Below are 55824 nucleotides of genomic sequence, written 5' to 3'. Positions count from 1 at the left end.
CTTCGTCAACCCGGACTCCATGAGCTGGCAAGCCAGCGGGGAGGGCTTGTTGATCGTCATCATGGGTGGGGCGGGAACGCTTTTGGGCCCGGCTGTCGGTGCCGCATTGAGTGTGCTGGTCAAAGATGGCCTGAGCAGGATCACCGGAGAGTACAACCTGTTCTTCGGCCTATTCTTCATGCTGGTCGTCGTCGTCTTTCGTGGCGGTGTTGCCGGGGCTCTCAACAATCTGGAGGGAAGATTCCGGTGACCGCTGTTTGCGCACTCGAGCTGCGGCGCCTGAACAAGTCCTTCGGGGGCATGACAGTCGTCAAGGACTTGAACCTGTCCGTCAGCGCTGGCGAGCGGCGTGCCGTGATCGGTCCAAACGGCGCCGGAAAGACGACCCTGTTCAACATGATCAGCGGTTGGCTGCAGCCTTCGTCTGGGGCGATATCTGTGGGTGGAAAGCAGGTGGTTACGGGGCGACCGGACCTTCTCGCGCGGGAAGGCCTTGCACGCTCGTTCCAGCAGAACATGCTGCTGAACGGCTTGACAGTGCTGGAGAACCTTCGAATTGCCAGCCAGGCGCTTGATGCGTCACGCCGATCCCTCTTGCGAAAGTGCGGATCGTTCGACTCGGTGATTGCGCTAGCGCGCGCCGCCGGCGAGCAGATGCACCTTGGCTCCGTATTTGACCAGCGCGTCCAAGAGCTTTCGTACGGGCATAAGCGGCAGTTGGAGGTGGCGATCGCGCTATGCGGTGCGCCGCGAATTCTGCTGCTGGACGAACCGGCCGCTGGTGCCTCACCGTCGGAGCGCGAACGACTGATCGGACTGCTGCGGGGCCTGCCGCGCTCACTGACGATTCTCCTTGTGGAGCATGACATGGATGTCGTGTCAGCTGTCTGCGACAAGGTGACCGTTATGAGCTACGGGGAGGTTCTGGCCACGGGAACGATTGCCGAAATCCGCAGCAATGACCGCGTCCGACAGGCGTACCTGGGCGGAGTGTCTCATGCTTGAAGTGGAGGACATCTACACATCTTACGGAGAGAACTCCGTGCTGCGTGGTGTCAGCTTTGAAGTGATGGAGGCGGAGTGCGTGGCCATCCTTGGACGGAACGGTGCCGGCAAGACGACTACGTTGCGCACCATCTTCGGATTGGCGCGATGCAACCGCGGGCGCGTCCGTCTCAAAGGCGCGGACATCACGCGAACGCCCACGTGGCGCGTCGTTCGCGCCGGCATGTCTCTGGTGCCGGATGATCGCGGCATATTCGCATCAGTCACTGTCGACGAGCATCTGATGATCGCCATGCATGCGTCGCGGGGCCGCCCCAAGCGCCTATCGCCCGCTCTCATCTACGAAATGTTCCCTCGGCTCGCAGCCAGGCGTCACAGCCTGGGTGGCGCACTTTCCGGAGGAGAGCAGCAGATGTTATCAATCGGTCGAGCGATGCTCGCCGGCCCCGATTTGCTCGTCCTGGACGAACCCAGCGAGGGATTGGCACCTGTCATCGTCGAAATGCTCGAGAACGTTCTCCGCCAAGCCAAGGACAGCGGGATGTCGATCCTGCTTGTCGAACAGAACTATCGCTTGGCGACAGCTCTGGCCGATCGCGTCTACGTTCTTGGCACCGGACGGGTGCAATTTGGAGGAACGGTCGCGCAGCTGGATCGCGCAGACCAAATTAGGAACACCTACTTGAGCATCTAGCCATGCAAATTCATCAATTATCAACGCGAGGTATGTAATGCCCGGGCCACTAGCAGGCGTTCGAGTCGTAGATTTTACGGGTGTGGTCTCTGGGCCGTTGGCCACAATGTTCTTGGCCGACCAGGGCGCGGACGTCGTCAAGATCGAGCCGCTCGACGGCGACATCACGCGCCGTTCAAGACAGCCGATCGACAAGGCGGGGGAGTTTTCTGCCCTCTTTATCTCTTCGAACAGAGGGAAGCGGTCGCTTGCCATTGATGCGAAAGCGCCGGCCGGCCGAGAAGTCATCATGAAACTGGTCGCGGGAGCAGATGTCCTGGTTCAGAATTTCCGTCCAGGCGCGATGGAGCGGCTCGGCTTAGGGGCGGAGCAACTTGCGAAGATCTTTCCGCGGTTGATCTATGCATCCATCAGCGGAGTCGGCGAGAGCGGCCCCTACGCCAAAAAGCGGGTCTACGATCCCATTATTCAGGGCTTGTCGGGGCTCTCTGACATACAAGCCGATCCCGCCACAAAGCGGCCGCGCATGGTTCGAACGATCATCGCTGATAAGACGACAGCGGTCTTTTGCGCCCAGGCGATCACTTCGGCACTGTATGCACGTGAACGCACCGGCCAAGGCCAGCACATCAAGGTGGCGATGCTCGATGTCATGCTCGCCCACCTTTGGCCGGAAGGCATGATGCAGTACACGGTGGTAGGTGCGGAGGCGACCACCGCTGATCCAAACTCTCGTCCGGACCAGGTTTTCGAGTCCAGCGACGGGTACATCACTGTCGGCACGATTTCCGACTCAGAGTGGGCCGGCTTCTGTGCCGCTGCCGGGCGACCCGGCTTGAAGGACGACGAACGATTCAAGACTGCAAGCGGCCGCTTCATGAATGCGGGTGAGCGCCTCGAGCTCATGGCCGATTTGATCAAATTGAAATCCACGGCTGACTGGCTTGAGCGGCTGGATGCGGCGGACGTGCCCAGTGCGCCAATACTGCGGCGCAACGAGCTCGTGAACAACGAGCAGGTCGTGGCTAGGCAATTGATCGCCGAATTCGAACAGCCGAATGTTGGACGAGTGAGGCAACCGGTACCGGCGGCGCGTTTCGAAGGTACGCCCTCCGCCATCCACGGTCCCGCACCCCGCGTGGGTGAGCACTCCGAAGAAGTGTTGCGCGAGCTCGGGTACGACGACAGTCAAATAGCGGCCTTGCTTCGCGCGGGCGTCATTCGGGGCAACGGACTCTCGGAGGAGACCGAATGACGAAACCCGAAAAGGTTGCCCTGCTTGCGGGCGCCGGTGACGCGATCGGCGCAGCTGTGGCCCGGCGGTTCGCTGTCGGCGGCTACAAGGTCTGTATTGCGCGGCGAGAGGTCGAAAAATCCAGCGCGTTGGTCGAAGAACTCACAAAGTTGGGTGCTGATGTGCGGGTGTACAGCGTCGATATCCGAAATGAGGAAGCAGTACAGAAGTTCTTTGCTCAAGTCGAAGAGACAGTCGGCCCGATCGAGGTGTGCCTGTTCAACGCAGGCTCGAACGTCAACAAGCCATTGCTTGAAACATCGCAAAAGCTCTTCTTTCGTGCGTGGGAGTTGGCCTGCTGTGCGGGATTCCTGGTCGGACGGGAAGCCGCGGGGTACATGCTGAAGCGCGGCCGCGGGACGATTCTTTTCACGGGCGCGACAGCAAGTCTGCGAGGCGGTAGCGGTTACGCTGCGTTCGCGGCGGCGAAGTTCGGACTTCGGGCCGTGGCCCAGGCCATGGCCCGGGAACTCGGGCCGAAAAATGTGCACGTCGTACACCTCATCATCGATGCGGGAGTCGATAGTCCAGAGATTCATCGTCGCCTCGGGATGGATCCGTCCGCGATCCCCGAAAACAAGCTCGTCAAAACATCATCTATCGCCCAGACGTACTGGGATCTACACCAACAGACACCTGACGCATGGACTCACGAACTGGACCTTCGCCCGGCAGCGGAGAGGTGGGGATGACTACGCCAGAGGGATTGCTGCTGTGGGGCGTGGGGACGTCACGTACGCTACGCCCCCACTGGGCAATGCACGAACTCGGCCTAGCCTACACCTGCAGACCCATCCTTCCCCGGACCGGGGAAACGCAGACTGCCGAATATACCCATCTGAACCCGCGGCAAAAGGTTCCACTGTTGCAGGATGGCGCGTTCACTATCGGCGAGAGTGCCGCGATCGCTGCTTACCTTTCGAGGAGGTACGGAACGAGGGACAAGACACTGATTCCGGAGAAGGCCGAAGACTATGCGCGGTGGCTTGAGTGGTGTTTCTTCATTTGCACCGAGCTCGACTCGACCAGCCTTTATGTCATGCGCCGGCACCGTGACCTCAAAGCCCTTTATGGAGACGCGCCGAACGTTGTCAAAAGTGCCGGCGAATATTTCACTAAACAAGTCCGACATGTGGAGCAGGCGCTTTCAGACGACCGCCAATTTCTGGTGGGCGACCGCTTTACCACGGCGGACCTTCTTCTGGCAACTTGCCTTGTCTGGGCCATCGACTACGGAGTCGGCATTCCGGCCGCCCTGGAGCCTTATCTTGCTCGTATTGTTGAGCGGCCGGCCTATCAAGCAGGCCTGCGCGCCAACGCCCCTCCGGCTACCGTGACCGTCTGAGAGGTGGAGGCGATAGCGCTCGGAGTGGAAGATGCGAGGCGGGGCGGATCTCCCGAACTTCCGACCGGGCTCGACACGTTGAAGTCCGACCACATCACGAGACTGCGCGTCGATCTAATTCTGAATGGCTTTGAAAGTCTACCTCGTCCTGGATGGCTTTGTGCGCGTAGTCCGCGGCAGCCTGCGTGGCCTCGTCGCGGGTCTTGAAGTCGGCCTTCGGGCGGTGGCGCATCATCCGGATAGGTCCTCTTTCCGTCGAAGTCTGACTTCCGCTCGGAGGGCTCGTGCGCATCCAAAGCCCTATCAGCACTTTGGTCTGCGTAGCACCAGCCGAAGTAAGGGCCGACCGCCAGCAAGAGCGTTTGTTCGGGAAATTGGTTTGCCCGCCTGCAGATCGATCATGCGTTCCGCATAAGGCATCAGTTCGATCCCGCGCTGCGTCAAGGCGTTGCGGTTCTCCCGGTCGAACAAGGCGACACCGAACATTTTTTCGAGCTCCGCCACTCTGCCAGAAACGGCGCCTTGCGTGGTGTGCAGCTTCTCCGCCGCGGCCCTGAAGCTGCCGAGCTTGGCCACCCACAGGAATGTCTCCAGAAATCTGGTGTTCATAACGCCTTCGCGTTGACGGGGGATTGCCGACTGTGCATTCAGGCAGCCGTTTTCGTCTGCGCGACTGCTGCACTCCGCGCGGTCAGTCCGTACGCGCTGTAAGCATCACGTGCCACCTCCGACACCAGGAAGGCAAGCGCCGCGCAAACATGCGGCAGGCCCGCAGACATCGCAAATGCAGCGACCGTGAAGTCGGTACGGCATGCCACTGCCTCGGGGAACGCGCCGATCACGTCTACTCCTGGCACCGTGAGCAATTCGCTGCGCTGCTGGACGGCGAGATCGGCACGGTCGTCGAGCAAGGCTTCTGCAACCAGACCACCATCGAGAATGGTGGCCTTAGCGTTGACTTCGTCTGCGATGCCCAGTTGGCCCATCAGCCGGATGAAGTGAATGCCGCTTGCGCCGGTCGTCGTGTAGGCCACCGAGCGGGCTTGCCGCAGTGCGGCGACCAAGCGCTCCACAGTACGGATGTCAGGCCGCGGATGGCCGGCTTTCACGGCGACCGCGACTTCGGTCGCGACGAGGGGCTTGCGGGCTGTACGACTCACGATACCTGCCTCACCAAGCTGATCGATGGCGCTGTCGGTGGCCACGATGATGTCGCCCGCTCACCCGCCTCGATCCTGCGCATCAACACCGTGGTGGGGTCGAAACTCGTAACGAGCCGGATGTTCTGTTGCGCCTCCAATGCCTGGCCTATGATGCCTTCGATCGCGCCCTGGATGACCATTCCGCTGAAAAGATGGACGCTCTGAGGCTCTGGATTTAAGCGCTTATCTGACCTGCGATCGGTATGCATATCCAGCGTATGTTAGTCCATGCCTTTCGGTCAGTGCGCGAGGCCGGTGCTCCAAAGGCGGGCGAGCGGTGCCGTATCGCCGGCCAGCGAACTGCTGGCTGCATGGTCCTCGAAGACATTGAGGCGCTCGACACCGGCGGATTCGCATCAACGAAGATTCGCGTAAGAACGTCGACATCAAGCTCGTCGCAGCAAGCCTTCAGGCGCGTCGATTCCTGCGAAGTCTCAAGTCGTCGGAGAAGGACCTGACGGCGGCTTAGCCAAGGTGATCACGTTGCGATCCGGATCGTTCAGCTGGGCAATCTTGCTGAACTTGCCCTGCTGGAACCCGTTGGGAGCGAGCCCCTAGCTCTTGAGCAGTTGCTCGAACCCGACAAGGTCAGGAGTCACGATCGTCATCCGGCCGTTTCTGGCCCTGCTGGCGTCCTCGAATCCCGGCGTTTCCGAAAAACCGCGCCACAGCACGAGCGTCGGCATGGCTCTGCCGTTGGGCGCCCGTCCCAGCACCTTGGCGTAGAAGGCTTGGAAGCGTTGATGGCACGCGACGGACATCGCCGCGTGCAGAGGCCCTGCTCCTTCAGCTGCTGCGGTCGATCGGCTCGCATTCCAGCGTGACGAAGAAGCTCTCAGCCATCGCGTTATCGTAGGCATCGCCCACGGTTCCCATCGAGGGGCGCGCGCCCATTTCCTTGCAGCGGCGGCCGAACGCAATGCCGGTGTACTGGGTAGATTCAATCGTTCATCGCGACACCCCAATCATTGGGGATTTCAATGGGAAACTTGAACAGTAGCGATCTCTCGAAGCATCTGCGTGAAAACCCTTACTACTGAGCGCCGCTTTTCGTGCGCCACCGGCGCCTGGTGTCGTCGGGCAGCGCGTCGCATCCAGCCCGAGGGTCAGCGCCGAGCGGCCGACGAAGTGAACCGCGCATAGGCTGGCGGTGATCGCGGCGGCCACGACGTCGACGCCTCCAGCCGGTCGCGCATATGTCGCCCAGCGTAAATGCTGCGTGGCTAATCAGGGATCTTGAAGAACGGCGCGGGCACCAACAGCTTGTTTTCCACATGGTGCACCAGGGGTTGCATCTTTTGAGCGTACGCCTTCCACTCGTCTGAAGCCAACAACTCCTTGCGCCGCCTCTGACGGTCCTCGAAGGACACATACGCCCACATGTGGACGATCTGGTTCAGCGGACCGAACTCGGTGAAGTAGTAACCCACCATCCTGCCGAGGATGCGCGTCTGAACCGCCATGCCCTCCTCCTCGTACAATTTCAAAAACACGGGGACCTTGCCTGCATGCAAGGTGTAGATGCGCTCATCGACGAACATGGCTCTCCTTCGTTTTCCATCACTGATGTATCTGCAGCCGCTTGCAAGTTTCCTCGAGCCAGTCCAGGAACAGCCGGACCGAAGCACGCGAGATGGCACCGGGGCGGAAGTACGCGTAGTACCCCTGCGGCGAGGGCACCCGCATTTGGAACAAGCGCACCAGCCTGCCTTCACGAAGGCTCTTTTCCGCCAACACGTCCCTTGCCAGTGCCACGCCTTGCCCATCGCAAGCGGCTTCCAGCATAAGGCGGGCATCGGTGAATAGCGGGCCCGCCGGAATGATCCCGTCGCCACCATCTGCCAAATCCGCACCGACGGCCTTAAGCCATCCCTCCCAAGGTTCCATGGTGTGGCGGAGAAGGACGACTCGCGATAGATCTCTGATATGAGTGAAGGGTCCGTGGTTTATATGAAACTCAGGGCTGCAAACGGGAAACAGTTCCACATCCAGCAGTTTCACGCTGTCGAAATTTGGCCACTCGCCCTTGCCGTAGCGTATAAAAACATCGACGTCGGCCTGCTCGTCGTTCTCGATCCCGGCTCGGGCATCGATCTCAATATGGACGGTCGGATTCTGCTGCAGAAAGGACAGAAGCTCCGGAACCACCATGCTGCTCGCAAACGACGCGAGCACGCTGATTCTGAGGGGGCGCGTCGCAGCGTGTTCCTTTAGGAGCATTTCTGCGGATTCGAGCCGCTTCAGGGCGACCTTAACCTCCGCCAGATACACGGCACCCTCGGGCGTCAACACAACACCGGTCGGGAGGCGCTGCAGTAGGCGAACGCCTAAATGCTCTTCCAGTTGCCGAATCTGGTGGCTGACCGCGCTGTGCGTGAATGCAAGCGCTTCGCCGGCTTTCGAAAAGCTGCCCAAGTCCGCTACTGCTTCGAAAGCAAGAAGCGTAGACAAGGGAGGAAGCCTTTTTCTCATGGCACGCCGACGCGGCGCTTAAGGCGCATCATTGAAGTTCGCCCCATGAGTATGACAGTCAATTCTGAGGTCCAGCGATTGCGCCTAGTCCTGCCGTATCTTTCGCTCGAGAACGATCTGCGCCCACCGCTTGCGCTCGGAAGCCATGGCTTCCGCCATGGCTTCCGGGGAATTGGCAACGATGCGGAAACCCATCGCATCGAGTTGGGCGCGCAAGTCTGCATCCGACAACGATGCGAGCGCATCCTGGTAGATTTTCTTGACGATTGTCGGCGGCACGTTGGCCGGGGCCACGAGACCGAACCAGCCGGTGTTTTCAAATCCGGTAAGGACCGCACCAATCGGACGCACCCCGGGCAGCTGGGCAATCTCTTCCCGACTGGTTACGCCAAGCGCCCGCAACTTGCCGCCCTTGACGTTGGCTAATGACGCGCCCAGACTGATCACTGAAAAGTCGATGTTTCCACCGATGATGTCAGTCACGGCCGGCGGATCACCCTTATACGGAACGCCTACCGCCTGAATCTTGGCCTGTTGAAGGAAGTACTCGTTAGCGAGATGGGACTGCGAACCGACTCCGGCATGCGCGAAGGTCAACTTGGATGGGTTGGATCGCGCGTGAGCGATCAGTGCTTCCATCGTCTCGAAGCGTGACTGTTTGGGAACTACCAGGACTTGCGGACTCGATGCCACGTTAGTGATCGGCGAAAAATCGCGGACGGGGTCATACGGCAACTTGGCGTAGACAAACTGATTCACCGTCATCACAGAGCCTGAGGGGAACAGCAGCGTATAGCCGTCGGCGGCCGCGCGAGCAACCTCCGCTGCGCCCAGTGCACCGCCCGCACCCGGCCTATTCTCCACGATCACCGGCTGACGCCAGATCTTGCTGAGCCGGTCGGCCAGCAACCGCGCAGGCACATCTGTGGCCCCGCCCGCTGGAAAGGGAACAACTATTTTCACGGCCTTGGTGGGCCAATCGTCGGCATTGGCGACGCCTGCGGATACGGCTGCGAACGCTACCAGGACCGCGAACAATTTTCGGATCATGAACATGTCTCCTAGTTTTTTGACCACAATGGAGTGACGGCGGGAGTTATCCGAATTTGTCGAACCGGATGCGATTCACCGGCACCCGGTGCTTCGTGAGCAGCACGGAAGTCGCCGCTTCTACAGCCGGCGGCGGGCCGGCCGCGTAGGCAATGACGTTTGCAAAATTCCCGAGTTCCTGCCAGGCGAGTGCTTCGTGAACGAAGCCGTTTTTGAATTCGATCTCCGGGTGCATTTCTCGGATCGCGGAGCCCACTCCCTGCTCCGAGGTAGCAACCACTACCTTGAGCGTTTCAGGGTGCTTGCGCTTCAACCCCGAAAACCTATCGAGGAAAAACAAATCAGCGAGTCCGCGCACTCCGAAGCACACCACTGCATTGTGATGATCCAGGTAGCCCGACTCGGATGCGCGCGCAAGAATCGCCATGATCCCAGCGATGCCCGTGCCGCCCGCGACGCAAACAAGGTCTCCTGCACCGCCTTCATCCGGTTCGAGCGTCGCAGTCCCCAAGGGCCCGAAAACCTTGAAAGTCAACGAGGACAGCCTCGGACCGAATAACACGTTGGATAGAACGCCGCCTGGCTTGCGTTTGACGATCAGCTCCAGCCGCTCAGTCGAATGGGAAAAATTGACCATTGAGTAAGCCCGGAACCCTGCCACCTCCGGAACCTCGACCAGGACGAACTGCCCAGCCAAAAACTGCATCGGACGGTCCAGTGACAACTCCAGGATCAGGACATCATGGGTCAGCATTCCCGAGCGTTGCACATTGCCGGTGAAATAAGAAGGGATGGGCTGACTCTCGCCCGCTGCAGGGCGCGGCATACGGATGCCGACGCTGCAATCGCCTCTTGGCAACGACTGGCACAGGAGAATCTCGCCCTTCCCTGTTCGCAGGGCCTTTCGGCCCGGAGCTTCAGCCCACAAGTCCTCGACTTCGCCGGAAAGAAGTTTTGCCCTGCATGTTCCGCAAGTCCCCGTGGCGCATTCATGGGGAAGCGGAAGCCCTGTGCGCAGTCCCGCATAGAGGATGCGTTCCGTCGGACCGCATTCAAACTTCCCGAGTTCTTCCTGCTTGCTGGAGACGAGGTTCACACGCACATCAGACTCCGGTTGGGTTGGATGGCGCTAGAAGTCTTCATCTTCATGCTCGTACCGCAATTCTTCCGTGACACGGCAATACAGGTCGCCGTTTTCTTCCCTCGTCTCGTAGCAGAGAAGCGGCGCCTCGCCTATTCCCATCTCAGTTCCGCCGCCATCGATGGACCACTGCCAAAGATGCTTCGTGCATGTGAGGACGTGCCCGTCGAACACTCCGTCCACAAGCGAGGCGGACATGTGCGGGCAAGACCGGGGAATAACTAAGCGTCGCTCGTCGCCATTGATGACAAGCACCGGGATGCCGTTAATTTCCTTCGGCTCGAGTGCATTTTTCCCAAGAGATGCAAGGCTGCACACCTTCAGCCAATCATTACAGGCGTTCATGGTGGACTACAAGATGTGATGGGAACCAATGCCGACCTGCCGAGTGTCCAGTTCGACGATGCGCTTGCACAGCCGTGCGCCGCTATCTGACAAGATGACATGATCGATGTATTTCCCCACTACGTACAGGCTTGTGGCGCCGGATTGGAGATGCGAGTTCTCGGCGTCCCACTCCGTCCGGTAGACAGTCATCTGCGACACGACCTCGAAGCTGCCTTCTTCATCGCCCGGTGTAACCCTGGACGGCATGATGTGACGCGTCAATTGCGCACGGTCCGAGTTGTGCTTGGGCAGGAGGTTGAGCACCTTGGCCAGCCCCGCCCTGTCCTGCTTCATCCAGCACTGTGTCTTACGGATCTCCGGTGAGTAGTTAATGATCGAATACTCGAAGCTGCCGTCATCGCAGAGTTCGAGAAACTTCGCCCAGTCTCCGGCATTCAGGTGCAAGCTCGTTTCGCACACGAGGTCCCGTGCTATCTGCTGCCTCAGCATTGCGTTGGCGTCCATTCGTTTGCTCCAATGTTCTTTCAGGGACGACTCGCCACGCGACCCATGCGGCGCGCCCACTCGTCGTAATAAGACCGCAGGCCGATCTCGTCGTGAATCGTGTCGCCCTCCTCGCGGGCCATCAACAGGAAGCGGCTTCCGGAGCCTGGTTGCATCGCAACCTTCTGTTGCTGCACCACCAGCAGGTCCTCATGCAAGTTGCGGCCGAATGGCCCCCAGATGGTGTCGTGATCCGCGATTCTTTGCTCTCGTTCCTTGGGCGTATCGGCCTTGAGTCCCAGCCCGCGAAGCTCAATCAGCACCTCGTTCTCGCTAATCGGTGTCATGACGCTGACGCGCAGGCAGGACGCGCGGAGACTGTAGGTGCACCCTGGAAAGATATTTAGCTGCTTCCAGCCGTTCTTCGGCATGCCAGGGAAAGTCAGCACGCGCTCCTTCGAACCGTCGTACGCCTCGTAATTGATGGTCGTCAAGCCCGTTGCGGCATGCCCGTTCTCGAACACGGTGTACTTGCGGTCGAAATAGCCGGGTTGCAACATACCCGTCGCACGATTATGGTAGTGCAGATAGTCGTGATAGAACTCGCGGCTTGTTTCGTGCCAGAGCTTGTAGTTGGTCTTGACCAGCGATTTTTGGTAGTGGAAGATTTCCAGCGGCTCGGTGTCGAGTTCCGTGGCCATGAAACCAAAGGCCCCGCCGATGAACTCCCGCAGCGGCGGCGCGTCGTCGTCGAGTGCAATCCAGACAAATCCTCCATGCGCGATTTCGGTTCGAATTTCGCGAAGCCCCACATCCGCTTTGCAGACGCGGTCCTGGTAGCCGGCCTTTTCCCGGGTGATTTCCACGCAGCGGCCTTCCGCGTCAAACTGCCAGCCGTGGAACATGCAGGTCATGTTCTTTGGATTGCCGGACGGTTCGGCAACCCCAAGGTTTCCCGACGGGGAGCGGACAATCCGATTGCCGCGGTGCGGGCAGATGTTGAGGAAGGTGCGAATCTTCTTGTCGCTACCGCGCACCACGACCAACGGCGTGTTGTCGAACGTGCCAAGCGATCGAAAGTCGAGAGCCTCAGGCAACTCACTTTCATGGCAGACCGGCAACCAGACGCGGCGCCAGATGCGATCCATCTCCTCTGCGAAGATCTTCGGATCCGTATAGATTCTGCTGTCGACGTAATGGGAATCGGGAAGGTCGGGACGCTTCAGCCAGGCTTCTTCGCTGCGACTCTTGCGGATTCGGGGAGCGGGAGGGGCGATCGTGGTGGTTTGCATGGAGGTGTTTGCAGGTAGGTCTGAAGTGCTCAGAGTCAGGTGTCGGAGCCGGTGCGTTCCGCCACTGCCTGGAGGATGGCGGCGGAAAATGCGGGGATATCAGCGGGTTTGCGGCTGCTGATCAGGTTACCGTCGCGCACAACCTCGCAGTCCTCGTACAGTCCGCCGGCATTCCGGAGGTCATCGACGATGGATGGCGCGCCTGTCACCCGCTTGCCGCGGATGATGTCGGCGGATGCGAGAAGCCACGAGCCATGACAGATTGCGGCAACGATCCGTCCTTGCTCGTGCATTTCGCGCACGAGTGACACCATGGGTTTGCAAAGGCGCATCAAGTCGGGCGCAAAACCGCCCGGAATCACGATCACGTCGAAGTGCGAGGCCTTGGCGTCTGCCGCTGCGAGCTCGGATGCCACTGGGTAACCCAACTTGGACGTGTATTTGCCCACGTCGGGTCCAATCACCGTTACAACGGCGTTGGCTTCCTGAAAGCGATAGATGGGATACCAGACCTCCATCTCCTGATGCATGTTTTCTACGAGAATCGCAACTCTCAATTTGCGTTGGCTCATCGGCTACCTTTCTATCTCCTCGCCAGCATATGGAATCGACGTCGGCGGTTGGTAGGCCAAGTATGGAATTGGGATCTGGCTCTGTGAAGTGAAAGTTCTTCGACCGCTTGTGAGCTGCATTTACAGCTCGCCCAGGCTCGCGAGTATCTGGCGCGCCAGCAGAGCAATCCCACCCAACAAAGAGAGCCACACGATGGCGAGGCGGAAACGGCTCGGGCTGAGCACGTCGAAGAGTCGCAGGCCCAACCAGGCACCCAGCAACATCGGTGGGATCGCGAACAACAACGACGTAACGCCGGTGACTTTTAGACTGCCAGTCCAGAGGAGCCAGACCACCATCAAGCCTTGAACATGCAAGGCAAACGGTTGCGACAATCCCCTTGCTTCTCGCTTGTCTTTCCCTCGAAGGCCGTACCACACGGATGGGAGAAGCGGCCCCAATCCAGCAACGCCCCCGAGCACACCGCCTGCGAATCCAATACCCGTATCGGCAATGCGTCCCCAAGCAGGGGAGAATGTCAGAGGTGCCGCTTCCAGTCTCGACAGCGCGAATGCGCAGTAGCAAACGACGACTATGCTGGAAAGCGTCCGCACAGTTGTAGGTTCCAAATGCGTGAGCAGCATGAGGCCGACCGGTATGCCGAAGGTGGCTCCCACGAGAAAGGGCAGGCAGCCCTTCCATTGGATTTCCGCCCAAAACCTTGGCAAGGCCGCCAGATTGAGCAGGAGACCGCCTGCAACAAGAAAAAACACGGCTTCGCGCGGGGGCAGCACGTGGTGCAGAAACAGTGACGCGACGACCCCGTACGCGAATCCGGTGACGCCGAAGGCAAACCCGCCAGCGAACACGGATAGCGCAAGTACCACCAGCTGTTCGCGCGTCATGCGCAAGCTTGCATTGCAAGACGCCTTACTATTTTGGTGCCAAACATTCCGCGCATCTTCGTTTCGAATTACAAAATGGAATAATTCATTCCATTTAATACGTTTCAGGCGTTCTATTTATTAGGGGTTTTCCAGGGTTGGCCCCGAACAGGCTTGCTTGGCCCGAACTCCCCTTCGTAGGGATCAACGATTCAGGATACGGCTCTGAAGGTGGCCCGGAGGCCGTGAAAGCCTATCTGAATACGCGGCTCGTTTCCACCGTCCACGTTTGACGTTTCGAATTTCCGGACTTCCGGCTTCGGCACTTGCGCGCACATGCGAGTCACTCTTGCATGTGCGCCCGCCCGCGTGCCAGTTTCGTTTTTCGAGCTGCTGCAGAACACTAGACACGCAGCATTGCAACCTACCTGCAAAACGGGCTCACACGACCGTAAAAAACTTTCACTTGTTATCCGATAACTGGCCGCCCATAGTCGGTTCACGAACCAGCGCCTGCGAGGTTCGCGCCCAACAACATGTCGACATCGGAGAACAGATGGAAGTAAGAAAATTGGATGCGCCTCTCGGGGCGGAAATCGTGGGCATCGACCTGCGCAAGCCTGTCAGCGATTCCCAGTTCGAAGCCGTTGCCAAAGCGTTTGCCGAGAACGGCGTAATCGTCTTCCGCGCGCAAGACATTACGCCCCAACAGCACATTGACTTCAGCCGTCGCTTTGGCGAGCTCGAGGTGCTCAAATTCTACGCGCAGTACCTGCACAAGGACCATCCGGAAATCTTCGTGGTTTCGAACATCGTGGAGAACGGAAAGTCGTTGGGCCTTCCTGACGCAGGGCGTGTCTGGCACACCGACGTCTCGTACAAGGGCGAACCCAGCCTGGGTTCATTGCTGTACGCGCGGGAAGTTCCGCATCGGGAGGGGAAGCCACTGGGCGACACGATGTTCGCGACCATGATCTCCGCTTTCGACGCGCTACCGACCGACATGCAGTCCAAGCTGTCCAATATGACCGCGTCTCACCGCCTCGACGAGAAACGCTACACGGTCGATCTGAAAACGCAGAAAGAGCGCGGCAAGCGTGCTCAACTGACCGATGAGCAGCGAAAGATGATCAAGGACGTACATCATCCTATCGCGCGCACCCATCCCGTGACCGGCAAGAAGTGCCTCTATATCAACGAGCTATTCACTGTGGCGATCGATGGGCTCGACCCGACGGAGAGTGACGAGCTCCTCGCACAACTCTGTCAGCACGCCACGCAGCAGAAGTTCATCTATCGCCATCGTTGGGCAGTGGGCGATCTCCTGATGTGGGACAACTGCTCGACCCAACACCTCGCAGTCGGGGACTACGCTCCCACGGACCGGCGCTTGATGCACCGGACCACAGTTCGAGGCAGCGTACCTTTCTAAACGGAGCGAGCAATGCGTCTATATCACTTAGCTGGCGTGTTTGCCGTTCCACTCGTCACGTGGTTCGGTGCAGCCCCGCTTTCGTACGCCCAAGCTGCCTATCCGGATCGTCCGATCAAGCTGATTGTCCCCTACCCGCCTGGCGGACCTACAGATATCGTAGCCCGCCTGATAGCTCAGAAGCTGACCGCGACAATGGATCAACCGGTCTTCGTGGATAACCAGAGCGGCGCCAACGGCAACATTGGCTCGTCCGCAGCCGCACGAGCGACTGCGGACGGATACACGCTACTTTTGGGCTCCGCCGGGCCGTTGACGATCAACCCGAGCCTGTATCCCAAGATGGCGTTCAATTCAGCCACGGATTTTTCGCCGATTTCACTAGTGGCACAGCTGCCCCTTGTGCTCGTGGCGGGTCCTAATCTGAAGGTCAAATCGGTTGCGGAACTCATTGCACTGGGGAGGTCGAAGCCCGGCGAGCTGACATTCGCCTCTTCCGGCAATGGCAGCACTCAGCACTTGGCAGGCGAGCTTTTCAAGTCAATGGCTCATATCGACGCGAGGCACATCCCTTATAAAGGGGCCGCGGCGGCGCTTGGTGATGTGCTGGCAGGCCGCATCGACTTCATGATCGAACTCACCCCTACAGCCTTGCCGCAAATTGCAGCGGGCAAGCTTCGGCCCTTGGCGGTCACTTCGTTGAAGCGGCTGCCGACCCTGAGTGACGTTCCTACGCTGGACGAAAGCGGATTGACCGACTTCGAGGTGATTTCGTGGTTCGGCATCGTCGCTCCCGCTGGAACTCCGCGCTCCATTGTCGGCAAGCTGAACGACGTCCTTACCCAGGCCACACGAGACGCTCATACGCGAGAAATATTCGCCGGTCAGGGGGTCCTACCCCTCGAAAGCACGGCCGCTGAGTTCGAATCACGGATCAAGTCGGATCTGGCCAAGTGGGGCAAAGTTGTCAAGCAAGCGAATGTGCAGATCAACTAATGACTATGCCCCCGAAGCTGCTGCAATTTGTCAATCAGATCACAGCGGCGCTCGAGTGTGGTGAAGAAGAGCTTGTGCTGGCAAGGGGTCAGGAGGCAATGAAGATTCTCGTCGACAGTGACGACTGGCTGCCGGCGAAAATGGCGCAATCCGACCCGACGTATTACCGGCAATATTTGCTTTATCGTGACCCCTCTTGCCGATTTTCAGTAGTGAGCTTCGTCTGGGGGCCCGGCCAAAGAACGCCTGTGCACGATCACACGGTATGGGCGTCATTGGCGTGCTACGTGGCGCGGAGAGCGTCACGCCCTATCACACACGCAACCGTTTCGCCGCGAAACCGCCGCATCGGCTGGAACGGGGAGACGTAGAGTGCGTAGGCCCTTCAATCGGCGATGTGCACCAGGTAAGCAACGTTTACGACGACCGCGTTTCCATCAGTATCCATTGCTACGGCGCCGACATTGGCAACGTGCGCCGGCATGTATACGACGCTGTCACGGGCGCCGTTAAGGAGTTCGTGTCCGGCTACACCAATGCGTAAGGGAAGAGCCCCCCATGTTCTCCGAGGCTGCCATTTATTTGGTCCGCAGCGACAAACCGGTGTCCTGCGGCGCGGCGCAGACGCGATGTCTGGGATGTTGCCTCGGGAAGCGGGGAAGAGGAAGTAACCGCCGGGCTTCCGCCGCATATTTGAGTCCCGCGCGAAACCGTAGAGATCTGACAATCGCCACGCTACGTCGCCGGACCCTCAGACGCCTCCACGAATTGAGCCCAACTATCTCAGCCATCGGTGGATCAAGATGTCACGGTGCGGCTGTTGAAAATGTTGCGCAAAATCGCCAAACAACCCTCGCTCGCAGCTCTCATCAAACGCCCGACGCGACCCGCGGACATCAGGACAGACGAGGATACGCTTCCGGACTATGCCCGCAAGCCCAGCAGCACATGCTGGCACCCGATCGCCACTTGTCGCATGGGCTCAGAGAACGACTCTGTAGTCGATCCAAGGCTGCGTGTCTACGGTGTCGATGGCCTTCGAGTCGTGGACGCTTCCGTGATGCCGATTCAAGTGTCGAGCAATACCAATATTCCCACCATCATGATCGGAGAGAGGGGTGCTGACTTCATCAAGGAGGACTCGGCGAAGAGACGCTGAGTCGGCCTCGATCTCTGCGCGTGCCTTTCGATGCGCGGCGGACCTCTGCTACAGCGAGCGCATCACCAGGCACAAGCCCGTAAGGCAAATCGCCAGCGCTCCAATGCTGACGGCCACGACAACTGCGGGCGATACTACTATCGCGTCCACGGATCCGTGGCGAAATCGACTTTCACGTCTCAGTCCGTATATTACTGTTAACGCGCCGGCCAAGAGGGCGACCACACCCATCGACGCGATCCACGTGTCGCGGCTCAACAAACCAGCCCTGAGAAACAAGACTGCATTCACCAGAAATGTCAAGGCAGTCCTACGCCATGCGAGGGCGGTTCTTTGAGGTTGCAGCCCTTGGTCGGCGCGACTTATCATCAACCGGCAAACGGAAGAAGGCACGCAAGAATCGCTGCAGCCAAAACGGCGAAGATCGCGAGCAGCGCGATGCCATAGTTGTGTGGAAGCGGAGCTGAATTACGCATCGCTAACTCATTGTCTCGCCATCTGTAATACGCCAATACGCATAGTAGACCCGAGGCGGAACATAACGCCACAGCGATCAAAACGAGAGCCCATCGTGGTGAAATGTGTGTCGCGAACTGCTCAAGAATCACGGACCCCGCCAGGACAGCCAGCGCAGTCCGAATCCATGCCAGAAAGGTCCTTTCGTTCGCCAGCGAGAATCGGTAGTCGGGCTCGTTTCCTTCACTTCTCCAACTGGGCATCCACTTGCCGCGCGTCGTGACCTTATCCCGCATTTCCGTTGTCATGAACCAATTATTGTTTGCACTTGCCGCCTGCGATAAGACTCGAGACTTCCCTGAACACTGCGTAGTTCAATGGACCCGACAAATCCAATACCTTGTTGCGCGGATAGTAAGCGCTCAGGTCCAAGCCGACACCAACTGCGCAGATTTCAATATCGCCAACCGAAGACTGGCGCGCGACAACATCTTGCAGATGGACATCGAGATAGTGAGGATCATTTGCAGTTGCGGTGGAGGCATCCATTGGCGAGCCGTCTGAGATTGCCACCAGAATGCGCCGGCTCTCGGCACGACACCGCATGCGGCTGCAAGCCCACTCAACAGCCTCGCCGTCAACGCCTTCCCGATAAAGATCAGGCTTGAGAAGCGCCGCCAGCGCGCGCTTCGCTCGACGCCAGGTCGACGATGCGTCCTTGAATACGATGTGACTGACCTCGGTGAGCCGCCCCGGATGCGAAGCGCTTCCCTCACGCAACCAGTCGCGCCGAGCGCGGCCGCCGTTCCAGGCCCGTGTGGTAAAGCCCAGGACTTCCGATGAAATTCCGCCCTGTTCGAGAGCACGCGAGAACGTGTCGACGAGGAGCGCGACGCGGGGACTGTATCCTTTCATGGAACCAGAGCAATCGAGGAGGAACGTAACGAGACAGTCGGCGGCGCGTTCAGTGCGCTCGATCCGGAACAGGCGTCGCTCTTTCGGCGATGCCACGAGCTGAGCCAATCTGCGGCCGTCGATGCGCCCTTCTTCCTGGCCGGGATCCCAACCATCGCGATGCGGGTCTGCCAACAGAAGCTGAAGCTCCCTTGCAAGCCGGGTCGGGTTCACCCCCTGCTTGGCGGCACTTTGATCCAACTGCATGCGGAGTTCCCGCAGCAAGTCACCCCGCACGAGCGACTCGGAGTGAGCTTCCTCGTCATATGCAACGGTGAACACGCGGTACAAACCTTGCGCCTCATCCAGAGCGCGGCTTGGTCCGACCGCCGCGACCGGCACAGTTTCCTCTTCACTTTCTTGCGCGCCCAGCCAAAAGGCGACGCGCTGCCGAGTGTCGTCGCACGGGTCATCGTCAGCTGCTGCCTCCTTTCCTGACGGATCCAGGAGGCTCGCCATGGACGACACCACACTTGCGACCTCGGTAGCCGCCTCTGCATATTTCGCCTGGTTGTCTCTCAGTCTGCGCAGCCGGCGAAGCGCGTTGCCGATTCTTGGCGCAAGGGCATTACGGGTTGCTTCCACGATGTCCTGCACCTGTTCGTCCATAGGTTCGAGCAGGATCCGAGCGCGACACACTTGGGCGGCTGTAAAGATGAGCAAACCATACTCCGAGTCGGTGAGTCCGCCCGAGAGAAATTGGCGCGTCCAGCACATGTGCCGATGTTCGAGGTTGGTTCTGACTCCGATCAGGCCTTCGGGCGCGAGTGATTCGACACGGTATTGTTCGAGCAGGTCGAACAGCGAACGGCCCAGCGCGTCCGCAGGCGCCAGCGCCTCATGCAGGTTCAGGTCGGTCTTTAACGCACGCAACGCAAGGCCATCAGCCGCACCGCGCTGGGAGTTCAGATCGTCGCCGTCCCCTGCAGACCGCAAATGGGCAGCTGGCGGTGGCAGAAGATGAGTTCCCCTGAACAGCCGAGATCCCCTGAGGTGAAGGTAGGGATCGCCAGCAAGCGCCCGTATCGATGCCGCGCAGAGTTCGGCGACTCGCTGCTCCCGACGCAAGGCCGATCTCACTGGGCCGCCTGCAATGCGATCGACTCGGTCAGTTCGGTTCCGAAGCAACGCTGGAAGAATTCCGCGACCAGGGGTCTTTCGGGCTCATCGCACTTGTTCATGAACGTGAGGCGGAACGCCAGCTCGACCTCCCCAAATATTTCAAGGTTTTCCGCCCAGGAAATAACGGTACGAGGCGACATCAATGCTGACACGTCCCCCGCAGCGAACCCTCGGCGTGTGAGGTCCGCTACGCTGACCATCCGGTCGATCAACTGTGCTCCTTCCTCACTCCTGAGGCCAGGTACGCGAGCTTGCACAATCGCGACCTCTTCCGCTCGCGGCAAGTAGTCGAGAGTGGCCACGATGTTCCAACGGTCGATCTGCGCATGATTGAGACGTTGCGCGCCATGGTACATGCCGGTCAAGTTGCCGAGGCCAAGTGTGTTGGCAGTGGCAAAGAGGCGAAAACCAGGATGCGGATGGATCACACGATTCTGGTCGAGGAGGGTCAACTTCCCTTCTAGCTCCAATATTCGCTGAATGACGAACATGACATCCGGCCGACCGGCGTCATATTCGTCGAAGATCAAAGCCATGGGCCGCTGCAGGGCCCACGGCACAATGCCTTCCTGAAATTCCGTCACCTGCTGGCCGTCGCGCAATGTAACGACATCTCGGCCAACCAGCTCCAACCGACCAATGTGACCGTCGAGATTCACGCGCACGCACGGCCAGTTGAGACGGGCCGCGACTTGCTCAATGTGACTTGACTTGCCGGTCCCGTGCAAACCCTGGACCAACACACGGCGATTTCTCGTGAATCCGGCGAGGAGCGCCAGCGTAATGTCTGGGTTGAAGCGGTATTCAGGATCAACGTCCGGAACGTGCTCGTCCTCTCCCGTAAAAACGGGCACCATCATAGATGACTCGATGGCAAATAGTTCTGAAACCGACGCCAGTCGATGTGGCGGAAGGGGGGACAGGCCTGAAATGCTGCTGGAATGGCTCATCGGCCCCCCCCCACCTTTTGTTTGCGCCTATCGATCGATTCATCGAAGTCAGCATCTGCCTCGATCTTGCTGAGCGCGGTTGCTGCACGCTGTAAAGGGTCAAGAAAAATGGAGATGCGATCCGGCAGCATACGCATGATCGGCGCTTGCAATGCTACGCAAAGGTTCGCGCGACCGTGATCTGCGGGGACGGGGACGGCCAGACACATGAGCCCGGGTAAGAACTCCTCATTGTCAACCGCATACCCCTGTAGCTCGACGTTTCGCACTTCTTCCTCAATCTGTTCAAGTCCGGTCAGCGTCTTGGGTGTGTATGTCTCGAGCGGTAAATGCTTTAGCAGTGCCTTGCGTTGCGCAGGGGGCATTTGCGCTAGGAATACCTTGCCGCTGGCGGAGCAGTGGACAGGGACCCGTGAACCGGTATGTAGGTAAAAACGTAGAGGTGCGGCCGTTTCGACGCGGTCTAGGTACATCACTTCACTTCCCGACAGCGCGGTGAGATTACAGCTCTCGCCCACTTCGCGGACGAGCTCTCTGAGTACCGCGTGTCTTGCTCCGCGTCGTGAATCATTCAAGAGCAGGTTCTCGGCCAGCCGGCGCAGGCGAATTCCGGTTCCAAAGTGCCGGCCATCCCCCCATTTCTGAACCAATCCTGAGCTCTCAAGCTGCTGAAGCATGCGGTGCAGGGTGGCTTTGGGCAGTCCGGACTCCTGCGCCAAGCCTTGAAGGGAGAACAAGCGGTCAGTAGAGGCAATGATTTCCAGCAGAGAGATCAATCGTAGGGCAGGCGTTTCGGAACTCTCCGAAATAGCTAGAGGCAGCGTTGCAAGAGGCTTCATCCGATCATGATATCCATAAAAATTGGAACGTCAAGTTCCGATTTTCTACATATTTCGTTGACAAGCAAGACTCTATAGCCGTATATTCCAGTCTCGATCCAATATTATGGAACGAAACGTACCATTTTAACCGATTACACAGGAGATCAGCATGGCCCTCACCACGCAAGAGCGCCGCCCAGTGTCGGGCGTGCAGAAGATGACGCCCTCGGAGGCGTTTGTAGAGACAATGGTGGCGCAGGGCGTCACGGACATGTTCGGCATCATGGGCTCTGCGTTCATGGACGCCATGGACATTTTTGCGCCGGCGGGAATTCGCCTGATTCCGGTGGTCCATGAGCAAGGCGCCGGGCACATGGCCGATGGCTACGCACGAGTCAGCGGTCGGCACGGAGTGGTGATTGGCCAGAACGGCCCCGGTATCAGCAATTGCGTCACCTCGATCGCTGCGGCCTTCTGGGCGCACTCCCCGGTGGTCATCGTTACACCGGAAACCGGTTCAATGACGCAGGGCCTGGGTGGATTCCAGGAAGCCAACCAGCTCCCGATGTTCGAGGAATTCACCAAGTACCAAGGGCATGTGACCAACCCGAAGCGCATGGCCGAATTCACTGCCCGCTGCTTCGATCGCGCATTGTCGGAGATGGGGCCGACGCAACTGAACATTCCTCGTGATTACTTCTACGGAGAAATCAGCTGTGAGATCCCCAAGCCGCAGAGACTGGAGCGAGGTGCGGGCGGCGAGAACAGCTTGAACGAAGCTGCCGAAATTCTGGCCAATGCAAAGTTTCCCGTGATCATCGCCGGTGGCGGTGTCGTCATGGCCGACGCGATTGACGAGTGCAGGGCGCTGGCCGAGCGCCTAGGCGCGCCAGTGGTAAATAGCTACCTTCACAACGATTCCTTCCCTGCCAGCCACCCGCTGTGGTGCGGTCCGCTGGGCTATCAGGGGTCCAAGGCTGCGATGAAACTGATGTCGCGCGCCGACGTGGTCGTTGCACTGGGCTCGCGCCTAGGCCCCTTCGGCACCCTACCCCAGCACGGTATGGATTACTGGCCGAAGGATGCAAAGATCATCCAGATAGACGCGGACCACAAGATGCTCGGTCTGGTGAAGAAGATCTCCGTGGGCATTTGCGGCGACGCGAAGGCGGCGGCCAAGGCACTCAATGCGCGCCTAGCGAACCGCACGCTCGCTTGCGATGCGACAAAGGCGCAGCGCGGGGATGCAGTTGCTGGCGAAAAAGCGGCGTGGGAGCAAGAGCTCACCGAATGGACGCACGAGCGTGATCCGTACAGCCTCGACATGATCGAGGAAGCCAAGAAGGAAGGTGGCCGTTGGCTGCATCCACGACAAGTCCTGCGCGAGCTTGAGAAAGCCATGCCCGCGGACGTGATGGTGTCCACGGATATCGGCAACATTAATTCCGTCGCCAACAGCTATCTGCGCTTCGAGCGGCCCCGCAGCTTCTTCGCGCCCATGAGTTTTGGCAACTGCGGCTATGCCCTGCCCACCATCATTGGCGCAAAAGCTGCGGCCCCGGACCGACCCGCCATCGCCTACGCTGGCGATGGCGCCTGGGCCATGAGCATGGTGGAAATCATGACCTGCGTGCGTCATGATATTCCGGTGACCGCGGTCGTTTTCCACAACCGCCAATGGGGCGCCGAAAAGAAGAATCAGGTCGACTTTTATAACCGCCGGTTCGTGGCGGGCGAACTGGACAATCAGAGCTTCGCCGAAATGGCGAAATCGATGGGCGCGGAAGGCATCGTGGTCGACACGCTGGAAGATGTCGGGCCTGCCCTTAAACGTGCCGTCGAGATGCAGATGAACGAGCGCAAGACCTGCGTCATCGAGATCATGTGCACCAGGGAACTCGGAGATCCCTTCCGCCGCGATGCGCTCGCGAAGCCGGTTCGGTTGCTTGAGAAGTACAGGGACTACGTCTGATCCCGCGCCGCCATGCTCAAAAACCTGGATGACGATGTGGTGTCGGTAATGCCGGCTGTGCATCAGCGCCTGAATGCGCTGGTGGAAGCTGCGCGTCGAAAGATCCAGGGCAGACCAGGTGCGGTGGGCGTGGTCTACCCGTGCAACGTTCCGGCAATCGAAGCTGCTGCTGCGATTGCCGAGGCGGGCATTGGGAGGCCGCTGCTGATCGGTCCCTGTAGCCTCATCGAACGGGCGGCCGATGATGCCCGCATACCCATCCAGTTGTTCGAGATCTTCAATGTGTCCGGCAGCGCATCGGAAGCGGCGCGGATGGCCGCTCTGCTTGCGCGTGACGGCAGTGTCGAATCCCTGATGAAGGGGTCGCTGCATACTGACGAACTCATGGGCGCCGTTGTCCGCAGGGAAAATGGCCTACGCGGCGAGCGTCGCATTTCGCACGCGTTCATCTTCGACCTGCCGAGATATTCGAAGTTGCTCGCGGTGGCGGATTGCGTGGTTAACATCGCCCCGGACGTGGAGACGAAGAAAGACATTTTGGGGAACTCGATCGAGCTGCTTCAAAAGCTCGGCGTTTCCCATCCGAAAGTAGGTATCGTTGCGGCGGTCGAGATGATTACGCCCGCGATTCCGGCGACCCTGCATGCAGATGCACTGGTACGGTTGGCGCGGGCGGGCCAATGGCCTGGCGCTCTTGTCGAGGGTCCTTTCGGGTTCGACAACGCGATTTCCATGGAAGCTGCACGCATCAAGGGCATCTCGTCGAGTGTCACCGGAGACGCAGACCTTTTGCTAGTGCCCGATCTTAATTCGGGCAATATGCTGTATAAGAGTTTCAACTACATCGGTGGCGGCGATTGCGCCGGACTAGTGCTGGGAGCGAAAGTCCCGATCATTCTGACGTCCAGGGCGGATTCGAAGCTTGCGCGATTGGCATCTGCGGCACTCTCCGTCCTGTGCGCCTGAGGTGATCGCTGGCTTCTGCGGCGATCGACGCGATTGATAAAGCGTGCCGCGTCAGCGGTAACGTCGAGCAGCTTCGCCTTCGTCGGTTCCTGTGCAGTACTATCCGCTTGTGCCCGCGGAACCTGCCGAACGATGGAACAAGCTTCTCGAGAAACCAACCCGACCCAACACGATCAGACCGCCGAGCTTGCCAGCACTCCGTCTCGAGAGACAGGAGGGGGCTCGGCAGAACGGTGCTTGAGACTGTTGCGCTCTGTCGCCTCAGCTGGGCGGGCGGTCTCGTTGGCCGATCTTTCAGCGGACCTAGGTCTGCCCAAGGCGACGGCCCACCGTTTGTGCACACAGCTCCTTGAGAGCGGCTACTTGGCCCGCGACGTCGACGAGCGCTACTTCATCGTGGGACCGGAATTGCGCAGAATGGCCTTCGACACGCTGAATCACGACAGCATTCGCGGACTGCGACACGAAGTGCTGACCGCGCTGGTCGCAGAGGTGGGTGAAACCTGCAATTTCACCACTCTCGACGGTGCGAGCGTACTCTATCTGGACCGTGTCGAGGCTCCTTGGCCTTGGCGACTGACACTTGATCCCGGCGCGCATGTACCTCTTCACTGCACCGCCAGCGGGAAGTTATTTCTCGCGCTAATGCCTGTGGCGCGACGCGAAGCCCTCATCGCGCAGTTGCCGATGCAACGCCTCACGTCGTCGACGATCACAAGTTCGCAGGCACTTAGAGCGGAGTGCGAAACTATCGCGGCCAACGGCTACTCGGTCGATCGCGAAGAGTTCATCCCTGGTCTGATCGCGGTAGCAGTGCCGGTGCTCGACGGGCACGGGCATGCGCGCGCTGCGATCGCCGTTCACGCCCCAGTCGGGCGGATGAGCCTGGAAGTCGCTTTAACAAAGCTTTCCGCCTTGCGGGACGCCTCCGCTCGCATGCGCGGGCTGCTTTAAGACAACGAATCCCTAGGTTCGCATTGCGCCTGCCTTCACCAAGGCAGCCCCTCAGCACGCTTCGCTAAAAGCGACGCAAAAACAAACTTAAAAGTAAGCGTAATCCCGCATATATGGAACATTGCGTTCCGAACTATAGATGATTATCATCTCATTTCCGGAACGATTCGTTCCGAAATTGAGATGCGCCATGACTCAGTTTGATTTCATTATTGTGGGGGCGGGGTCGGCCGGGTGTGTTCTTGCCAGCCGATTATCGGAAGACCCCAACACCACAGTATTGCTGCTCGAGGCGGGCCCCTCAGATGACTCTTTCTGGATTCATCTGCCTATCGGTTACGGCAAAACCATGTGGAGCAAGAAATACAACTGGTGTTTCGAAACGGACCCCGACCCCAACATGAATGGTCGGCGCATTTATTGGCCGCGCGGCAAGACGCTTGGCGGTTCAAGTTCCATCAATGGACTGATCTATATCCGGGGGCAGCGAGAAGATTACGATGGATGGGCAGCACTGGGCAATCCTGGCTGGTCCTACAGGGACGTCCTCCCGTACTTCATCAAGTCGGAGCGCAATCAGCGAGGGGCGAGCACCTACCACGGCGCAGATGGGCCTCTTTCGGTCTCGGACATCGGCGCCAAGAACGAACTCATTGAAGCCTTTATCGAAGGCGCCCAGCAGCTGGGCGTGCCGCGCATCGACGACTTCAACGGTCGGCAGCAGGAAGGAGCAGGGTATTACCAGCTGACCACCTGGAAAGGTTGGCGGTGGAGTACGGCAAAGGGCTATTTGAAGCCTGCTCGTCATCGCACCAACTTGAAGATCGAAACCGAAGCGCAGGCCACCGGTGTGGCGATCGAAAATGGCCGAGCCGTTGGCATTCGATACCGGCAGCGAGGGGTTGATCAGTTTGTGCGTTGCCGGCATGAAGTACTCCTTGCAGCAGGAGCGATTCAATCTCCTCAGATCCTTCAACTCTCCGGCATCGGACCGGCGAGCCTGCTGCGTAAGCATGGCATCCGGGTTGTCCGCGATCTTCCCGGTGTCGGTGAGAACCTGCAAGATCACCTGCAGATCCGGCTCATCTTCGAATCGACGCGGCCAACAACGAATGACACCCTTCGCTCTTGGTTGGGCCAAGCCGGCTTGGGACTTCAATGGCTATTCAAGAAAAGCGGCCCGCTGGCAGTCGGCATCAACCAGGGCGGCTGCTTCATGCGCGCGCTCCCCGACGAAACTGTCACCCCAGACATTCAGTTTCACGTTGCCACTCTCTCGGCAGACATGGCGGGCGGCGCCGTTCATCCATTTTCTGGCCTGACTCTTTCAGTGTGCCAACTTCGCCCGGAATCTCGTGGGCACATCAGGATCAGATCCTCCGACCCCTTTGAGACACCCGAGATGCGGCCGAACTATCTGTCGACGGACCTGGACCGGCGCACGAATGTCGCAGCGGTCAAGGCTGCCCGTGCAATCGCCAACAGTCCCGCTATGCGCCCGTACATCAAACGGGAAGTCAAACCTGGGTCAATGGCGAACGATGATGCATCGCTGCTGGAGTTCTGCAGGAACAACGGGGCCACCATCTTCCATCCTAGCGGAACCTGCCAAATGGGTCCCGACCCAAGCTCAGGCGCCGTAGTGGATGCACGGTTGCGCGTCCACGGCGTCCAGGGACTGCGGGTCGTGGACTGCTCCATTATGCCCACCCTTGTGTCCGGAAACACCAACGCACCCGTCGTGATGATGGCCGAAAAGGCTGTCGACATGATTAAGGAAGACATGCGGACCAGCATTCAACGTCCAACCAGTTCGACGGAACGGCCGCTAGTTGTGGCTTGAGTTTTCACTATCTTTCGCCCAATCGCTCAAGGAGACAGATCATGACCCCATTCATCCAATCCAAGCTGATAGGTTGCGCCATTGCGCTGATGGCTACACTCACTTCGTTCTCGCTTCCCGCTCGCGCTGACGACGGGTGGCCGCGCCAACCGATCAAAATCGTGGTGCCCTGGCCACCGGGCGGCGTAGCCGACTTTCTTGGTCGGCTGGTCGCGAGCTCGCTTACAAAGCAGCTGGGTCAGCAAGTAATCGTCGAGAACAAGGCGGGCGCTGGCACCAATATCGGCTCGGACTACGTGGCAAAAGCCAACCCCGACGGATACACGCTGCTCATGGCAAGCAGCAACAACGCCGTGAACATGTCCCTATATCCAGCAAACCCCTACAACACGTCGCGCGATTTCGCGCCAATCGCGCTGGTGGGCTACACGCCCATGGTCATGCTGGCAAACCCCACTGTGCCCGCGAAAGATCTCGGTGAATTTATCAACTTCGCGCAGGCGAACCCCGCCAAGATCACCGCCGCGTCGGCGGGCAACGGCAGCCCATCCCACCTTGCTGCAGCGGCCTTCGAACGCTCTGCCAAGGTCAAGCTCGTTCACGTTCCCTATAAGGGCGCGGGCCCCGCCGTCACCGACCTTCTCGGCGGCCAGGTACAGGTTCTTTTCACAAACGTTGCCGCCTCGATCGCACATATCCGGGGCGGAAAGCTAAAGGCTTATGCGATCACCGGCCAGCGCCGCAACCCTGCCCTGCCGGAAGTCCGCACCTTTGCCGAGGGCGGCCTGACCGACTACGATTCGAGTGGCTGGTATGGCTTGGTTGCGCCCCGTCAATCACCCGCGCCCGTGTTGCAACGGTTGAGCGAGGCCATGGCAAAGACAATGAGTGACCCTGCATTCGTCGAACGTCTTGCGCAGCAAGGAGTCGAATTGCCCGCCGCGGCCGGCCCGCAGGAATTCGCCAAGTTGATCAACAAGGACATCGACCGATACCGCCGGCTGATCTCCGATTCCGGTATCAAGCCAGAATGATTTTGCAGTTCGGGAGACAAGCATGACGAAGAGACCCAATATTCTGCTGATCATGGCGGATCAGCTGAACGCGAGCTTCCTGCCGATGTACGGCAATGCGATTGCCAAGACACCCCATTTGCAGGCATTGGCGGAACGTGGCACCACATTCGCGAATGCGTACTGCAACTACCCAATCTGCGCGCCTTCACGTTACTCGATGCTCAGCGGTCGGCTGCCACACGCTATCAACGCATTCGACAATGCGAGCGAGTTGCCCGCGTCCACACCGACTGTGATGCACTATCTGCGAGAGCTCGGATACGCGACTACCCTGTGCGGAAAAATGCATTTTGTCGGACCGGATCAGCTTCATGGCTACCAGGACCGCCTCGTGACCGACATCTATCCGGCCGACTTTGCGTGGGTTCCGGACTGGACCAAGGGCCCACGTAATGCTCCGACAGGCATCAGCATGCGTGCCGTGATCGAAGCTGGCCCTTGCCTGCGCAGCCTGCAGATCGACTACGACGACGAGACGGAATTCAATGCACAACAGAAAATGTTCAATATTGCGCGCGGGGATCGCTCACAACCATTCTTCCTGACCGTCTCGTTTTCTCATCCCCACTCGCCCTACACCGCTTCCCAGGAGCATTGGGATCGTTATAAACATGAGGAAATCGATGCGCCGAAAGTCGGCCCCTTGCCTGTCGAAAAGATGGACAAGCACAGCGAGTGGCTCTACTACTCCCACGGTCGGGATCGCTACGACATACAACCTCAGCACGTTCAGAACGCCCGGCATTCCTATTACGCGATGATCAGTTACGTCGACGACAAGGTCGGCCGACTCATGAAGATTTTGCGGGACACCGGCCTTGAAGAAGACACCCTGGTCATCTTCACGAGCGACCACGGCGAGATGATGGGTGAGCGGGGGATGTGGTTCAAGCAGTGCTTCTTCGAAGGCTCGGTGAAGGTTCCCCTCATCATCGCCGGCGCCGGATGGTCCCATAAGGGCGGCGTCGACGAACTAGTGTCTCTCGTGGACCTCATGCCGACGATGCTGGACGTCGCGACCGACGGCGCCCCTCCAGAGATGCGAGGACCCACGGATGGAAACAGTCTTCGCCGGTTTTCCGCGGAGACGGACTCCCAATGGCCCAACCTTGTCTTCTCTGAATACAGTGATATGGGTGTCTGTGCACCTTGCCGCATGGTCCGAAGCGGCAACCTGAAGCTGATCTACACGCATGGCTATCCGTCCCAGCTGTATGACCTCAGCACAGATCCGCTAGAGCTGGAGAATCTCAGCGGCGACCCGGGCTGTGCTTTGGGCGAAGCGCGTCTGTTGCGGTTACTTCTCTCCAATTGGGACCCTGAGTCGATCAATGAACGCGTGCTACGCAGCCAGCGCGAGCGTGAATTGATCTACTCGGTGACGTCGAGGGCCCAGAACAACTGGTCGTGGATGTGGCGACCGGACGATGATCGCAGATATGTCCGATCCGGCGGGGACGCTGAAGGTACTGTCGCGACGAAGGGACGCGCGCGGTTCCCGTACGTGCCTTCAGCCCAAGCGTCGTTTCCCGGCGCGCCCGATTCGGATCTGGTACCGCGTCTCCAGCCCGTGCGCGCAAAATAGCTCAACGTCGGAAGGGAATGGCCCCTCCAACTGTCTCCTATCATCTCCCGGCTGTCGCTGTCGCTATTTGCGATAGCCCGGTAGTTCTTAATCGTTAAGATTCCAGCGTGCTGAAGTACCGGGAGGGATGAGGTACTCTTCTCTCCGGCGGGCGGTACACAACTGAACCAAAATTCAAAAAGCAAAGCGCCTCCTCCTCGGGGCTAATCTGAAGAAATTCTCGCAATGCCTTCGCGCGCATCGCCTTTCCACTCGTTAACGCTGATCCGAATCCCATCGCCGTAGCCATCAGCAGCATGTTTTGGATTCCGCAGCCGAGTGAAATCAGCCGTTCCTCCGCGGGAATCTGCGCTTCATCTTCAGAATTGCAGCGGCATATGGCGACCATGAGTACAGGTGAACGTGTTGCTTTTTGTCGAGCGTTTGCTAGCTGCTCTTCTGAAGCCAGAGGATCGCGTTCGAGCAATGCCTGCGCGAACGCCAGACCAAGACCGTGGCGTGCTGAATGGGGTATCAGAACAAAGCGCCATGGGGTGAGTTCACCATGATCGGGCGCCCAACTTGCAGCTTCCACAATGACCGACACCTGCTCTTCGTTCGGACCGGGCTGTGCTAGGCGCTTAGGTCGGATCGTGCGCCGGAAGCGCATCAATTCGCCAGTCTGAATGACTTCAAAACCTGGAACCAATACTGACCTGGCTTGCATGGAACTGGCTCGCAACTTAAAAATGCTACGACTTCGGTTGAAGGAAGCGTTTACAGAGCCACGCCGTCAGAAGACCTATGAGGATTGCCCACTCCAGTGAAACAGTCACGGTCGCCGCAAAAGTGAGTACAAGTGCAACTCGCTCATGCGGCACATCGAGCCAGAGGTGCTTCAGCTCCTTAACGTTGAACAAGCTGGCAGCCACGACGCAGAGCAGTCCGGCGATGACCGCCAAGGGCAAGTACTTCGCTAGCGGGGAAACGAAGAGAAGGATGATTACAAGAAAGATAGCAGCGCAGATGGCCGCCAGAGGGGTGCGTGCTCCCGCGGCGACGTTGACGCCTGAACGGTTGAAAGACCCACTTGCGGGATATGACGAGAAAAATGATCCGACAAAGTTCGCCAGTCCTTGACCAATAAGCTCCTGGTTTCCATCGAAGATATCACCCGAGCGACGGGCTACTGCCTTTCCGATAGCCATTGCTTCCGTCAACCCGAGCAATGTCATAACCAGGGTGGCCGCAGCGAGTGTGCGAACGGTCTCAATGGAAATGTCGGGTGGGGAGAAGGGCGGTAAGGGCCCAGGGAGCGCTTGCACTGTCGCAGGGTGGTCGAACCCAGGGAGCGATGCGACAGCCCACGTAAAAAGGCTTCCACCGACCACCGCCATTAGCATAGAGGGAATCTTCAGATTGCGCCTTTGCACGATAAAGACAATGCTGATTGTCACCAGTGCGCTCAGCACCGGCAAGGACCGCACTTCACCAAGATGTTGCCACACCCCCCGAGCCGATCCCATCACAGACAGTCCCCGCGGCAAAACCAGGCCTAGCAACGTTCCGACTTGGCTGTTAACGATGAGAACTGCAGCACCGGCTGTGAAGCCCGCTATGACCGAATGGGGAACGTGCTCGACCCACTTTCCAACTCGCGCAAAACCGAGCCCAAGTTGCGCAACGCCCACTAGGAACGTGAGCGTTAGGACCAGTTGAACATATTCGGCGCTCCCCGTTGCCGCCAAAGGCGCGATCAGTGCCATTGTCGTCAGCGAAATCGCATTCGCCGGGCCCGTTACCATGAGCCGACTGCTCCCGAAAAGGGCCGCGACCACACACGGCACCATGGCTGCATAAAGACCATACTGAGGCGGCATTCCGGCCAGGGTTGCGAAGGCGACGCCTTGCGGCAAGACCACAACAGCGCCCGTCAACCCGGCCAGTAGATCGGCGCGAATAACCCCGGGCTGCCGCCAGATGGGCAGCCATCGCATGAATGGCAGGGGCGCCATTAGGACACAACCTGGTAATAGAGGTTTTGAGGATGGCGTGCCTGGGCAAAAAAGAACCATCTCTCAGCCAATAGACCTACGAATTGAATCGGCAGCGCGACCAGCCACGCATTATTCCAATCGCTTGCAGATGCGAACGCAAGGAGAGCAAGAGGCGCCGCGAATCCTAGGACTTGAAAGATGATCTTCATGCGCCGAAATGCGGCCACAGATGCGTGATGAAAGAACTCGCGCGTATTAAATGCCCCTCCAGTCATTCCCATAGACTTCTGGACGAGCCGAGGAGCGTGGATACCGGTTGCAGACTGAAGCGTCGACTTCGGTTTCAGCTTCGCGTTGCGACGCAAAGAGAGTGCGCGAGTCAGCCATGCAAGGGCCGTGATAGCGATCGTCCAAGTTGTCAAATTGGCCACAAATCGAGCTTGCCCAGACGTGACGCCCAATGCGCCGGCAAGTATCGACCCCGATGACAACCCAATGACCGTGTAGTTCACGATCGTCAACGGATGTGCCCATTCCTGAATAAAGCGAATGCAGGCGTAGATCATCGCGGTGCAATACCAGAGCATTGCCGCAGCAGCAATAACGATCCACGGAAAGAACCTTCCGAACGGTTCGAAACGAGCACTGGAAAGTGCGTAGGCCCACGCTGCGACGAGGACGACAAAGAATGGTAGAACAATAACCTCACGCGACATCCAGGATGTGCGCCACATCATTGCTGCGCGCCAAGCCCGTGATGGCCGCCCAAGGTGGAAGAACGACGCTACCAGCGCCCCCATTAGGATCGCCACCGCAACCCACAGGGATCGTGAGGCAAACGAACTGTCCAGGTCCATACCAGCAAGCTGCAGGACGGCAAGAACGACCGCAAGGCCTTGCGCGGCGCCCGCCAGCGTTGTGAAGACAATGATCGAAAGGGCTGGATTCATTGCAGGTTCGCGCCGTATTCAGGGGAGATGGAGCCGCCGACTCCGAATTGCAGCTGCCCGGTCTCGACGTTCATGCCAACCTTACGGTCGCTCTCGCTCACAACTGCACGAGGCAGATAGTGGTTCGCTGGTTGCGTCTCCCACTCGGGCATAAGCTGGTAGCCGCCACGTTCCCGAATAGCCTTCGACACTTCCGAGTCGGGATCCTTGACATCCCCGAAGAGGCGCGCGCCGGTAGGGCATGCCTTCACACACGCAGGCTTTCGATCCTGCGGCGGGAGCAGCTCGTCATAAATCCGGTCTACGCAAAGCGTGCACTTGGTCATAACCTTGCGCTCGTCGTCGAGTTCCCGCGCTCCGTAGGGACAGGCCCAACTGCAATAGCTGCATCCGATGCATTTGTCGTAGTCCACTAGGACGATGCCGTCTTCCTTGCGCTTGTAGCTGGCGCCCGTAGGGCAAACTGGAACACAAGGCGGGTCTTCACAATGCAGGCAGCTTTTTGGAAAATGTATGGTCTGGGTATTCGGAAAGGTTCCGGCCTCGTACGTCTGCACGCGGTTGAAGAACGTGCCAGTCGGCGTAGCGTTGAACGCGTTCAAATCAGACAGCGGTCCCGCTGCCCCGGATGTATTCCATTCCTTGCACGAGGTTACGCACGCATGGCACCCAACACAGACGTTGAGATCAATTACTAGTGCCAATTGCTTGGCCAGGGTTTCCTGGGCGGCTGCAGTCATGGATATCTCACGTCAATGTAGATGCACTGTGGATCCTGAGCATCCGATACAGACATGGCCTCGGCCGAACGTGGTACGCGCGGCTCCGTGTGGGCCGGTTCGTCCGGATCTGCGGGTTTGATTCGAACGCGAACGTCATACCACCCTGCTTGTCCTGTCACAGGATCCGAATTACTAATAGTTTTTCCTTGGAAGGGGAGCTCTTCGCTTATTAGGTGATTCAGTAGAAAACCGAGCCGCGACTCGTCAGCGTCGGGCGCGAGCTTCCAAGCCCCGCTTGCTTTCCCGATTGCGTTCCAGGTCCACACCGTTCCCGGTTCAACCGCTTCGCTGTAACGAACCATGCAGCGCACGCGCCCCCATCTGCTCTCGATCCAGCTCCATCCGCCGTCGGCGATACCGGCGGCGCTCGCGGTGGCGGGATTGACGTGCAAATAGTTGTGGCTGTGAATTTGACGCAGCCAGGCATTTTGCGAGTCCCAGGAGTGATACATCGCCATTGGCCGCTGCGTGATCGCGGCCAATGGATAGGCTTCTGTATCGGTGCACGCCTCCTCGAGCGGGGGATACCAGAAGGGCAGCGGGTCAAAGTACGTGTTGATCCGCTCCCGCAGATGATCCGGCGGCCGTCGGCCGCGGCTCTTGCCCTGCGCTGCAAGACGGAAGCTTTGGAGAGTATCCGAATAGATGGCGAGCTGCACTGGGTCATTCTTTTGACGCCATCCCTTCTCCATCGCGAAGTCCAGATACGGGCGGTTCCAATTGCGCATGTACTGCTGATCGACCGGCATGTGGTACTGAAAGACGCAGTTGTTCTTGGCGTACATGTCCCACTGCTTTGGATTGGGTTCGCCGCGCAGGTGCTTGGAACCGTCCTTGCCGCGCCATCCCATAAGAAAACCAATACCAGGTTGGGCCTGGAAATTCACGACAAAGTCGGGATAGTCGTTGAACTTTCGCGTACCGTCGGCATTGGTGAAGGCAGGAAACTTAAGACGCGACGCAAGCTCAATCAGGACTTCCTGGAAGGGCTTGCACTGCCCCGATGGCGGAACGACGGGGATGCGGACCGAATCTACCGGCCCATCAAACTCAGAGATAGGTCGATCAAGCATGCTCATCACGTCATGCCGCTCGAGATAGGTGGTGTCCGGCAAGACCAAGTCCGCAAAAGCGACCATCTCACTTTGAAACGCGTCGCACACAACAAGGAATGGGATCTTGTACTCACCGCTGTCGTCCCGCGCATTGAGCATCTCGCGGACGGCCATCGTATTCATCGTGGAGTTCCAGGCCATATTCGCCATGAAGATCAACAATGTGTCCAGACGGTAGGGGTCTCCGCGAGTGGCGTTGGTGATGACGTTGTGCATGAGCCCGTGCGCAGAGAGCGGGTGCTCCCACGAAAATGCATGGTCTATGCGCAGGGGAGTCCCATCTTCGTGGATGGCAAGCTCTTCTGGGCTGGCCGGAAAGCCGAGCGGAGCTGCATTGAGCGGCGTGTTCGGCTGCACCATCGACGGATCGTTGAACGCCCGGTAGTTCGGGACGATATGTCGGGGGTATGGCGCCTTGTGACGGAACCCGCCGGGCGCATCGATTGTTCCCAAAACACTCATGAGCACTGCCAGCGCCCGAACCGTTTGAAAGCCGTTTGAGTGAGCAGCCAGACCACGCATCGCGTGGAAAGCGACGGGTCGACCTTGGGTTGTTTCGTGGCGCTTCCCCCATGCATCTGTCCAGGGAATCGGCAGTTCGAAGGCCTGATGCAACGCAGTCTTTCCTAGCTCTTGCGCCAGTTTCCGGATTCGGATTGCAGGGATGCCGGTGATCGTTTCCGCCCATTCAGGCGTCGTTGTCGCCACTCGCTCCCGAAGAAGCTGGAATGCCGGCGCCACGCGCGTTCCGTCGGGCAGGGTGTAGTGGCCTTCCAACGCAAGCACGCGCCCATCCCGATTCCCCTCCGGATACGCAGCCACCACACTGTTCGTCGCCATGTCCCACGCCAACTTGTTGTGAGGATTGCGGCCATCGCCCGGTGGCCCCGCCGCAGGGTCAAATGCGAAGAGCCCCTCCCGCTCGCCTTCATCAAGCACCACGAGTTGTGGCCCATTGGTAAACCTTTGCAGGAAAGGCCGGTCGATTAAGCCGCTGCTGAGCAACTCGTGCAAAAGCGCCATGAACAATGCGCCGTCCGTGCCAGGGCGGATCGGTATCCACTCATCCGCAATCGCGGAATATCCGGTGCGAACCGGGTTGATCGAGATAAACCGGCCTCCTTCGCGCTTGAACTTGCCAAGCGCCATCTTCATGGGATTGCTGTGATGGTCCTCTGCCGTTCCAATCATGACGAACAGCTTTGCGCGGTCGAGATCCGGTCCCCCAAACTCCCAGAAGCTGCCGCCGATGGTGTAAATCATCCCTGCAGCCATGTTCACCGAGCAGAACCCCCCGTGCGCGGCGTAGTTCGGAGTGCCGAACTGACGAGCGAAGAGCCCGGTCAATGCCTGCATCTGGTCTCGCCCGGTAAACAGCGCGAATTTCTTCGGATCGGTGGCTCGAATCTTTCCCAGGCGCTCGGCCAGGATTTCGAACGTTCGCTCCCAGGAGATGGGCTCGAATTCGCCGGCGCCCCGCTCGCTGCCTGGTTTTCTCAGGAGTGGCTGCGTCAAACGAGCCGGTGAGACCTGTTTCATAATCCCGGAGCTGCCCTTAGCGCAGATCACACCTTTGTTGATCGGATGGTCAGGATTCCCATCGATGTACCTGATTTCTCCCTCACGCAAGTGCACCCTGATTCCACAGCGGCACGCGCACATGTAGCAGGTCGTGGTCTTGACCTCCGTGCTCACGGTGTGGCTCGCGGTCGGGTTGTGGAGCGGCTCGCGGGAAAGGAACTTGAACATCCGCGGAATGCTAGGGGCCATTGTTGAATCGATAAAGCGGATAATTCTTCTCGCCATGACCGATAAAACCGATCAACGTGTCCGTTTGACCCTACGTCAGCTTGAAGTGTTCAGTGCGATTGCCCGGGGGGGCTCTACTCGCGCGGCGGCAGGACAGGTTGCACGCTCGCAATCAGCTGCAAGCAACGCCCTCAGCGAACTGGAGACGACTTTGGGCGTTGAACTGTTCGATCGGGTTGGAAAGCGCCTGGTTCTCAACGAGAACGGCCGAGCCCTCCTCCCCCGAGCAGCAAGCATCGTCGAACAGGCGATAGAAAGCGAGGCCCTCTTCACCGACTCCCACTTAGCGCCGCTTCGCCTCGCTTCGAGTTACACGATAGGTGAGTACTTGTTGCCTGATCTGCTTGCAGATTGGAGACGAACTCACCCCAAGAGTCAGATCAAGTTAAGCATCGTGAACACACATCAGGTCTTTGAGTCTGTGGCCACCTTTGCTGTCGACGTGGGATTTATCGAAGGGCAGCATACGCATCCAGACTTGACGGTGAAACGGTGGCGCACCGATGAATTGATAGTCATCGCGTCGCCCAAACATCCGTTCGCCAAGCGAAGGCCGTCCCTGCGTCAACTTGCAGATGCGGTCTGGATCCTGCGCGAACCGGGATCGGGCACGCGCGAGGCCTCCGATCGGTGGTTGATCCCCAACCTGCAACACGTCAACGTCGACCTCGAACTGGGAAGCAACGAAGCGGTCAAGCGCGCGGTTGCCTCGGGACTCGGGCTGGGCTGTTTGTCACGGCACACGGTTGTCGACGCCATCAAACAAGGATGGCTTGTCGAAGTTAAGACATCGCTATCTGAGATGCGCCGCACACTGTCGATCGTCATGCATCGCAGCAAACAGCTGGGAAGTGTTTCACAGGACTTCTTGCAGCACTGCATGCAGTCATCGAAACGCCTTCGGCAATAGCCGGACTCGAGAACTGGACACATCCATCGGATCAGGACCACGCGTGATCTATCGAGGAGTCTCGGACCGGCTCACCTCATCGTTTTTGAGAGTTTCACGTACTGATGTCCTTTGAGTTATTTTGCACATTTCGCGCCAAATGGAACCGAGGGTACGACCCGACCGATATGGAGCCGCTGTATGTCTAACTTGACCCACCGTGTCGCCTGGCCTGAACCCACAACTGAGCAGGAATCGAGCCGCATCTTCTTCAGTATCATCAGCCATCGCTCGCTCTAAGCATTGCTGGACGCAGGACCTGAAATGAGGTTTCTGTCAAACGGCTGGCAACTAGCACTGGAGAGTAGCGGATTGCCGCATGCGCGGCGGTAAGCGTCTAGAACGCTTCGCAACATCGGACGGATCTCGACGGACCCTTTTTCCCCGCGGGGGATGCAAATTGGCGTCAGCTGCGCCGTAAACACCAGTTCGCCGTGCTTCCTTGCCGCAATCTGGACGTCGAACGTGCGCGTGGGCACGTCCAGCGCATGCAGCGTCATCTCGAACTGGTCATTGGCCCACAGCGAGCCCACGAAGTCGAATGAAAGCGCGCGGGTAGGCGTGCCAAGGCCGTGATTATTCGTCGCTTGCTGTGTCCGCGTACCGAACAAGCAGCCGCCGTAAAGTGGCCAGTCCGCTCCGGTTAAATATTCGGCGAACGTCACCGTGTACACAACGCCGGCGGGATCGAAATCGCCCCACTTCACGCCAGGCCGAATGGTCACGGGTGCTTCGCAGATGACAGCTTCCTGGGTTTTCATGCAGCTCCAGAACAAGTAGTCGACATCGCGTTCAACGACTGGTGTCACGTGGACGTTGGTCAGTCATATTTGGGCTAGGCGAGGGCAGCCGGCGATCGGAGCTCTGCAACGTTGTGCCCTTCGATGTATGTAGGCCGAACGGAGCCGGACGCGGCGTGACGATTTGACCACCCTTGCATGCGCGCAGTTCGTTGAGCTTTTGCAGCAGGAAAGCCATGACTGCGGACTCACATAGACAGGGCGCCCGAAACCTTCGAGCAGGGCGACAGGTTCACCATGGGCGGCTGTGAATACTAGGGCACCGAACCATTCCCTGGGAATAGGATGCGTCAAGATGATAATGGCCCCTTGTCATCGCATCCGCGCGAATCACCTCCTTTTGGTGCCACATGAGCACCCATCGCATGAACGACAGGAATCGCACTACGAAACGACATGGTAGTAGAGGTTCTGAGGGCGGCACGCCTGAAAAAACGGAGACGCCTCGCTCAACCAATAGGAACTTGAACATTGTGGAATGCTAGGCGTCCTTGGTGAATCGATAAAACGGATAATTCTTCTCGCCGTGACCGATAAAACTGATCAACGGCCAGCGGGCCTAAACTACATACTGGCATGAACAACACCTTGCTTAAGGGCCTCGCCGTGCTCGAACTGCTTTCGCGCAGCCCGCGCGCGCTCAGCCTGACGCAGATCGGCAAGGAGCTGGGTATGGGCAAGAGCAATGTCCACCGGCTGATGCAAGCCCTGGTGGAAACGCGATTCGTATTGCGCGACGAAGAAACCGGCACGTATACACCCTCGATCAAGCTCTGGGAACTAGGCTCCGCCGTCCTTGGGAAACTCGATCTGCGCCGGCACGCCGAGCGACAGATGGAAGGCCTGATGGAACTCACAGGGGAGAGTGTTCACCTTTCGGTCCTGGATGGCCTCGAGGTCGTATACGTGCACAAGGTCGACAGCGAGTTCCCGGTGCGCGCCTACACCCAGATCGGTGGCCGGGTGCCGGCATATTGCGTCGCGACCGGCAAGGCGCAACTCGCATTCACCCGGGAGCACGTCCTCGAATCCGCTTGCGGCGCTCTGAAGCGACACACCCCCAACACCATTACGAACCGCGACGAATTCCTCAAGGACATGCAGAAGGTTCGCCAGCGCGGCTACGCGACAAACCGGGCAGAGTGGCGCGAGGACGTGTGGGGTATCGCGGCGCCGGTCATGGACGCACGCGGATTCGTGATCGCCGGCGTCGGCATTTCGGGGCCGGCATCGCGCTTTCGAAAGTCGGTGCTGACGACATGGGCCGATGCGGTGATCGCCACTGCCGCCGGCATCTCCGATGCGCTGGGTGGCGGCCGGCCGCCCACGGCGCTAAACCGCGTTCGCTTCGGCACGGCCGACGCTCTGTCATGGCCCGAATCGCCTGAGTGAGAGCACAGCCTTCACTGCATCCGTCACGGCGGACACGAAAGCCGTCGGCCGCTGCGCGAACGAGAGCAAGGTGAGCTCAGCGCCCGGCATTGCAGGCTCCGCGTGCAGGACCTCCAGCTTGCCCAGCGACACCTCGGCGCCGTAGTAGTCGCACGGCAGGAGGCCGACGCCCTGTCCCTGGGTCACCAGCCGCGCGATGACCTCCATGCTGCTGCAAGTGATCGCCGGCTGGTAGCGCGCACCACCGTTCTTGAACCACGCCTTGGTCACCGCATGATGAAAAGACTCCGGCGGGAATGCGATGACGGGATGAGCCGCGATATCCGACGGCGTGAGCCTGGTGCCCCCCACGCCCAGCGAAGGACTCGCCATCCACGCGAATCTCTCTTCGCCGACGGATTCGCAGTGCAATTCGTCATCTTCCAGGCGGCCGGCGATGATCGCCACATCGAGCTGGGAGCCGCGCAGTTTCCGGGTGAGCGACTTCGAAAGACCAATGTCCAGCTGCAGTTCGAGAGCGGGGTGCCGCGTCCGCAACTCGCGCACCAATGCCGGCAGCCATGTGCCCGCCACCACGCCGACCGCGCCCAGGCGCAAGGTCCCCGTGAGGGACGCGTGGTCGGATATGCGCTCACGCAGTTGCTCCAGCGCTCCGACGATCTGCCGAGACATCTCGAACAACTCCCGGCCCTTCGCCGTCAGCTGCGCGCGATGCGCGCTGCGGTCGAACAGCTCCACCCCCAAGTAGTGCTCCAGGTCCTTCACCCGCGCCGAAACCGTGGACTGCGTGGTGTGCAGCGCCTCGGCAGCAGCAGCGAAGCTGCCCTTTCCGACGATCTGAATGAATGTTTCCAGTTGCTTGAGGTTCATCGCCAGCAGCGATGGAAAGCCATCGCCCGAATTCATTGGCAAGTCTAGCGGAGTCTCCCTAAACTGCCGCTCACCCGATCAAAGCGTTCCCCAGGAGACATCATGCAGCCAGCCGGAAACATCCTCAGCGAATTGGATAGGAGCCCCCCGTCGGCAATTCCGCGCACGCCCGTTGCGGGCAGCGTGGTGTGGGATGCCGCGAGCCTGAGGCCGAGCGACGGCATCGTGAAGCTCGACGCCGAAGCCCTCCATGAACTCAGAAGCGTCGTCGCCGTTCTTCGCGACAACCCGTTGCCCGTCGAGATGCTCGAGCCCGACTGCTTCCGTCTCGATGCATGCCGCCAGATGATGGCCCGCGTCAAGGAAACGCTGGATGCCGGGGTCGGTTTCGTGATCATCGACAAGCTGCCGATGGATGAGTTCTCCAAGGAGGAGGCCAAGGCGGTCTACTGGATCCTGTCGCAACTCGTTTCGCGCCCGGTGGCGCAGAGCTGGGACGGCAAGATGATCTATGACGTCACGGATCTCGGGAAGCCCCCGGGCAATGGCGTGCGCCCCGACGTGACGAACGCCGAGCAGAACTTCCACACCGACAACAGCTACAACGTCTGCGCTCCCGACTACGTTGCACTGCTGTGCCTTCGCCCGGCGAAGGAGGGAGGCATCAGCAGCATCGTGAGCTTTCACACGGTGTACAACCAAATGCTTGCCAAGCACCCAAGGCTCGTGGACCGCCTGTTCGGGCCCTATCTGTTCGATCGCAACAAGGAACATGCGCCGGATGCGCCGCCCGTGATCAGCCACCCTCTGATGCAGGTGGTGAACGGGCGGCTGACGAGCCGGCTGTCCCACCGGCACGTGGTCAATGGCTACAGGATGGCCGGCGTCCAACTCGACCCGCTGAGCGAGGACGCGCTCGAGACGTTGGAAACCACGATGAACCAGCCGCACCTGATCCGTGAATTCTTCTTCGAGCCCGGCCAGATCCAGATCGTCGACAACCGCCGCCTAGGTCATCGCCGCACCGGGTACACCGACTTCAACGACGAGGACATGAAGCGGCACTTGGTGCGCCTCTGGCTGCGCACCGAAGGACGCCGTTTCTACAACGGCTGAGTCGGGCAGTTGGGTTTTGGTTCCCAAATGTGGAACTCTTGACCCGCTGATGTGAACGATGGGAAAGTCGTCGCCTCACCCACGACGGCTTTTTCCTTTTTCGGAGACAACATGCATCGACGCAACTTCCTCTACGCGGCACTTAGCACGCTCGCCAGCGGCACAGTCTTCGCGCAGGCCTGGCCCGGCAAACCGATCAAGATGATCGTGCCCTACCCGCCCGGCGGCGCGAACGACATCACGGCGCGCATCTACGGCCAGCATCTCGCCGCGGCTCTGGGCCAGTCGATCGTCATCGAAAACCGCGCCGGCGCCGGCGGCGAGATCGGTGCAGAGGCGGCGGCCAAATCCGCCGGCGACGGCTATACGCTGCTGTTCGCCGCCATCGGCAGCCTCACGATCCATGCGGTCGCTGCCACCAACAAGCCCTACGACCTGAAGACCGACCTGTTGCCCGTCTCCATGGGCGCCGGCGTTCCGCTCGCGCTCGCCGTTCGCGCCACCCTGCCGGTGAGCAACGTCAAGGAATTCCTGGAGTACGCCCGCGCGCAGAAGCAGGCCCTGTCCTATGGCTCCGCCGGCAGCGGCTCCACGCAGCACATGACAGGCGAATACTTCAAGCAGGCGGCGGGCATCGACCTCGTGCACGTTCCGTACAAGGGCAGCGGCCCTGCCATGACGGACCTGCTGGGCGGCCAGATCGACGTCGTGTTCGAAACGCTTCCTGCGTTGAGCGCGCACTACACGAATCCGAAAATCAAAATCCTCGCCGTCACGAGCGGTGCTCGCAGCAGCATGCTTGCCGAGTTGCCGACGCTGCGGGAATCCGGCGTGGCGGATTTCGACGTCACCACCTACTACGGCTTGCTGGCGCCCAAGGGCACGCCGAAGCCGATCGTCGACCAGCTGTCTGCCGCGATGCAGGCGGTCGCGAAAAAGCCGGAGTTCGTGGCGGCTATGAGCAAGGCCGGCGCGGATGCCATCACGACCACTCCGGACCGCATGGATGCGATGGTCAAGGGCGAAATCGAAAAATGGGGCCGCGTCCAGAAGACGGCCCAGGTCAAGCTGTGAAGGAAGAAGTGTTCATGTCATCCGCCCCCCTGCCGCTCAAAGGCGTGCGTGTCATCGAAGTCTGCAACGTCGCGGCCGGCCCCTACTGCGGGATGCTGCTCGCCGACATGGGCGCCGATGTGGTGAAAGTCGAGAATCCCGATGGAGGCGATACGCTGCGTAGCTGGCCGCCGATCAGCGACGGCTACAGCGAGAACTTCGCATCGCTCAATCGCAACAAGCGATCGGTCACCCTCAACCTGAAGGAGCCCGCCGACGTCGAGGTGTTTCGTCGCCTTGCGCAGGAAGCGCAGGTCGTGATCGAAAACAACCGGCCGGGCGTGATGGATCGTCTGGGCGTCGGCTATGAGGCGCTGCGCGCGCTCAATCCTGCACTCATCTACTGTTCGATTTCCGCTTACGGCCAAAGCGGGCCGCGGTCCCAGGAAGGCGGCTTCGACCTGACCATCCAGGCGATGAGCGGCATCATGAGTGTGACTGGCGAGCCGGACCGCCCGCCGGTGAAGTGCGGCGTGCCCCTCGCCGACTTCTCTGCGGGGCTGTACGCGGCTTTCGGAATCGCCTCGGCGCTCCGGCATGCGGAAGCCACGGGCGCGGGGACGCACCTCGACGTGCCGATGCTCGGTGCCACGCTGGGCATAGCCGCGTTGCAGACCTCCGAGTTCTTTGGCAGTGGACGCGACCCGGTGCAATTGGGCTCCGCGCATCCGCGCAACGCGCCGTATCGCGTCTTCCGCAGCAAGGACGGCTACTTCGGCATGGCTGCCGGCAACAACGTCTTGTGGAAGTCCGTGTGCAACGTGGTCGGCCGTGAAGATCTCCTTTCGGACGAGCGATTCGGATCGCCGACGCTGCGGGCCAAGCACCAGGATGCGCTGCTGGTCATTCTCGAGAAGGAATTCGCCGAAGCCGACACGGCCGCATGGCTCCAGCGCTTCCGCACTGCAGGGGTTCCCTGCGCGCCGATCAACAGCTACTCGCAGGTGCTTGCCGATCCGCAGGTGAAGCACATGGAGTGGGTGCAGCCGCTGGAGCTGCCCAACGGAGTCCGCACGCGCACGTTCGCTTCGCCCATGCGTTTTTCGGGCGAACGCCTGCCGGTACTGCGGCGTCCGCCCGCCCTGGGCGAGCACAACGAGGAATTGCTCGGGCCGCTTCGCAGCGCCATGGAGTCGCAGACATGACCGGCTCGGCAACTTTGCATCGGGAAGGCGAGGTCTGGACGATTTCGCTCGCACGACCCGATAAGCGCAATGCGCTGTCTTCGCCGCTTGTCGATGAGTTGAGCGATTTCGTGCAGCGTGCGCCCGCCGAGGGCGCGAAGGTACTCGTCTTCCAGGGTGAAGGCAGGAACTTCAGCGCGGGCTTCGACTTCTCCGATGTGGAACAGCAAACCGAAGGCGATCTCGTGCTGCGTTTCGTGCGCCTGGAGATGCTGCTGCAGGCCATCGGATCGTCGCCGTGCCTCACCGTTGCTCTCGCGCACGGCCGCACTTTCGGCGCCGGTGTGGACATCGTTGCGTCGTGCCGGCAGCGCTACGCCACAGCGGACAGCAGTTTTCGCATGCCCGGGCTGAAGTTCGGGCTGGTGCTAGGAACGCGGCGCTTCGGCGAGATCGTCGGGCGCGAGCGGGCCACTGCGCTGCAGGAAGAGGCTGCGACTTTCGACGCGCCACGCGCGCTGCAAATGGCCTTCCTGCACGGCGTCGTCGAACAGGCGGAGTGGCCGGCTGTTGTGGAACGCGCACGCGCCACGGCGGCGGCCCTGCCCGAGTGGAGCCGAAACGCGCTGTACGAGGTGCTTTCGTCTCGCGAGGCCGACACGGATCTCGCCTGGCTAGTGCGCTCGGCCGTTCGGCCCGGATTGAAGCAACGGATCGCAGACTACCTGCGCCCCCAGGAGAAATGACATGAACAGTGGATTTGGCGCTTCCGGCAAGCAGCGGGAGCTGAAGGAACTGGTGGCAATGGTACCGAATGGGGCGTCGCTGGCCCTTGGCGGCAGCTTCCTGCATCGCGGCCCGTTTGCCTTCGTGCGTGAACTGATCCGGCAGGGCAAGACGGACCTGGAAATCATCAAGCAGTCGCCCGGCTACGACATTGACATTTTGTGCCGCGCCGGAGCCGTGAGGAAGGTGCGTGCCGGCATCGTGGCGATGGAAGGCAATTTCGGCCTTGCCCCGTACTACCGGCGCGCGATCGAAAGCGGCTCGGCGAAACTGGAGGAACACGCTTGCGCGAGCCTCACGGCGGGCCTTCGTGCGGCTGCATTCGGCATCCCCTTCCAGCCCTGCGGCGGGCTGCACGGCAGCGACATCCCGGCGCTCAATGGCTGGAAGCGTCTGGACGATCCGTACGGCGCAGGCGACCCTGTATGGGTGATCCCGGCGATCCAGCCGGACTTCGCCGTGATCCACGCAAGCGAGGTGGACGCGCAAGGCAACGTACGCGTCGCCGGCACGCATCACTGGGACCGGATCATGAGCCGAGCAGCAAAGAGCGTGCTTGTCGTGGCCGAGAGGCTTGTCGACACGGCCGTTTTCACCGCGCAGCCCGAGGCGACGCTGGTGCCGCACTTCATGGTGGAAGCCTTCGCGATTGTTCCGCACGGCGCATGGCCCGGATCATGCTGGCCAAACTACGAGATCGACTATCCCGCGGTCGAAGACTACCTGCCGCAGGGCGATGCCGCCCTTGCCGCCCATCTCGCGAAGGCGCCGGAAGCGACGGAGGTGCGTCATGGCTGAGTGGTCCGGCTTCTCGTTCATCGTCACGAACCTCGCGAGATTCATCCGACCCAACGAAATTACGTTCAGCGGCGTCAATTCCACTATGCCGATGCTCGCATGCCTGCTCGCGAAGCGGGCCTACGACTTCGACTTCACGTATATCAACGTCGCAGGCGGTGTGGACCCGGCGCCGTCGAAGATTCCCCTTTCGAGTTCGGACCCCGTGCTGGCCGAGCACTCGGCGTCCATCTTCGCGAACGAGGACTTCTATGACCTGTGCACGCGCGGCCGGATGGACCTGACGTTCCTGGGCGCAGCGCAGATCGACGGCGACGGGTGCGCGAACAATTCCGTCATCGGCGACTGGCACCAGCCCAAGGTGCGATTGCCCGGGGGAGGCGGCGGCGCCGTCATGCTGCCGACTGCGAAGCGCTCCTGCACGTGGCGCACTGAACATTCGAAGCGCACGCTTGTCGAGAAGCTTGACTTCCGCACCTCCTGGGGCGGCTTCCATGGCGTCGTGACGCCGATTGCCGTGTTCGTGAAGCGCGACGGGCGCCTGGCGCTGCAGTCGTGGCATCCCGAATCGAGCCTGGAGGAAGTGCGCGAACGCACGGGCTTCGGTTTCGACGCGGCAGGTGCGGCCGCCGCAGAGCCGCCGACGATGCGCGAGCGGGAGGCGCTGGCAGCGCTCGACCCCCAAATGCAGTTCGAACGCGACGCGGCGGTGAAGCTGAGATGAGCGCGATCGACGATGCACCCCGACACGTGATAGCGGTCTTCCGCAACAGCTGGGTTTATCCGGCCCGCGCCGCAACGCTTGCACTGGAAGACGAACGCCGCCGGTACACGTACGCCGAACTGCACGACGCTGTCGGACGCAGTGCCGGCTGGCTGCGGGCCGTTGGCGTGCGCGAAGGGGACCGCATCGCCATCGCGATGGACCGCTCGGCCGATCTCGCGATCTGCATCCTCGGCGCGATGGCTGCGGGGGCCTGCCCATGCCCGCTTGAGCCGAAGCTCGGGGCCGAGGAAGCGCAGCGGCGCACTCGCGTTGCCGGCTTGCAGTGGGTCTTGGCAGATGCCGCCAATTCGGCCGAGGGTAGTGCCAGCGGCATTCCGCAAGAACACCGCCTCGCGTTCGAGCCTGATCCACAGGTGCCGCCCTACTGGACACAACAGCTTTCACCCGAAAGCGACGGCTTCCTGCTCTTCACGTCGGGCAGCAGCGGCAAGCCCAAGGGCGTGCTGCAGAACCACCGCGGCATGCTCGCAAACACACTGGGCGTGATCCGGCATACCGGACTCGGACCGGCGGACAGGCTGCTGCACATCATGCCGCTTCACCACACGAATGGCGTAAACAACCAGCTATTGGCGCCGCTCGCCGCCGGGAGCAGCGTTGCGCTCGCAAGCCGGTTCAGGGCAGAGCACATGCCCGAACTGATGGCACGCTACAGGCCGACCATCGTGACCGGTGTGCCGACCATGTTCGCCCGCATGCTCCCGCTCGATTTTCCCCGCGAGTCGCTGGCTTCGCTGCGCATGCTGCGCTGCGGCTCCGCCCCCATTACCGAGGAGCTGCATCGGCGAATCGAAGAAAAGTTTGGCTTGCCGCTCGTGGTTTCCTACGGCCTTTCCGAAGCGACTTGTACTTCCACCATGAATCCGCCGGCCAGGCGAAAGGTCGGTTCCGTCGGCACGCCGCTGGAGGGACAATCGGTTTTCCTGCGCAGCGCGGACGGCAAACCAGTATCCAGGCCGGACACCGATGGGGAAATATGCATCGGCGGCGCGACCCTCGTGACGGGGTACCTGATCGACGGGAGCGACGGAGTCCCCGACTCGCCGGGCCAAACACTGCGCACCGGCGACCTCGGACGCTTCGACAGCGAGGGTTACCTGTTCATCACCGGCCGGCTGAAGGACGTCATCATCCGCGGCGGCGAGAATTTGTCGCCCAACCTGATCGAGGAAGCGATCGCTGCCGTGCCAGGGGTTGCCGCGTGCTGCGTCGTCGGCAAGGCGCACGCCGACCTGGGTGAAGTGCCGGTGGCTGTCGTTGTGCGGCAGCAAGGCGCGCAAGGCTTGAAGCTCGATCGCGAGACGATCCAGCGCGCAGTGGGCTCGAGCCTGTCCCGCATCCACCAGCCCGCCGAAACCTACTTCGTCGAATCGCTGCCAGAGAACGCCACGGGAAAGATCGACCGCAAGAAGGTGAGGGAGAATGTGGCGAATCTTGTCGCCTCGACGTAGTGTCGGCTTGGCGCTGCTTCCGATTAGCTGGTATTCCCGCCGCGCCAAGTGACCGCATAGCTGGGAAGATGAGGCTGATGCCGGCCAGGACCAGGAGCACGCAGACTATGCGCGGGACCCTGGTACGCTTCCAACCAAGCAGATGTCGCCGCATTCACCAGCTCACACCCATCGCAACCGGCGCGCCGAGAGCAGCAGCGAAAGTCCGCTGAGCTGGCCGCCGCCCAGAACCAGCGCGAGGCGAATCAGCAAGCCAGACAGCATGCCGTAGAAGCGGAAAGCCGCTTTTCGACGCGTTTGCGCACGCCGGAGGCCCGCTCGCCTCACTCTGACATGCCCAACAGAGCGAGGGACTTCTGATGGAGAGCGGCAGATCCCATCAGTGACATACCGAAGTCCCATACTCCGGCATTGCCGACGATTCCCGAGACGGCGACCGCATTAACGCGGACTCGTTCACGGCCGCGTCATGTTGCTCTCCGTGATGAGGCTGAGAAGTGCGCTGGCGGCCTCTGGGCCTGTATTTCCCGGATGCCACCGACAGTCGCGTGCCCGGCCCATTTGTATCGGCGACGCCGGTGCGCCTGAGCTGCGTGGGGGAGCGCTCGGCACACCCATCGCAGACCAAGTTGTTCAACGTCTGTTGTTAGCGCCGGAGTAATACTGACCCGCCGCGCCGAAGTAAAAGTGACCCACCTGGGCGAGGATGACGGCTTTTTTGGTGCCGTCGATGTTGACCCAGGAGGAAGCAGTGGAGATACGAGTGATGGCCCGACGGGGCGAAGGGGTGAGATCGATCGCGAAGCAGTTGGGCTGCTCGCGCAACACGGTACGGCGTTACTTGCGCGAGCAGCAGGCAAGCCGGTACGGGCCGCGCGCGGCGCGCGCGTGCAAGCTGGACGACTACAAGGACTACCTGCTCGCCCGGATCGGGCAGGCCCGGCCGCGCTGGATTCCGGCGACGGTGCTGCTGCGCGAGATACAGCAACAGGGCTACCCGGGTGGCATCAGCCAGCTGAAGGCGTGGATTGCGCCGTTCAAGAAGAGCGAGCCCGAACCGGTAGTGCGCTTTGAAACCCGCCGGGCAAGCAGACGCAGGCGGACTTCACCACCGTGCGGCGCGGGTGCGATCCGCTGCTGGCGCTGGTGGCCACGATGGGCTACAGCCGTGCCAGTTTCGTGAAGCTCACCAGGGGCGAGGATGCCGCCACGCTGTGCGCGGGCCTGCGCGAGGCGTTCGACTACGATGACCTGAAGGAGCTGGCCGAGCCTCGGCTTGCAAGCCTAACCTTGTGCGAGTCCGGCCCGCGTTAGGGGTGCACTGAGTTAATCGTGGATGAGTTGGCACCCCTCCAATGCCAGGTTCGCGACCTATGGCGCCGCCCCCGCGGAGAACGCAACTTGACCAACATGTTTGAGGTCATGGTGCGAGAGCACGCCAAGAAAATTGAACCTCGCGTCTGCACCACCAATGACTGTCTACCTAGATGACATGAAGGCCAGCTTCGGCCCAATGGTGATTTACCGCCAACTTCCTCTGGTCCGTCGCCGACCTTCTGCGCGGCGACTACGAGCAGGCGGATTACGGCAAGGTAGCTACCTCGGCCGATTCAGACCAAACAATTACCTTTTGGACGCAGATGAGGGAGGCTGTCCCCTTTTTCTCGGGCAGCGCCTTTTGTCCGCGACTATATTTCTAAGGTCTGCTACCCCCAAGGCGGGCGGCTTCCTGCGGAGACTGTCTGCGACAGTAATTGTTCAGAACAGTTGCCATCGCCGATCTGGGCACCTTCTCGGCCGCCGCGCAGGCACTGAACCTGGCGCAGCCGACGGTGAGCCTGCACGTGAGCGAGCTGGAATCCCGGCTTGCGGCCCAACTGGTGCTGCGCGGTTGCCGGCAAGTGGTGTCCACGCCGGCCGGTGCCGCGCTGGTGGAACGGGCGCGCCGCCTGCTGCGGGAGGCGGACGACGCCATCGAAACGGTGCGGGCCTTCGCGCAGGGCCGCAGCGGGCGGGTGCGCCTGGGCACCTCCACCGGCATCCTGGTGTACCTGCTGCCCCAGGTGCTGGAAGCCATGGGCAAGAGCCACCCCGGCATCGACGTCGAGGTCAGCATTGTCGGCACCAACGATGGTTTGGCCCGCATGGTCGCCGGCACGCTGGACGTGGCACTGATCGCGCCGCCCCAGGGGCCCGGCGACTGGGTGGTGACGCGCTGGCGGCGCGACGCCATGCTGGCCCTGATGCCCGCGGACTGGGCGGCCCCACAGCGGGTGACGCCGCAGTGGCTGGCGGGCAAGCCGCTGATCTTCAACGACACCAGCACGCGGCTATACAAGCAGACCATGGAGTGGTTCGGCGCCGCCGGCATCGTGCCGCGGGTGCGCATCGAGCTCAACTACAACGAGGCGATGAAGAGCCTGGTGGCGGCCGGCTACGGCGCCGCCATCCTGCCGCTGGAAGGCCCGGTGGAGCCCCACCTGGTGCGCGGCATCCAGGCTGTGCCGCTCAAGCCCGCCCTGGCGCGCGACACCGTCATCGTCCATCGCGCCCTGCCCCTGCTGGACGGCGCCACCCGCAGCCTGCTGGACACCCTGAAGCAGTTTCGTCAGCGCTGATGAGGTGGCCCACAGAAGGTTCAGTCTGGCACCAAATGTGGGCGTTGTCCTACAGCCAAGACGGCTGTGCCAGGGTTTACTACACGCCAATCACCCCGACTCCTCTGAGTCCCCTCCTCCTCCGGGGTGAGCTGGTCCGGCCCTCCGTCCCGCGACTAGCATATTGCCCCCAGGCCGAAAGCCTGGGGGCTCTTTTTTTGTCCGCCGGATTTGTCGATGAGGCAAAAAAAAGGGCCCCAACGCTCATGCGCGGGGGCCCAGCTTGGAGAACCTAAATGGCAGTGCGAAATTATCCGGGTGGAATCAATTCCAGTTGCGGTGATGGCCGTGGTGCCTGTGATGCTTGTTGTGCTTCCAGTGCGGGCGGTCATACTCGTAGTAAACCGGTGCCGCGCCGTAGTACACGGGCGCCGGGCGTACATAGACGACCGGGGGCGGCGCGTAATAGACGGGAGCCGGCTGAACATAAACGGGCGCCGGCTGCACGTACACAGGGCGCGGGTAATACACAGGCGCATTCGAGACGCCCAGATGGACGCCAGGCGCCACATTGGCCCCGACGGAAAAGTACACATCGCTGCGCGCTTGCGCCACCGACGCTGTGCCGGCGGCGGCGAGTGCCAGGGCAGCGGCTGCTACGTAACGGCTGAACTTCATGGTCTTCTCCTGGGTGATCGGAGGGTCAACAGCGCCCTCATGTGTTCTTATTAAACGCACCGGCAGGGCTGCCGAATACCCTCTGCACAGTCAAACCCGTTGCCAGACGTAACTCATCCGCAAAACTTCGTCACAAACACTTGCCCCCTAAAATGGTTTCGATATGACCGCCCCTGCCGAAAAAGACGCCCTCAAGCCCAGCAATTTCCTGCGCCAAATCATCGAACGCGACCTGGAGCAAGGCACTTACGCCCAGCGAAAGTGGGCCGGCCAGCCCGCTGATGCAGCGCAGCATGGGCAGGGCCAGCCCGACCCGGCCAGGATCCGCACCCGCTTTCCGCCCGAGCCCAACGGTTACTTACATGTTGGCCACGCCAAAAGTATCTGTTTGAACTTCGGACTGGCGCGTGATTACAACGGTATTTGCCACATGCGCTTCGACGACACCAATCCTGAGAAGGAAGACAAGGAGTACGTCGACAGTATTTTGGACGCCGTGAAGTGGCTGGGCTTCAGCTGGACAGCCAATGGCACCGAGCATCTGTACCACGCCAGTGATTATTTCGACTTCATGTACCGGGCGGCCGAGTACCTGATCGAAGCCGGCCTGGCCTACGTGGACGAGCAGAGCGCCGAAGAGATGCGCATCAACCGCGGCGACTTCAGCAAGCCCGGCACTGACAGCCCCTTCCGCAGCCGCAGCATCGACGAGAACCTGCAGAGGTTCAGGGACATGCGCGACGGCAAGCTGCCCGACGGCGCCGCCGTGCTGCGCGCCAAGCTCGACATGGCCAGCCCCAACATCAATTTGCGCGACCCGGCGATCTACCGCATCCGCCGCGCCACGCACCACAACACCGGCGACAAGTGGTGCATCTATCCGATGTACGCCTACGCCCACCCCATCGAGGACGCGCTGGAGAACATCACCCACAGCATCTGCACGCTGGAGTTCGAAGACCAGCGCCCGTGGTACGACTGGCTGCTGGACCGGCTGGGCGAAGGCGGCCTGATCAACCAGCCGCACCCGCGCCAATATGAATTCGCGCGGCTGAACCTGACCTATGTGATCACCAGCAAGCGTAAGCTCAAGCAGCTGGTGGACGACGGCCATGTAAGCGGCTGGGACGACCCGCGCATGCCCACCATCGTCGGCCTGCGCCGCCGCGGCTACACGCCCGAAAGCCTGCAGCTGTTCGCCGAGCGCATCGGCGTCACCAAGAGCGACAGCTGGATCGACTACGCCACGTTGGAAGGCGCGCTGCGCGATGACCTGGACCCGAAAGCGGCCCGGGCCATGGCGGTGCTCGATCCGGTGAAGCTGGTGATCACCAACTGGGACGAACTGCATGGCGCCGGATTCCTCGATCAATGCTCCGCGCCTTTGAATCCGCACAACCCCGACGCCGGGGTTCGCGAATTCAAGTTCGGCAAGGAGTTGTGGATCGAGCGCAGCGACTACGAGGAAGTGCCGCCCAAGGGCTACAACCGCCTGTTCCCCGGCAACAAGGTGCGCCTGAAGTACGGCCACGTGATCGAATGCAAGGGCGCGACCAAGGACGCGGCCGGCAATGTGACCGAAGTGCAGGCCGAACTGGTCCCCGACACCAAGAGCGGCACCCCCGGCGCCAGCGCCGTCAAGGTCAAAGGCGTCATCACCTGGGTCGCCGCGGCGGATGCGCTGAAGGCGGAAGTGCGCTTGTATGACCGCCTGTTCGCGGTGGCGCAGCCGGATACGGGGGACAAGGATTTTCTGGAAGAACTGAACCCGGACAGCTTGAAGGTGGTATCCGCGTACGTGGAGCCGTCACTGGCGAATGCCAAGGGCGATGACAAGTTTCAGTTCGAGCGCCATGGGTACTTTGTGGCGGATCGGGTGGAACATGGCCGCGAGGGCAAGCCAGTGTTCAATCGGGTAGCAGGCATGAAGGATAGTTGGGGTAAATAACTCCCATTCATACGAGTTCGCGTCGCGCAATCCCATCATGAAAAAAGAAGGCACCGTCGCAAAATGGGACGATGCGCGCGGCTTCGGATTTATACGCAGTCCTGCCTCTGCGGCGGATGTGTTCTTCCATGTGCGTGATTTTCACGGCGGGAGTGCTGGCTCACCCCGTCAAGGCTTGGCCGTCACCTTTGAAGAAATCAATGTCGGAGGCAAAGGCCCGCGTGGAATGGCAGTGCGGCCGGCCGGGGGCGCCGCGAACCATCCGGTTCGACGTCGACATCGGCATGCACGAGTAGAAGCAGCGCCAAGCGGGTCGGGCGCGCTTGGCGCCTTGCCGCTGATGCTGATCTATGCCGTAGTGATTTTGTGGGCGGTCTGGACACGCACACTGCCGTGGTGGGTGCTGGTAGCGCTGCCCGCTCTCAACATGATGACTTTCTATGCGTACTGGCAGGACAAATACGCGGCCGAGACCGGCCGATGGCGCATCAAGGAAGACACGCTCCATCTGTTCAGCCTGGCCGGAGGTTGGCCGGGTGCTTGGTTCGCCCAGCAGATCCTTCGCCACAAATCTCGAAAGGCTGAATTTCGCGCCGCCTACTGGGCGACTGTGACGCTGAATTTCGGGGCGATCGGAGGCTGGCTATGGTGGGCGACCCGCGTTTCTTAGCGGGTGCGCGCACAATACCTGCCTCCCCACCGGCGCCACTCATGAAATACGTCACCTCTTCCCGCAGGCAACTCGTCATGGCGACGCTGCTGGGCCTGGCCATCGTCGGTGCGGCGATGCGCTACTGGGCGCCCAACCCTTCAACGGCGCGGGACATCGGCACGCTGCTGATGGTGATGTGGCTGCCGGCCGTTGGCAACATCATTGCCTTCGCCGTGCGCCAATTGCACAAGCGCAGGTCTTGACAAATGGTCCTCCTCGAATTCGCCATGAACCCGCCCGACCGCGGCGACGGACTCAGCGCCTATGTAGCGCGCATCCTCGACGTCATCGACCGCAGCGGCGTGCCCTACCAGCTCACACCGATGGGCACCATCCTCGAAGGCAGCTTCGATGAGGTGATGAAGGTGGTGGGCGACTGCTTCCGCGCGCTGGAGCAGGACTGCCCGCGGATCGGCATGAACCTGAAGATGGACTACCGGGCGGGGCCGGAGTCGCGGATGAGGAGCAAGGTCGCGGCGGTGGAGGAGAAGCTCGGGCGCAAGCTGAACGTGGATTGCGGGTCGAGCCCGCAATGACCTTACTTCGACGCCGACCCCATCTTTCCCTGAAGCACAGCCACCAGGTGCTGCTTGGCTTCCGCTAATTGGGCCTTGTCCGCGTCGTGGACCTTGCGAACACAGGCGCAACTCAAAATAAACCTTGATGCTCCCGGCAATACTGTCCCCCCTTGAACCGTACTGCGTTGTTCCAGCAGTACTTGCCTTCCGGATAGCCGATCTTCGAATTGCAATGCAGGCAGATCAAGCGCTTGGCTCCCGGCTGCTCTCCTGACTCTGCCTGTTCTACGACTGGCGCGACTTGCACCGGTGGCACGCGCGTTGGCGCAACCGCAGGCGTGGACACGGGCTTTGCGCTCGGTTGCATGAAGTCCGGCAACGCGAGCTGATTCTGCGGTCGATGCTGGCGCATGAGCTTTTCGCCCCATTCCTTGGCTGCATCCAGCGATCGCACGTTCGCGAAACCCCGCAGCGCCATACCCACGCCAAACGTCTCATCCACGAACTTCGCGTGCCAGCTGGGGAATTGGTCTGCCTTGATGACGCTGGAAGTATTGAAGTCGGAAGCCTTCGGACGCGTGATGATGGCCTTGGGGTGGAACATCACCACGTGGTGGAATTCCAGCGGGGTCCCGAGGCGATTGGCGATCTCCAGGCGCTCCAGCAGCTTGCGCAGAATGCGTTCGTGCCTGCGGCTCTGCTCGATAGGCGATGGAACACCGAAGCGGTCTTCGTCGTACTCCGCCGTGAATTCGCCGCTAGCGTTGATGCTGACGTTTCCGGCGTAGTTCTTGGTTTCGACCAGATAAAAATGACCCAGACGATTGATGATCAGGTGATCGATCTGGGCAACGTCGCCTTGGAATTCGAATCGCAGGTCGTGCAGCACCAAGTGGTTCTGGCCATCCTTGAAGTATTGGTCAAGGTAGTAGGCCGATTCTTCTTCCCCCTTGATTCCCTTGCGGAATCGGCTGAGCTCCTCACGTAGCCACTTCTTTTGCCTGAAGTCCAGCATCGTGGACTTTTGCAGATCTTCCAACAAAGCGATGCGCTTGGACTTGTCGTCCGCTTTCTTTAACAGCATATCCCTCCCGCGTCAGCTTGCTTTTTAGCACGCTACACGAGATTCACCAATGCGTATTGCTTGCGGTGCCCCGCCGATGCAGGTCGGCGAGGTCGGACGCTCGTGAGTGGATTGCGGGTCGAGCCCACTACTGTCCGGAGATATTTTCAAATAGTGAAAACTGCTGAGAAGCCTCGATTTCGTCGTCGAGATCGACGGCTTTGAGCAGGAGCACATCGATCGGTACCCGATCAAAAAGTGACAGGCTCAGTACCTGCAGGATGGTGTGTAGCGTGGCGGTGAGTTGGAGCCGCTTCTTCACGATCGCCACCAGCACATAGGTAGCGATTGCGATCCAGATTTGCGTCTTCACGGCGTTGGCGCTGTTGCCCACAAATGCCTTGATGCGCAGGTTCTGTTTGATCCACTTGAAGAACAATTC

General features: G+C 60.3%; 55 protein-coding genes and 5 pseudogenes (1 of these 60 only partly in view). 32 read left to right on the top strand and 28 right to left on the bottom strand.

The window, feature by feature from the left end; all coding sequences use genetic code 11:
• The 6 genes in view from HNE04_RS26400 to HNE04_RS26375 are tightly spaced (at most 50 nt apart) and all read left to right on the top strand, a layout consistent with a single transcriptional unit that may run on beyond the window.
• Nucleotides 1-250, top strand: the 3' portion of a protein-coding gene (locus tag HNE04_RS26400) for a branched-chain amino acid ABC transporter permease (protein ID WP_172226452.1). Its footprint begins 782 nt before the window's first position; only the last 250 of its 1032 coding nucleotides appear in the window; the start codon falls outside the window, past its left edge; its stop codon occupies nt 248-250.
• 50 nt (nt 251-300) lie between these two features.
• Complete coding sequence (locus tag HNE04_RS26395; protein ID WP_172226450.1) at nt 301-1005, top strand: ABC transporter ATP-binding protein; 705 nt, start codon at nt 301-303, stop codon at nt 1003-1005.
• Nucleotides 998-1699: an ABC transporter ATP-binding protein gene (locus tag HNE04_RS26390; RefSeq protein WP_172226447.1), complete on the top strand. Its 702-nt coding sequence runs from the start codon at nt 998-1000 to the stop codon at nt 1697-1699. Before HNE04_RS26395 ends, HNE04_RS26390 begins: the two co-directional genes overlap by 8 nt.
• A gap of 37 nt (nt 1700-1736) precedes the next feature.
• Nucleotides 1737-2954 (top strand): CaiB/BaiF CoA transferase family protein, encoded by a 1218-nt coding sequence (locus HNE04_RS26385; protein WP_172226444.1) that lies wholly within the window; start codon nt 1737-1739, stop codon nt 2952-2954.
• Entirely contained in the window at nt 2951-3685 is a 735-nt protein-coding gene (locus HNE04_RS26380; protein ID WP_172226441.1) for an SDR family NAD(P)-dependent oxidoreductase, read from the top strand. The genes HNE04_RS26385 and HNE04_RS26380 overlap by 4 nt, the downstream gene beginning before the upstream one ends.
• The gene (locus HNE04_RS26375; RefSeq protein WP_328700419.1) at nt 3637-4338 is read left to right on the top strand and encodes a glutathione S-transferase family protein; all 702 of its coding nucleotides are present in this window, start codon (nt 3637-3639) and stop codon (nt 4336-4338) included. Before HNE04_RS26380 ends, HNE04_RS26375 begins: the two co-directional genes overlap by 49 nt.
• Nucleotides 4339-4641: 303 nt before the next feature.
• On the opposite strand, the gene HNE04_RS26370 is transcribed toward HNE04_RS26375, so the two are convergent.
• The 13 genes and pseudogenes from HNE04_RS26370 to HNE04_RS26310 all read right to left on the bottom strand — a co-directional run bounded on the left by HNE04_RS26370 (nt 4642) and on the right by HNE04_RS26310 (nt 13783).
• Nucleotides 4642-4947 (bottom strand): LysR family transcriptional regulator, encoded by a 306-nt coding sequence (locus tag HNE04_RS26370; RefSeq protein ID WP_172226435.1) that lies wholly within the window; start codon nt 4945-4947, stop codon nt 4642-4644.
• A gap of 38 nt (nt 4948-4985) precedes the next feature.
• The gene (locus HNE04_RS26365; RefSeq protein ID WP_172226432.1) at nt 4986-5543 is read right to left on the bottom strand and encodes a substrate-binding domain-containing protein; all 558 of its coding nucleotides are present in this window, start codon (nt 5541-5543) and stop codon (nt 4986-4988) included.
• Nucleotides 5544-6094: 551 nt separating this feature from the next.
• Nucleotides 6095-6301 (bottom strand): hypothetical protein, encoded by a 207-nt coding sequence (locus HNE04_RS26360; RefSeq protein WP_172226429.1) that lies wholly within the window; start codon nt 6299-6301, stop codon nt 6095-6097.
• A gap of 28 nt (nt 6302-6329) precedes the next feature.
• Nucleotides 6330-6482 (bottom strand): annotated as a pseudogene (locus HNE04_RS26355) (IS3-like element ISAav4 family transposase); the annotation flags it as partial.
• Nucleotides 6483-6763: 281 nt separating this feature from the next.
• A complete protein-coding gene (locus HNE04_RS26350) occupies nt 6764-7081 on the bottom strand; it encodes an NIPSNAP family protein (RefSeq protein WP_172226427.1) in 318 nt (105 codons plus the stop codon).
• A 19-nt stretch (nt 7082-7100) separates the two neighbouring features.
• On the bottom strand, nt 7101-7991 hold the full coding sequence (locus tag HNE04_RS26345) for a LysR substrate-binding domain-containing protein (protein ID WP_172226425.1): 891 nt from the start codon (nt 7989-7991) through the stop codon (nt 7101-7103).
• Nucleotides 7992-8096: 105 nt separating this feature from the next.
• The gene (locus HNE04_RS26340) at nt 8097-9062 is read right to left on the bottom strand and encodes a Bug family tripartite tricarboxylate transporter substrate binding protein (RefSeq protein ID WP_172226423.1); all 966 of its coding nucleotides are present in this window, start codon (nt 9060-9062) and stop codon (nt 8097-8099) included.
• 46 nt (nt 9063-9108) lie between these two features.
• A complete protein-coding gene (locus tag HNE04_RS26335) occupies nt 9109-10158 on the bottom strand; it encodes a 2Fe-2S iron-sulfur cluster-binding protein (RefSeq protein ID WP_172226421.1) in 1050 nt (349 codons plus the stop codon).
• Between the two features lie 33 nt (nt 10159-10191).
• Complete coding sequence (locus HNE04_RS26330; RefSeq protein WP_172226419.1) at nt 10192-10548, bottom strand: Rieske 2Fe-2S domain-containing protein; 357 nt, start codon at nt 10546-10548, stop codon at nt 10192-10194.
• Nucleotides 10549-10554: 6 nt separating this feature from the next.
• Complete coding sequence (locus HNE04_RS26325) at nt 10555-11055, bottom strand: nuclear transport factor 2 family protein (protein ID WP_172226417.1); 501 nt, start codon at nt 11053-11055, stop codon at nt 10555-10557.
• 20 nt (nt 11056-11075) lie between these two features.
• Nucleotides 11076-12326, bottom strand: a complete 1251-nt coding sequence (locus HNE04_RS26320) for an aromatic ring-hydroxylating oxygenase subunit alpha (RefSeq protein ID WP_172226415.1) — start codon at nt 12324-12326, stop codon at nt 11076-11078.
• Nucleotides 12327-12361: 35 nt separating this feature from the next.
• Complete coding sequence (locus HNE04_RS26315) at nt 12362-12898, bottom strand: type 1 glutamine amidotransferase domain-containing protein (RefSeq protein WP_172226413.1); 537 nt, start codon at nt 12896-12898, stop codon at nt 12362-12364.
• A gap of 120 nt (nt 12899-13018) precedes the next feature.
• Entirely contained in the window at nt 13019-13783 is a 765-nt protein-coding gene (locus HNE04_RS26310; protein WP_172226411.1) for a sulfite exporter TauE/SafE family protein, read from the bottom strand.
• Nucleotides 13784-14318: 535 nt separating this feature from the next.
• Between HNE04_RS26310 and HNE04_RS26305 the strand changes: the two genes are divergently transcribed.
• The 4 genes and pseudogenes from HNE04_RS26305 (at nt 14319) to HNE04_RS26290 (ending at nt 17349) form a co-directional block, all read left to right on the top strand.
• The gene (locus HNE04_RS26305) at nt 14319-15194 is read left to right on the top strand and encodes a TauD/TfdA dioxygenase family protein (protein ID WP_172226408.1); all 876 of its coding nucleotides are present in this window, start codon (nt 14319-14321) and stop codon (nt 15192-15194) included.
• A gap of 12 nt (nt 15195-15206) precedes the next feature.
• Nucleotides 15207-16190: a Bug family tripartite tricarboxylate transporter substrate binding protein gene (locus tag HNE04_RS26300; RefSeq protein WP_172226405.1), complete on the top strand. Its 984-nt coding sequence runs from the start codon at nt 15207-15209 to the stop codon at nt 16188-16190.
• A 5-nt stretch (nt 16191-16195) separates the two neighbouring features.
• Nucleotides 16196-16734, top strand: a pseudogene (locus HNE04_RS26295) (cysteine dioxygenase).
• A gap of 249 nt (nt 16735-16983) precedes the next feature.
• A complete protein-coding gene (locus tag HNE04_RS26290; RefSeq protein ID WP_172226402.1) occupies nt 16984-17349 on the top strand; it encodes a GMC oxidoreductase in 366 nt (121 codons plus the stop codon).
• A gap of 48 nt (nt 17350-17397) precedes the next feature.
• Here HNE04_RS26290 and HNE04_RS28625 read toward each other — a convergent pair whose 3' ends face one another.
• Genes HNE04_RS28625 through HNE04_RS26265 form a run of 5 tightly spaced genes read right to left on the bottom strand, consistent with a single transcriptional unit; the run spans nt 17398 to nt 21670 of the window.
• Nucleotides 17398-17718 carry a DUF202 domain-containing protein gene (locus tag HNE04_RS28625; protein WP_172226399.1) on the bottom strand — a complete coding sequence of 107 codons (321 nt, stop codon included), beginning with the start codon at nt 17716-17718 and terminating at the stop codon, nt 17398-17400.
• Nucleotides 17718-18113 carry a YidH family protein gene (locus HNE04_RS26280; protein ID WP_235965440.1) on the bottom strand — a complete coding sequence of 132 codons (396 nt, stop codon included), beginning with the start codon at nt 18111-18113 and terminating at the stop codon, nt 17718-17720. The genes HNE04_RS28625 and HNE04_RS26280 overlap by 1 nt, the downstream gene beginning before the upstream one ends.
• Before the next feature lie 7 nt (nt 18114-18120).
• On the bottom strand, nt 18121-19839 hold the full coding sequence (locus tag HNE04_RS26275; protein ID WP_172226396.1) for a cobaltochelatase CobT-related protein: 1719 nt from the start codon (nt 19837-19839) through the stop codon (nt 18121-18123).
• Nucleotides 19836-20831, bottom strand: coding sequence for an AAA family ATPase (locus tag HNE04_RS26270; protein WP_172226393.1), 996 nt, complete (start codon nt 20829-20831; stop codon nt 19836-19838). The genes HNE04_RS26275 and HNE04_RS26270 overlap by 4 nt, the downstream gene beginning before the upstream one ends.
• Nucleotides 20828-21670 (bottom strand): IclR family transcriptional regulator, encoded by an 843-nt coding sequence (locus tag HNE04_RS26265; RefSeq protein WP_172226390.1) that lies wholly within the window; start codon nt 21668-21670, stop codon nt 20828-20830. Before HNE04_RS26265 ends, HNE04_RS26270 begins: the two co-directional genes overlap by 4 nt.
• Before the next feature lie 151 nt (nt 21671-21821).
• On the opposite strand from HNE04_RS26265, the gene xsc reads away from it, so the two are divergent.
• From xsc to betC, 7 genes and pseudogenes are all read left to right on the top strand, one after another.
• Complete coding sequence (xsc, locus tag HNE04_RS26260; protein ID WP_172226387.1) at nt 21822-23624, top strand: sulfoacetaldehyde acetyltransferase; 1803 nt, start codon at nt 21822-21824, stop codon at nt 23622-23624.
• A 12-nt stretch (nt 23625-23636) separates the two neighbouring features.
• Nucleotides 23637-24590 (top strand): bifunctional enoyl-CoA hydratase/phosphate acetyltransferase, encoded by a 954-nt coding sequence (locus tag HNE04_RS26255; RefSeq protein WP_235965437.1) that lies wholly within the window; start codon nt 23637-23639, stop codon nt 24588-24590.
• Between the two features lie 132 nt (nt 24591-24722).
• Nucleotides 24723-24905 (top strand): annotated as a pseudogene (locus HNE04_RS28230) (helix-turn-helix domain-containing protein); the annotation flags it as partial.
• Nucleotides 24906-24953: 48 nt separating this feature from the next.
• On the top strand, nt 24954-25544 hold the full coding sequence (locus HNE04_RS26250) for an IclR family transcriptional regulator (RefSeq protein WP_235965451.1): 591 nt from the start codon (nt 24954-24956) through the stop codon (nt 25542-25544).
• Nucleotides 25545-25734: 190 nt separating this feature from the next.
• Nucleotides 25735-27387 carry a GMC family oxidoreductase gene (locus tag HNE04_RS26245; RefSeq protein WP_172226381.1) on the top strand — a complete coding sequence of 551 codons (1653 nt, stop codon included), beginning with the start codon at nt 25735-25737 and terminating at the stop codon, nt 27385-27387.
• Nucleotides 27388-27428: 41 nt separating this feature from the next.
• A complete protein-coding gene (locus HNE04_RS26240) occupies nt 27429-28421 on the top strand; it encodes a Bug family tripartite tricarboxylate transporter substrate binding protein (protein ID WP_172226378.1) in 993 nt (330 codons plus the stop codon).
• A gap of 22 nt (nt 28422-28443) precedes the next feature.
• A complete protein-coding gene (gene betC / locus HNE04_RS26235) occupies nt 28444-30048 on the top strand; it encodes a choline-sulfatase (RefSeq protein ID WP_172226375.1) in 1605 nt (534 codons plus the stop codon).
• Between the two features lie 94 nt (nt 30049-30142).
• Here betC and HNE04_RS26230 read toward each other — a convergent pair whose 3' ends face one another.
• Genes HNE04_RS26230 through HNE04_RS26210 form a run of 5 tightly spaced genes read right to left on the bottom strand, consistent with a single transcriptional unit; the run spans nt 30143 to nt 36620 of the window.
• Nucleotides 30143-30754: a nitroreductase family protein gene (locus HNE04_RS26230; protein ID WP_172226372.1), complete on the bottom strand. Its 612-nt coding sequence runs from the start codon at nt 30752-30754 to the stop codon at nt 30143-30145.
• A gap of 25 nt (nt 30755-30779) precedes the next feature.
• Nucleotides 30780-32024, bottom strand: coding sequence for a SulP family inorganic anion transporter (locus HNE04_RS26225; RefSeq protein ID WP_172226369.1), 1245 nt, complete (start codon nt 32022-32024; stop codon nt 30780-30782).
• Nucleotides 32025-32041: 17 nt separating this feature from the next.
• Nucleotides 32042-32974 carry a dimethyl sulfoxide reductase anchor subunit family protein gene (locus tag HNE04_RS26220; RefSeq protein WP_172226366.1) on the bottom strand — a complete coding sequence of 311 codons (933 nt, stop codon included), beginning with the start codon at nt 32972-32974 and terminating at the stop codon, nt 32042-32044.
• Nucleotides 32971-33714, bottom strand: coding sequence for a 4Fe-4S dicluster domain-containing protein (locus HNE04_RS26215; RefSeq protein WP_172226363.1), 744 nt, complete (start codon nt 33712-33714; stop codon nt 32971-32973). The genes HNE04_RS26220 and HNE04_RS26215 overlap by 4 nt, the downstream gene beginning before the upstream one ends.
• Nucleotides 33711-36620: a molybdopterin oxidoreductase family protein gene (locus tag HNE04_RS26210; protein WP_172226360.1), complete on the bottom strand. Its 2910-nt coding sequence runs from the start codon at nt 36618-36620 to the stop codon at nt 33711-33713. Before HNE04_RS26210 ends, HNE04_RS26215 begins: the two co-directional genes overlap by 4 nt.
• 55 nt (nt 36621-36675) lie before the next feature.
• Here HNE04_RS26210 and HNE04_RS26205 point away from each other — a divergent pair, with 55 nt between their 5' ends.
• Nucleotides 36676-37590 carry a LysR family transcriptional regulator gene (locus HNE04_RS26205; protein ID WP_172226357.1) on the top strand — a complete coding sequence of 305 codons (915 nt, stop codon included), beginning with the start codon at nt 36676-36678 and terminating at the stop codon, nt 37588-37590.
• A gap of 275 nt (nt 37591-37865) precedes the next feature.
• Here the strand turns inward: HNE04_RS26205 and HNE04_RS26200 are convergent, their stop codons facing one another.
• Nucleotides 37866-38390: an acyl-CoA thioesterase gene (locus HNE04_RS26200; protein WP_172226354.1), complete on the bottom strand. Its 525-nt coding sequence runs from the start codon at nt 38388-38390 to the stop codon at nt 37866-37868.
• 615 nt (nt 38391-39005) lie between these two features.
• Here HNE04_RS26200 and HNE04_RS26195 point away from each other — a divergent pair.
• Entirely contained in the window at nt 39006-39821 is an 816-nt protein-coding gene (locus tag HNE04_RS26195; RefSeq protein WP_172226351.1) for an IclR family transcriptional regulator, read from the top strand.
• Here the strand turns inward: HNE04_RS26195 and HNE04_RS26190 are convergent.
• On the bottom strand, nt 39798-40727 hold the full coding sequence (locus HNE04_RS26190) for a LysR family transcriptional regulator (RefSeq protein WP_172226348.1): 930 nt from the start codon (nt 40725-40727) through the stop codon (nt 39798-39800). The two genes, HNE04_RS26195 and HNE04_RS26190, sit on opposite strands and share 24 nt — an antisense overlap.
• Nucleotides 40728-40793: 66 nt before the next feature.
• On the opposite strand from HNE04_RS26190, the gene HNE04_RS26185 reads away from it, so the two are divergent.
• From HNE04_RS26185 to HNE04_RS26145, 9 genes and pseudogenes are all read left to right on the top strand, one after another.
• Complete coding sequence (locus HNE04_RS26185) at nt 40794-41807, top strand: TauD/TfdA family dioxygenase (RefSeq protein WP_172226345.1); 1014 nt, start codon at nt 40794-40796, stop codon at nt 41805-41807.
• 111 nt (nt 41808-41918) lie between these two features.
• Nucleotides 41919-42881: a Bug family tripartite tricarboxylate transporter substrate binding protein gene (locus tag HNE04_RS26180; RefSeq protein WP_172226342.1), complete on the top strand. Its 963-nt coding sequence runs from the start codon at nt 41919-41921 to the stop codon at nt 42879-42881.
• A 14-nt stretch (nt 42882-42895) separates the two neighbouring features.
• Complete coding sequence (locus tag HNE04_RS26175; RefSeq protein ID WP_172226339.1) at nt 42896-44065, top strand: CaiB/BaiF CoA transferase family protein; 1170 nt, start codon at nt 42896-42898, stop codon at nt 44063-44065.
• Nucleotides 44062-44790: an enoyl-CoA hydratase/isomerase family protein gene (locus HNE04_RS26170; protein WP_172226336.1), complete on the top strand. Its 729-nt coding sequence runs from the start codon at nt 44062-44064 to the stop codon at nt 44788-44790. The genes HNE04_RS26175 and HNE04_RS26170 overlap by 4 nt, the downstream gene beginning before the upstream one ends.
• Before the next feature lies 1 nt (nt 44791).
• On the top strand, nt 44792-45628 hold the full coding sequence (locus HNE04_RS26165) for a CoA transferase subunit A (protein ID WP_172226333.1): 837 nt from the start codon (nt 44792-44794) through the stop codon (nt 45626-45628).
• On the top strand, nt 45621-46352 hold the full coding sequence (locus HNE04_RS26160) for a CoA-transferase subunit beta (RefSeq protein WP_172226330.1): 732 nt from the start codon (nt 45621-45623) through the stop codon (nt 46350-46352). Before HNE04_RS26165 ends, HNE04_RS26160 begins: the two co-directional genes overlap by 8 nt.
• A complete protein-coding gene (locus HNE04_RS26155) occupies nt 46349-47866 on the top strand; it encodes a class I adenylate-forming enzyme family protein (protein WP_172226327.1) in 1518 nt (505 codons plus the stop codon). Before HNE04_RS26160 ends, HNE04_RS26155 begins: the two co-directional genes overlap by 4 nt.
• 730 nt (nt 47867-48596) lie before the next feature.
• A pseudogene (locus HNE04_RS26150) lies at nt 48597-49111 on the top strand (helix-turn-helix domain-containing protein); the annotation flags it as partial.
• A gap of 509 nt (nt 49112-49620) precedes the next feature.
• Complete coding sequence (locus HNE04_RS26145) at nt 49621-50484, top strand: LysR family transcriptional regulator (protein ID WP_172226324.1); 864 nt, start codon at nt 49621-49623, stop codon at nt 50482-50484.
• Nucleotides 50485-50787: 303 nt separating this feature from the next.
• Here HNE04_RS26145 and HNE04_RS26140 read toward each other — a convergent pair whose 3' ends face one another.
• Nucleotides 50788-51141 (bottom strand): hypothetical protein, encoded by a 354-nt coding sequence (locus HNE04_RS26140; protein WP_172226321.1) that lies wholly within the window; start codon nt 51139-51141, stop codon nt 50788-50790.
• A gap of 163 nt (nt 51142-51304) precedes the next feature.
• Here HNE04_RS26140 and HNE04_RS26135 point away from each other — a divergent pair, with 163 nt between their 5' ends.
• Genes HNE04_RS26135 through HNE04_RS26120 form a run of 4 tightly spaced genes read left to right on the top strand, consistent with a single transcriptional unit; the run spans nt 51305 to nt 54337 of the window.
• Nucleotides 51305-53089, top strand: a complete 1785-nt coding sequence (locus HNE04_RS26135; protein ID WP_172226318.1) for a glutamine--tRNA ligase/YqeY domain fusion protein — start codon at nt 51305-51307, stop codon at nt 53087-53089.
• Nucleotides 53090-53126: 37 nt separating this feature from the next.
• Nucleotides 53127-53759, top strand: a complete 633-nt coding sequence (locus HNE04_RS26130; protein ID WP_172226315.1) for a DUF1294 domain-containing protein — start codon at nt 53127-53129, stop codon at nt 53757-53759.
• A gap of 41 nt (nt 53760-53800) precedes the next feature.
• The gene (locus HNE04_RS26125) at nt 53801-54004 is read left to right on the top strand and encodes a hypothetical protein (RefSeq protein ID WP_172226312.1); all 204 of its coding nucleotides are present in this window, start codon (nt 53801-53803) and stop codon (nt 54002-54004) included.
• A gap of 3 nt (nt 54005-54007) precedes the next feature.
• A complete protein-coding gene (locus HNE04_RS26120; protein WP_172226309.1) occupies nt 54008-54337 on the top strand; it encodes an MTH1187 family thiamine-binding protein in 330 nt (109 codons plus the stop codon).
• 112 nt (nt 54338-54449) lie between these two features.
• Here HNE04_RS26120 and HNE04_RS26115 read toward each other — a convergent pair whose 3' ends face one another.
• The gene (locus tag HNE04_RS26115) at nt 54450-55403 is read right to left on the bottom strand and encodes a nuclease-related domain-containing protein (protein WP_172226306.1); all 954 of its coding nucleotides are present in this window, start codon (nt 55401-55403) and stop codon (nt 54450-54452) included.
• Between the two features lie 127 nt (nt 55404-55530).
• Nucleotides 55531-55824: pseudogene (locus HNE04_RS26110) on the bottom strand (IS4 family transposase); the annotation flags it as partial.

This window comes from Caenimonas soli, from assembly GCF_013155545.1.
Lineage (GTDB): Bacteria > Pseudomonadota > Gammaproteobacteria > Burkholderiales > Burkholderiaceae_C > Ramlibacter > Ramlibacter soli.
Note: the sequence above shows the minus strand (reverse complement) of the source record. Positions and strands in the feature narration are given on the sequence as shown.

What these genes read in the sequence shown, in the direction of transcription:
- HNE04_RS26395 (WP_172226450.1), top strand. Translation starts at nt 301, where the DNA reads ATGACAGTCGTCAAGGACTTGAACCTGTCCGTCAGCGCTGGCGAGCGG.
- HNE04_RS26390 (WP_172226447.1), top strand. Translation starts at nt 998, where the DNA reads ATGCTTGAAGTGGAGGACATCTACACATCTTACGGAGAGAACTCCGTG.
- HNE04_RS26385 (WP_172226444.1), top strand. Translation starts at nt 1,737, where the DNA reads ATGCCCGGGCCACTAGCAGGCGTTCGAGTCGTAGATTTTACGGGTGTG.
- HNE04_RS26380 (WP_172226441.1), top strand. Translation starts at nt 2,951, where the DNA reads ATGACGAAACCCGAAAAGGTTGCCCTGCTTGCGGGCGCCGGTGACGCG.
- HNE04_RS26375 (WP_328700419.1), top strand. Translation starts at nt 3,637, where the DNA reads ATGGACTCACGAACTGGACCTTCGCCCGGCAGCGGAGAGGTGGGGATG.
- HNE04_RS26370 (WP_172226435.1), bottom strand. Translation starts at nt 4,947, where the DNA reads ATGAACACCAGATTTCTGGAGACATTCCTGTGGGTGGCCAAGCTCGGC.
- HNE04_RS26360 (WP_172226429.1), bottom strand. Translation starts at nt 6,301, where the DNA reads ATGTCCGTCGCGTGCCATCAACGCTTCCAAGCCTTCTACGCCAAGGTG.
- HNE04_RS26350 (WP_172226427.1), bottom strand. Translation starts at nt 7,081, where the DNA reads ATGTTCGTCGATGAGCGCATCTACACCTTGCATGCAGGCAAGGTCCCC.
- HNE04_RS26340 (WP_172226423.1), bottom strand. Translation starts at nt 9,062, where the DNA reads ATGATCCGAAAATTGTTCGCGGTCCTGGTAGCGTTCGCAGCCGTATCC.
- HNE04_RS26330 (WP_172226419.1), bottom strand. Translation starts at nt 10,548, where the DNA reads ATGAACGCCTGTAATGATTGGCTGAAGGTGTGCAGCCTTGCATCTCTT.
- HNE04_RS26325 (WP_172226417.1), bottom strand. Translation starts at nt 11,055, where the DNA reads ATGGACGCCAACGCAATGCTGAGGCAGCAGATAGCACGGGACCTCGTG.
- HNE04_RS26320 (WP_172226415.1), bottom strand. Translation starts at nt 12,326, where the DNA reads ATGCAAACCACCACGATCGCCCCTCCCGCTCCCCGAATCCGCAAGAGT.
- HNE04_RS26315 (WP_172226413.1), bottom strand. Translation starts at nt 12,898, where the DNA reads ATGAGCCAACGCAAATTGAGAGTTGCGATTCTCGTAGAAAACATGCAT.
- HNE04_RS26310 (WP_172226411.1), bottom strand. Translation starts at nt 13,783, where the DNA reads ATGACGCGCGAACAGCTGGTGGTACTTGCGCTATCCGTGTTCGCTGGC.
- HNE04_RS26305 (WP_172226408.1), top strand. Translation starts at nt 14,319, where the DNA reads ATGGAAGTAAGAAAATTGGATGCGCCTCTCGGGGCGGAAATCGTGGGC.
- HNE04_RS26300 (WP_172226405.1), top strand. Translation starts at nt 15,207, where the DNA reads ATGCGTCTATATCACTTAGCTGGCGTGTTTGCCGTTCCACTCGTCACG.
- HNE04_RS28625 (WP_172226399.1), bottom strand. Translation starts at nt 17,718, where the DNA reads ATGATAAGTCGCGCCGACCAAGGGCTGCAACCTCAAAGAACCGCCCTC.
- HNE04_RS26280 (WP_235965440.1), bottom strand. Translation starts at nt 18,113, where the DNA reads ATGACAACGGAAATGCGGGATAAGGTCACGACGCGCGGCAAGTGGATG.
- HNE04_RS26270 (WP_172226393.1), bottom strand. Translation starts at nt 20,831, where the DNA reads ATGAGCCATTCCAGCAGCATTTCAGGCCTGTCCCCCCTTCCGCCACAT.
- HNE04_RS26265 (WP_172226390.1), bottom strand. Translation starts at nt 21,670, where the DNA reads ATGAAGCCTCTTGCAACGCTGCCTCTAGCTATTTCGGAGAGTTCCGAA.
- xsc (WP_172226387.1), top strand. Translation starts at nt 21,822, where the DNA reads ATGGCCCTCACCACGCAAGAGCGCCGCCCAGTGTCGGGCGTGCAGAAG.
- HNE04_RS26255 (WP_235965437.1), top strand. Translation starts at nt 23,637, where the DNA reads ATGCTCAAAAACCTGGATGACGATGTGGTGTCGGTAATGCCGGCTGTG.
- HNE04_RS26245 (WP_172226381.1), top strand. Translation starts at nt 25,735, where the DNA reads ATGACTCAGTTTGATTTCATTATTGTGGGGGCGGGGTCGGCCGGGTGT.
- HNE04_RS26240 (WP_172226378.1), top strand. Translation starts at nt 27,429, where the DNA reads ATGACCCCATTCATCCAATCCAAGCTGATAGGTTGCGCCATTGCGCTG.
- betC (WP_172226375.1), top strand. Translation starts at nt 28,444, where the DNA reads ATGACGAAGAGACCCAATATTCTGCTGATCATGGCGGATCAGCTGAAC.
- HNE04_RS26230 (WP_172226372.1), bottom strand. Translation starts at nt 30,754, where the DNA reads ATGCAAGCCAGGTCAGTATTGGTTCCAGGTTTTGAAGTCATTCAGACT.
- HNE04_RS26225 (WP_172226369.1), bottom strand. Translation starts at nt 32,024, where the DNA reads ATGCGATGGCTGCCCATCTGGCGGCAGCCCGGGGTTATTCGCGCCGAT.
- HNE04_RS26220 (WP_172226366.1), bottom strand. Translation starts at nt 32,974, where the DNA reads ATGAATCCAGCCCTTTCGATCATTGTCTTCACAACGCTGGCGGGCGCC.
- HNE04_RS26215 (WP_172226363.1), bottom strand. Translation starts at nt 33,714, where the DNA reads ATGACTGCAGCCGCCCAGGAAACCCTGGCCAAGCAATTGGCACTAGTA.
- HNE04_RS26210 (WP_172226360.1), bottom strand. Translation starts at nt 36,620, where the DNA reads ATGTTCAAGTTCCTTTCCCGCGAGCCGCTCCACAACCCGACCGCGAGC.
- HNE04_RS26205 (WP_172226357.1), top strand. Translation starts at nt 36,676, where the DNA reads ATGACCGATAAAACCGATCAACGTGTCCGTTTGACCCTACGTCAGCTT.
- HNE04_RS26200 (WP_172226354.1), bottom strand. Translation starts at nt 38,390, where the DNA reads ATGAAAACCCAGGAAGCTGTCATCTGCGAAGCACCCGTGACCATTCGG.
- HNE04_RS26195 (WP_172226351.1), top strand. Translation starts at nt 39,006, where the DNA reads ATGAACAACACCTTGCTTAAGGGCCTCGCCGTGCTCGAACTGCTTTCG.
- HNE04_RS26190 (WP_172226348.1), bottom strand. Translation starts at nt 40,727, where the DNA reads ATGAATTCGGGCGATGGCTTTCCATCGCTGCTGGCGATGAACCTCAAG.
- HNE04_RS26185 (WP_172226345.1), top strand. Translation starts at nt 40,794, where the DNA reads ATGCAGCCAGCCGGAAACATCCTCAGCGAATTGGATAGGAGCCCCCCG.
- HNE04_RS26180 (WP_172226342.1), top strand. Translation starts at nt 41,919, where the DNA reads ATGCATCGACGCAACTTCCTCTACGCGGCACTTAGCACGCTCGCCAGC.
- HNE04_RS26175 (WP_172226339.1), top strand. Translation starts at nt 42,896, where the DNA reads ATGTCATCCGCCCCCCTGCCGCTCAAAGGCGTGCGTGTCATCGAAGTC.
- HNE04_RS26170 (WP_172226336.1), top strand. Translation starts at nt 44,062, where the DNA reads ATGACCGGCTCGGCAACTTTGCATCGGGAAGGCGAGGTCTGGACGATT.
- HNE04_RS26165 (WP_172226333.1), top strand. Translation starts at nt 44,792, where the DNA reads ATGAACAGTGGATTTGGCGCTTCCGGCAAGCAGCGGGAGCTGAAGGAA.
- HNE04_RS26160 (WP_172226330.1), top strand. Translation starts at nt 45,621, where the DNA reads ATGGCTGAGTGGTCCGGCTTCTCGTTCATCGTCACGAACCTCGCGAGA.
- HNE04_RS26155 (WP_172226327.1), top strand. Translation starts at nt 46,349, where the DNA reads ATGAGCGCGATCGACGATGCACCCCGACACGTGATAGCGGTCTTCCGC.
- HNE04_RS26140 (WP_172226321.1), bottom strand. Translation starts at nt 51,141, where the DNA reads ATGAAGTTCAGCCGTTACGTAGCAGCCGCTGCCCTGGCACTCGCCGCC.
- HNE04_RS26135 (WP_172226318.1), top strand. Translation starts at nt 51,305, where the DNA reads ATGACCGCCCCTGCCGAAAAAGACGCCCTCAAGCCCAGCAATTTCCTG.
- HNE04_RS26130 (WP_172226315.1), top strand. Translation starts at nt 53,127, where the DNA reads ATGAAAAAAGAAGGCACCGTCGCAAAATGGGACGATGCGCGCGGCTTC.
- HNE04_RS26125 (WP_172226312.1), top strand. Translation starts at nt 53,801, where the DNA reads ATGAAATACGTCACCTCTTCCCGCAGGCAACTCGTCATGGCGACGCTG.
- HNE04_RS26120 (WP_172226309.1), top strand. Translation starts at nt 54,008, where the DNA reads ATGGTCCTCCTCGAATTCGCCATGAACCCGCCCGACCGCGGCGACGGA.
- HNE04_RS26115 (WP_172226306.1), bottom strand. Translation starts at nt 55,403, where the DNA reads ATGCTGTTAAAGAAAGCGGACGACAAGTCCAAGCGCATCGCTTTGTTG.